The organism is Actinoplanes octamycinicus (assembly GCF_014205225.1).
Classification (GTDB): Bacteria; Actinomycetota; Actinomycetes; order Mycobacteriales; family Micromonosporaceae; genus Actinoplanes; species Actinoplanes octamycinicus.
Map to the genome: position 1 here is coordinate 914,396 of NZ_JACHNB010000001.1, position 55,782 is coordinate 970,177.

55 protein-coding genes (2 of these 55 only partly in view) are annotated in these 55,782 nt (G+C 72.5%); 36 read left to right on the forward strand and 19 right to left on the reverse strand.

The window, feature by feature from the left end:
• A protein-coding gene (locus BJY16_RS03950) for a M16 family metallopeptidase (protein ID WP_185037756.1) crosses the window boundary here: on the reverse strand, positions 1–1,261 show its 5' portion. Its footprint begins 47 nt before the window's first position; 1,261 of the gene's 1,308 nt are visible here — the first part of the coding sequence; it begins with the start codon at positions 1,259–1,261; the stop codon falls past the left edge of the window.
• A gap of 166 nt (positions 1,262–1,427) precedes the next feature.
• Here BJY16_RS03950 and BJY16_RS03955 point away from each other — a divergent pair, with 166 nt between their 5' ends.
• Genes BJY16_RS03955 through BJY16_RS03970 form a run of 4 tightly spaced genes read left to right on the forward strand, consistent with a single transcriptional unit; the run spans position 1,428 to position 4,681 of the window.
• The gene (locus BJY16_RS03955; RefSeq protein WP_185037757.1) at positions 1,428–1,841 is read left to right on the forward strand and encodes an RrF2 family transcriptional regulator; all 414 of its coding nucleotides are present in this window, start codon (positions 1,428–1,430) and stop codon (positions 1,839–1,841) included.
• An 11-nt stretch (positions 1,842–1,852) separates the two neighbouring features.
• Entirely contained in the window at positions 1,853–2,935 is a 1,083-nt protein-coding gene (locus BJY16_RS03960; protein ID WP_185037758.1) for an ABC transporter substrate-binding protein, read from the forward strand.
• Positions 2,936–2,961: 26 nt separating this feature from the next.
• Positions 2,962–3,738, forward strand: coding sequence for an ABC transporter ATP-binding protein (locus tag BJY16_RS03965; protein ID WP_185037759.1), 777 nt, complete (start codon positions 2,962–2,964; stop codon positions 3,736–3,738).
• Positions 3,728–4,681, forward strand: a complete 954-nt coding sequence (locus BJY16_RS03970) for an ABC transporter permease (protein ID WP_185037760.1) — start codon at positions 3,728–3,730, stop codon at positions 4,679–4,681. The genes BJY16_RS03965 and BJY16_RS03970 overlap by 11 nt, the downstream gene beginning before the upstream one ends.
• A gap of 87 nt (positions 4,682–4,768) precedes the next feature.
• On the opposite strand, the gene BJY16_RS03975 is transcribed toward BJY16_RS03970, so the two are convergent.
• On the reverse strand, positions 4,769–5,662 hold the full coding sequence (locus BJY16_RS03975) for a hypothetical protein (protein WP_185037761.1): 894 nt from the start codon (positions 5,660–5,662) through the stop codon (positions 4,769–4,771).
• Positions 5,663–5,763: 101 nt separating this feature from the next.
• On the opposite strand from BJY16_RS03975, the gene BJY16_RS03980 reads away from it, so the two are divergent.
• Positions 5,764–6,480 (forward strand): lysophospholipid acyltransferase family protein, encoded by a 717-nt coding sequence (locus tag BJY16_RS03980; RefSeq protein WP_185037762.1) that lies wholly within the window; start codon positions 5,764–5,766, stop codon positions 6,478–6,480.
• Positions 6,481–6,820: 340 nt separating this feature from the next.
• On the opposite strand, the gene cspE is transcribed toward BJY16_RS03980, so the two are convergent.
• Complete coding sequence (gene cspE / locus BJY16_RS03985) at positions 6,821–7,024, reverse strand: transcription antiterminator/RNA stability regulator CspE (RefSeq protein ID WP_030442529.1); 204 nt, start codon at positions 7,022–7,024, stop codon at positions 6,821–6,823.
• Between the two features lie 234 nt (positions 7,025–7,258).
• Between cspE and BJY16_RS03990 the strand changes: the two genes are divergently transcribed.
• Positions 7,259–7,669 (forward strand): pilus assembly protein CpaE, encoded by a 411-nt coding sequence (locus BJY16_RS03990; RefSeq protein WP_221501878.1) that lies wholly within the window; start codon positions 7,259–7,261, stop codon positions 7,667–7,669.
• A 117-nt stretch (positions 7,670–7,786) separates the two neighbouring features.
• Here BJY16_RS03990 and BJY16_RS03995 read toward each other — a convergent pair whose 3' ends face one another.
• Genes BJY16_RS03995 through BJY16_RS04010 form a run of 4 tightly spaced genes read right to left on the reverse strand, consistent with a single transcriptional unit; the run spans position 7,787 to position 16,500 of the window.
• A complete protein-coding gene (locus tag BJY16_RS03995; RefSeq protein WP_185037764.1) occupies positions 7,787–11,410 on the reverse strand; it encodes an ATP-dependent helicase in 3,624 nt (1,207 codons plus the stop codon).
• Complete coding sequence (locus tag BJY16_RS04000) at positions 11,407–15,135, reverse strand: ATP-dependent helicase (RefSeq protein WP_185037765.1); 3,729 nt, start codon at positions 15,133–15,135, stop codon at positions 11,407–11,409. The genes BJY16_RS03995 and BJY16_RS04000 overlap by 4 nt, the downstream gene beginning before the upstream one ends.
• 40 nt (positions 15,136–15,175) lie before the next feature.
• Positions 15,176–15,733 carry an LOG family protein gene (locus tag BJY16_RS04005; protein ID WP_185037766.1) on the reverse strand — a complete coding sequence of 186 codons (558 nt, stop codon included), beginning with the start codon at positions 15,731–15,733 and terminating at the stop codon, positions 15,176–15,178.
• Positions 15,733–16,500 (reverse strand): LOG family protein, encoded by a 768-nt coding sequence (locus BJY16_RS04010; protein ID WP_185037767.1) that lies wholly within the window; start codon positions 16,498–16,500, stop codon positions 15,733–15,735. The genes BJY16_RS04005 and BJY16_RS04010 overlap by 1 nt, the downstream gene beginning before the upstream one ends.
• 224 nt (positions 16,501–16,724) lie before the next feature.
• On the opposite strand from BJY16_RS04010, the gene BJY16_RS04015 reads away from it, so the two are divergent.
• Positions 16,725–16,904 (forward strand): hypothetical protein, encoded by a 180-nt coding sequence (locus BJY16_RS04015; protein ID WP_221501879.1) that lies wholly within the window; start codon positions 16,725–16,727, stop codon positions 16,902–16,904.
• Between the two features lie 7 nt (positions 16,905–16,911).
• Here BJY16_RS04015 and dapE read toward each other — a convergent pair whose 3' ends face one another.
• Complete coding sequence (gene dapE / locus BJY16_RS04020) at positions 16,912–17,982, reverse strand: succinyl-diaminopimelate desuccinylase (protein WP_185037769.1); 1,071 nt, start codon at positions 17,980–17,982, stop codon at positions 16,912–16,914.
• A gap of 76 nt (positions 17,983–18,058) precedes the next feature.
• Here dapE and dapD point away from each other — a divergent pair, with 76 nt between their 5' ends.
• On the forward strand, positions 18,059–19,003 hold the full coding sequence (dapD, locus tag BJY16_RS04025; RefSeq protein WP_185037770.1) for a 2,3,4,5-tetrahydropyridine-2,6-dicarboxylate N-succinyltransferase: 945 nt from the start codon (positions 18,059–18,061) through the stop codon (positions 19,001–19,003).
• 41 nt (positions 19,004–19,044) lie between these two features.
• Here dapD and BJY16_RS04030 read toward each other — a convergent pair whose 3' ends face one another.
• The gene (locus tag BJY16_RS04030) at positions 19,045–19,866 is read right to left on the reverse strand and encodes a LysR family transcriptional regulator ArgP (protein ID WP_239177629.1); all 822 of its coding nucleotides are present in this window, start codon (positions 19,864–19,866) and stop codon (positions 19,045–19,047) included.
• Positions 19,867–19,942: 76 nt separating this feature from the next.
• Here BJY16_RS04030 and BJY16_RS04035 point away from each other — a divergent pair, with 76 nt between their 5' ends.
• The 8 genes from BJY16_RS04035 (at position 19,943) to BJY16_RS04070 (ending at position 27,104) form a co-directional block, all read left to right on the forward strand.
• A complete protein-coding gene (locus BJY16_RS04035; RefSeq protein ID WP_185037771.1) occupies positions 19,943–20,545 on the forward strand; it encodes a LysE/ArgO family amino acid transporter in 603 nt (200 codons plus the stop codon).
• A gap of 54 nt (positions 20,546–20,599) precedes the next feature.
• On the forward strand, positions 20,600–21,649 hold the full coding sequence (locus tag BJY16_RS04040; protein WP_185046258.1) for a DNA polymerase III subunit beta family protein: 1,050 nt from the start codon (positions 20,600–20,602) through the stop codon (positions 21,647–21,649).
• A 104-nt stretch (positions 21,650–21,753) separates the two neighbouring features.
• Entirely contained in the window at positions 21,754–22,503 is a 750-nt protein-coding gene (locus BJY16_RS04045; protein ID WP_185037772.1) for a class I SAM-dependent methyltransferase, read from the forward strand.
• An 861-nt stretch (positions 22,504–23,364) separates the two neighbouring features.
• The gene (locus tag BJY16_RS04050) at positions 23,365–23,826 is read left to right on the forward strand and encodes a hypothetical protein (protein ID WP_185037773.1); all 462 of its coding nucleotides are present in this window, start codon (positions 23,365–23,367) and stop codon (positions 23,824–23,826) included.
• 114 nt (positions 23,827–23,940) lie between these two features.
• Entirely contained in the window at positions 23,941–24,390 is a 450-nt protein-coding gene (locus BJY16_RS04055) for a hypothetical protein (protein ID WP_185037774.1), read from the forward strand.
• A 36-nt stretch (positions 24,391–24,426) separates the two neighbouring features.
• Positions 24,427–25,143, forward strand: coding sequence for a hypothetical protein (locus BJY16_RS04060; RefSeq protein WP_185037775.1), 717 nt, complete (start codon positions 24,427–24,429; stop codon positions 25,141–25,143).
• Between the two features lie 320 nt (positions 25,144–25,463).
• On the forward strand, positions 25,464–26,072 hold the full coding sequence (locus tag BJY16_RS04065) for a hypothetical protein (protein WP_185037776.1): 609 nt from the start codon (positions 25,464–25,466) through the stop codon (positions 26,070–26,072).
• Between the two features lie 36 nt (positions 26,073–26,108).
• On the forward strand, positions 26,109–27,104 hold the full coding sequence (locus tag BJY16_RS04070; RefSeq protein WP_185037777.1) for an SDR family oxidoreductase: 996 nt from the start codon (positions 26,109–26,111) through the stop codon (positions 27,102–27,104).
• 13 nt (positions 27,105–27,117) lie between these two features.
• Here the strand turns inward: BJY16_RS04070 and BJY16_RS04075 are convergent, their stop codons facing one another.
• Genes BJY16_RS04075 through fdxA form a run of 4 tightly spaced genes read right to left on the reverse strand, consistent with a single transcriptional unit; the run spans position 27,118 to position 30,492 of the window.
• On the reverse strand, positions 27,118–28,365 hold the full coding sequence (locus tag BJY16_RS04075) for a DUF4407 domain-containing protein (RefSeq protein ID WP_185037778.1): 1,248 nt from the start codon (positions 28,363–28,365) through the stop codon (positions 27,118–27,120).
• 45 nt (positions 28,366–28,410) lie between these two features.
• Positions 28,411–29,067 (reverse strand): SIMPL domain-containing protein, encoded by a 657-nt coding sequence (locus tag BJY16_RS04080; protein WP_185037779.1) that lies wholly within the window; start codon positions 29,065–29,067, stop codon positions 28,411–28,413.
• A gap of 4 nt (positions 29,068–29,071) precedes the next feature.
• A complete protein-coding gene (gene dapC, locus BJY16_RS04085; RefSeq protein ID WP_221502264.1) occupies positions 29,072–30,169 on the reverse strand; it encodes a succinyldiaminopimelate transaminase in 1,098 nt (365 codons plus the stop codon).
• The gene (gene fdxA / locus BJY16_RS46375; RefSeq protein ID WP_106127678.1) at positions 30,166–30,492 is read right to left on the reverse strand and encodes a ferredoxin; all 327 of its coding nucleotides are present in this window, start codon (positions 30,490–30,492) and stop codon (positions 30,166–30,168) included. Before fdxA ends, dapC begins: the two co-directional genes overlap by 4 nt.
• A gap of 82 nt (positions 30,493–30,574) precedes the next feature.
• Here fdxA and BJY16_RS04090 point away from each other — a divergent pair, with 82 nt between their 5' ends.
• A complete protein-coding gene (locus BJY16_RS04090) occupies positions 30,575–31,534 on the forward strand; it encodes a GNAT family N-acetyltransferase (protein WP_185037781.1) in 960 nt (319 codons plus the stop codon).
• Here the strand turns inward: BJY16_RS04090 and BJY16_RS04095 are convergent.
• The 3 genes from BJY16_RS04095 to mshB all read right to left on the reverse strand — a co-directional run bounded on the left by BJY16_RS04095 (position 31,531) and on the right by mshB (position 33,436).
• Positions 31,531–31,998 (reverse strand): hypothetical protein, encoded by a 468-nt coding sequence (locus BJY16_RS04095; RefSeq protein ID WP_185037782.1) that lies wholly within the window; start codon positions 31,996–31,998, stop codon positions 31,531–31,533. The two genes, BJY16_RS04090 and BJY16_RS04095, sit on opposite strands and share 4 nt — an antisense overlap.
• Positions 31,999–32,093: 95 nt before the next feature.
• Positions 32,094–32,516, reverse strand: a complete 423-nt coding sequence (locus BJY16_RS04100; RefSeq protein WP_185037783.1) for a hypothetical protein — start codon at positions 32,514–32,516, stop codon at positions 32,094–32,096.
• 23 nt (positions 32,517–32,539) lie between these two features.
• Entirely contained in the window at positions 32,540–33,436 is an 897-nt protein-coding gene (mshB, locus tag BJY16_RS04105; RefSeq protein WP_239177627.1) for an N-acetyl-1-D-myo-inositol-2-amino-2-deoxy-alpha-D-glucopyranoside deacetylase, read from the reverse strand.
• Positions 33,437–33,590: 154 nt separating this feature from the next.
• Between mshB and BJY16_RS04110 the strand changes: the two genes are divergently transcribed.
• From BJY16_RS04110 to BJY16_RS04145, 8 genes are all read left to right on the forward strand, one after another.
• Positions 33,591–35,381 (forward strand): S9 family peptidase, encoded by a 1,791-nt coding sequence (locus tag BJY16_RS04110; RefSeq protein ID WP_373873467.1) that lies wholly within the window; start codon positions 33,591–33,593, stop codon positions 35,379–35,381.
• A 68-nt stretch (positions 35,382–35,449) separates the two neighbouring features.
• Positions 35,450–36,004, forward strand: coding sequence for a Uma2 family endonuclease (locus BJY16_RS04115; RefSeq protein WP_185037784.1), 555 nt, complete (start codon positions 35,450–35,452; stop codon positions 36,002–36,004).
• A gap of 41 nt (positions 36,005–36,045) precedes the next feature.
• The gene (locus BJY16_RS04120; protein WP_185037785.1) at positions 36,046–37,473 is read left to right on the forward strand and encodes a TldD/PmbA family protein; all 1,428 of its coding nucleotides are present in this window, start codon (positions 36,046–36,048) and stop codon (positions 37,471–37,473) included.
• 73 nt (positions 37,474–37,546) lie between these two features.
• On the forward strand, positions 37,547–38,980 hold the full coding sequence (locus BJY16_RS04125; protein ID WP_185037786.1) for a TldD/PmbA family protein: 1,434 nt from the start codon (positions 37,547–37,549) through the stop codon (positions 38,978–38,980).
• 205 nt (positions 38,981–39,185) lie between these two features.
• On the forward strand, positions 39,186–39,977 hold the full coding sequence (gene sdhC / locus BJY16_RS04130) for a succinate dehydrogenase subunit SdhC (protein WP_185037787.1): 792 nt from the start codon (positions 39,186–39,188) through the stop codon (positions 39,975–39,977).
• A gap of 10 nt (positions 39,978–39,987) precedes the next feature.
• The gene (locus BJY16_RS04135) at positions 39,988–41,880 is read left to right on the forward strand and encodes a fumarate reductase/succinate dehydrogenase flavoprotein subunit (RefSeq protein ID WP_185037788.1); all 1,893 of its coding nucleotides are present in this window, start codon (positions 39,988–39,990) and stop codon (positions 41,878–41,880) included.
• The gene (locus tag BJY16_RS04140) at positions 41,877–42,914 is read left to right on the forward strand and encodes a succinate dehydrogenase/fumarate reductase iron-sulfur subunit (protein WP_185037789.1); all 1,038 of its coding nucleotides are present in this window, start codon (positions 41,877–41,879) and stop codon (positions 42,912–42,914) included. The genes BJY16_RS04135 and BJY16_RS04140 overlap by 4 nt, the downstream gene beginning before the upstream one ends.
• Positions 42,915–42,971: 57 nt before the next feature.
• Complete coding sequence (locus tag BJY16_RS04145) at positions 42,972–43,550, forward strand: GNAT family N-acetyltransferase (RefSeq protein WP_185037790.1); 579 nt, start codon at positions 42,972–42,974, stop codon at positions 43,548–43,550.
• A gap of 16 nt (positions 43,551–43,566) precedes the next feature.
• On the opposite strand, the gene BJY16_RS04150 is transcribed toward BJY16_RS04145, so the two are convergent.
• Complete coding sequence (locus BJY16_RS04150) at positions 43,567–44,091, reverse strand: GNAT family N-acetyltransferase (RefSeq protein ID WP_185037791.1); 525 nt, start codon at positions 44,089–44,091, stop codon at positions 43,567–43,569.
• A 63-nt stretch (positions 44,092–44,154) separates the two neighbouring features.
• On the opposite strand from BJY16_RS04150, the gene BJY16_RS04155 reads away from it, so the two are divergent.
• Positions 44,155–44,715, forward strand: a complete 561-nt coding sequence (locus tag BJY16_RS04155; protein WP_185037792.1) for a helix-turn-helix domain-containing protein — start codon at positions 44,155–44,157, stop codon at positions 44,713–44,715.
• Between the two features lie 89 nt (positions 44,716–44,804).
• Here the strand turns inward: BJY16_RS04155 and BJY16_RS04160 are convergent, their stop codons facing one another.
• The gene (locus BJY16_RS04160) at positions 44,805–45,533 is read right to left on the reverse strand and encodes a TetR/AcrR family transcriptional regulator C-terminal domain-containing protein (RefSeq protein WP_185037793.1); all 729 of its coding nucleotides are present in this window, start codon (positions 45,531–45,533) and stop codon (positions 44,805–44,807) included.
• Between the two features lie 289 nt (positions 45,534–45,822).
• Between BJY16_RS04160 and BJY16_RS04165 the strand changes: the two genes are divergently transcribed.
• A complete protein-coding gene (locus tag BJY16_RS04165; RefSeq protein WP_185037794.1) occupies positions 45,823–47,319 on the forward strand; it encodes an MFS transporter in 1,497 nt (498 codons plus the stop codon).
• On the forward strand, positions 47,316–47,948 hold the full coding sequence (locus BJY16_RS04170) for an alpha-ketoglutarate-dependent dioxygenase AlkB (protein WP_185037795.1): 633 nt from the start codon (positions 47,316–47,318) through the stop codon (positions 47,946–47,948). The genes BJY16_RS04165 and BJY16_RS04170 overlap by 4 nt, the downstream gene beginning before the upstream one ends.
• Here the strand turns inward: BJY16_RS04170 and BJY16_RS04175 are convergent.
• Complete coding sequence (locus BJY16_RS04175) at positions 47,945–48,763, reverse strand: DUF4328 domain-containing protein (RefSeq protein ID WP_185037796.1); 819 nt, start codon at positions 48,761–48,763, stop codon at positions 47,945–47,947. The genes BJY16_RS04170 and BJY16_RS04175 overlap by 4 nt on opposite strands.
• A 228-nt stretch (positions 48,764–48,991) precedes the next feature.
• Between BJY16_RS04175 and BJY16_RS04180 the strand changes: the two genes are divergently transcribed.
• The 8 genes from BJY16_RS04180 to BJY16_RS04215 all read left to right on the forward strand — a co-directional run.
• Positions 48,992–49,708 carry an ABC transporter ATP-binding protein gene (locus tag BJY16_RS04180; RefSeq protein WP_185037797.1) on the forward strand — a complete coding sequence of 239 codons (717 nt, stop codon included), beginning with the start codon at positions 48,992–48,994 and terminating at the stop codon, positions 49,706–49,708.
• A gap of 79 nt (positions 49,709–49,787) precedes the next feature.
• Complete coding sequence (locus BJY16_RS04185; RefSeq protein ID WP_185037798.1) at positions 49,788–50,504, forward strand: ABC transporter ATP-binding protein; 717 nt, start codon at positions 49,788–49,790, stop codon at positions 50,502–50,504.
• A 9-nt stretch (positions 50,505–50,513) separates the two neighbouring features.
• Positions 50,514–51,392 carry a branched-chain amino acid ABC transporter permease gene (locus BJY16_RS04190; RefSeq protein ID WP_185037799.1) on the forward strand — a complete coding sequence of 293 codons (879 nt, stop codon included), beginning with the start codon at positions 50,514–50,516 and terminating at the stop codon, positions 51,390–51,392.
• Positions 51,393–51,477: 85 nt separating this feature from the next.
• Positions 51,478–52,497, forward strand: a complete 1,020-nt coding sequence (locus BJY16_RS04195; protein ID WP_185037800.1) for a branched-chain amino acid ABC transporter permease — start codon at positions 51,478–51,480, stop codon at positions 52,495–52,497.
• The gene (locus BJY16_RS04200) at positions 52,494–53,762 is read left to right on the forward strand and encodes an ABC transporter substrate-binding protein (RefSeq protein WP_185037801.1); all 1,269 of its coding nucleotides are present in this window, start codon (positions 52,494–52,496) and stop codon (positions 53,760–53,762) included. The genes BJY16_RS04195 and BJY16_RS04200 overlap by 4 nt, the downstream gene beginning before the upstream one ends.
• 41 nt (positions 53,763–53,803) lie before the next feature.
• The gene (locus tag BJY16_RS04205) at positions 53,804–54,550 is read left to right on the forward strand and encodes an SDR family oxidoreductase (RefSeq protein WP_185037802.1); all 747 of its coding nucleotides are present in this window, start codon (positions 53,804–53,806) and stop codon (positions 54,548–54,550) included.
• Positions 54,547–55,326: an SDR family oxidoreductase gene (locus BJY16_RS04210; RefSeq protein WP_185037803.1), complete on the forward strand. Its 780-nt coding sequence runs from the start codon at positions 54,547–54,549 to the stop codon at positions 55,324–55,326. The genes BJY16_RS04205 and BJY16_RS04210 overlap by 4 nt, the downstream gene beginning before the upstream one ends.
• Positions 55,323–55,782, forward strand: partial view of a phosphotransferase family protein gene (locus BJY16_RS04215; RefSeq protein WP_185037804.1) — the beginning only. It continues 521 nt past the right edge of the window; only the first 460 of its 981 coding nucleotides appear in the window; its start codon is at positions 55,323–55,325; its stop codon lies off the right edge, out of view. The genes BJY16_RS04210 and BJY16_RS04215 overlap by 4 nt, the downstream gene beginning before the upstream one ends.

The window sequence follows — 55,782 nt, forward strand, 5'->3', positions numbered from 1 at the left end:
GCCGCAGGGTGGCGGCGGCGGCGACGATCTGCTCCGCGGTGACCTCGCTGATCAGCTTGGGCAGCTCGTTGAGCAGCTCCGGCCGGCCGCGCTGCAGCTCCAGCACGGCCATCGGCAGCGCCCGCCCGAGCACCTCGTCGGTGCCGTGCAGCAGGCGGGTGGCCATCCGCGCCTGGGTGCGCTCCAGCTCGCCCGGCTTGAGGCCGTCGGCGGCCAGCCGGTCCAGCTCCTCGTCGATGGTGTCGAGCACCTTGCCGGCGTCGCCGCCGGGCGGCATGTGCGCCTGCAGCAGCAGGGCGGTCGGGTTGCGCACTTGATATTCGTCGCCCATGAAGCCGAGGTAACCGCCGACGTTGGTGACCGAGCGGTCGCGCTGGACCAGGCGCTCGACCAGCCGGGACGCGTCGCCGTCGGTGAGCACCTCGGCGAGCACCGAGAACGGCAGGTAGGCGTCGAACGCGCCGATCGGGTCGGGCACCCGGTAACCGGCGGCGACGGCGGGGAGCGGGGCGATCCGGTCGACGTACGACTCGCGGCGCTCGCCGTCCAGGTCCGGCTCGGCGAAGTCGGGCAGCGCCGGGGCCGGGCGGGCCGGCACGTCGCCGAAGTGCCGCTCGATCATCGCGGTCGCCTCGGCCACGTCGAAGTCGCCGGCCACCGAGAGCACCGCGTTGCCGCAGGCGTAGTAGCGGTCGAAGAAGCCCTGGGCGTCCTCGACGGTGGCGCTCTCCAGGTCCTCGAACGAGCCGTAGCCGTCGTGCGCGTTGGGGAAGGTGCGGAACATCACCGGAGGCAGTTTCAGCCAGGGGAAGCCACCGTACGGCCGGTTCAGCACGTTGACCCGGATCTCCTCCTTGACCACGTCGACCTGGTTGCGCAGGTTCTCCTCGGTGAGCCGGGGGCCGCGCATCCGGTCGGCCTCGAGGAAGAGCGCCCGCTCCAGCGCGCCGGCCGGGAGCACCTCGAAGTAGTCGGTGTAGTCCAGGTGGGTGGAGCCGTTGAAGCTGCCGCCGGCGCCCTGCACGTGCCGGAAGTGGGCGAGTTTCTCCAGATTTTCCGACCCCTGGAACATCAGGTGCTCGAAGAGGTGGGCGAAGCCCGTGCGGCCCTCCGGTTCGCTGCGGATGCCCACGTCGTAGACGACGGCCACACCGACGACCGGGGCGCTGCGGTCCGGCGAGAGGACCACCCGCAGACCGTTGGCGAGGGTGAACCGTTCAACCGGATATTTCGTCGCGGGGATCTGGATTCTGGACGCCACCAGGTGACATTAGCGCGCTGCGTGACCACCCGCGCGACTACGTGTGGCGGCCCGGCGGAGTCCCGTCATCCGGTCGGCCCCTTGACGCACCAAACCCATCTGATCCAGTATTCCCATCCAACAGATAGATTAAGCGAAGTTTGATCCGCAGGGAGGGGGCCCCGAGGTGTACGTATCGGCACGCACGGACTACGCCGTCCGGGCCATGCTCGCGGTCACCGCGGCGCACCCCCGTCTGGTCAAGGCCGCCGGGCTGGCGGCCGCGCAGGACATCCCGCTGAGCTTCCTGCAGGGCATCCTGCTCGACCTGCGCCGCGCCGGGCTGCTGCACAGCCACCGCGGCGTCGACGGCGGGTACGCCCTGGCCCGCCCGGCCGAGGAGATCACCGTGGGTGACGTGGTCCGCGCCGTCGGCGGCGCGCTCACCACGGTCCGCGGCCTCCCCACCGCCACCGCGACCTACCACGGCGCGGCGACCGCACTGCACGACGTGTGGATCGCCGTCGAAGCGGCCATCGAGGGCGTGGTCGACCATCGGACCCTGGCCGAACTCTCCAGCACCTCCATAAAGCAGAACTAGGAGTCCTGAGCATGCGCTCCCGCACCCTTCGTGCGCTCGCCCTTGCCACCGCCGCGGTCGCGGCCACCACCGCGCTGGCCGCCTGCGGATCGTCCGACGACGACAACCAGAAGGCCGACACCCCCGCCGGGGCGGCGGCCGAGTCGAAGACCCTCAAGCTGGGCTACTTCCCCAACATCACCCACGCCCCGGCCCTGGTCGGCGTCAACAAGGGCCTGTTCAAGGACGCCCTGACCGGCACCGAGCTGACCACCCAGACGTTCAACGCCGGCCCGGCCGCGATCGAGGCGCTGCTCTCCGGCGCGATCGACGCCACCTACATCGGCCCGAACCCGGCGATCAACGGCTGGGCCAAGTCCAACGGCCAGGCCCTGAAGATCATCGCGGGCAGCACCTCCGGCGGCGCCGGCCTGGTGGTCAAGGAGGGCATCAACAGCCCGGCCGACCTCAAGGGCAAGAAGATCGCCACCCCGCAGCTGGGCAACACCCAGGACGTCGCGCTGCGCGCCTGGCTCAAGGAGAACGGGCTGAACGCCGACACCAACGGCGGCGGCGACGTCTCGATCCTGCCGCAGGACAACGCCACCGCGGTGCAGGCCTTCGCGCAGGGCTCGATCGACGGCGCCTGGGTGCCGGAGCCGAACCTGAGCAAGATGCTGCTCGAGTCCAAGGGCAAGCTGCTGGTCGACGAGAAGACCCTGTGGCCGAACCAGCAGTTCGTCACCACGCACCTGATCGTCAGCCAGAAGTTCCTCAAGGAGTACCCGGGCACGGTCAAGAAGCTGCTGCAGGGCCACATCGCGTCGGTCAAGTACATCACCGACAACAACGCCGACGCGCAGAAGGCGGCGAACGAGCAGATCAAGTCGCTGACCAGCAAGCCGCTGAAGGACGAGATCCTCACCGCCGCGTTCAAGAACCTGACGTTCACCAACGACCCGATCGCGGGCTCGCTGTTCACCAGCGCCAAGCACGCGGAGGAGGTCGGCCTGCTCAAGCCGGTCGACCTGAAGGGCATCTACGACCTCGGCCCGCTGAACGAGCTGCTCAAGGCGAACGGGCAGCCCGCGGTCAGCGACGCCGCGGCATCCTGACGGACTGACGGGAGGGCGAGTAGAGCATGAGCATCCTCGAGACCACCAGCGTCGCCACCGACTCGGTGGTGCGCATCGAGAACGTCTCCAAGACGTACGGGTCGGGGAGCAATGCTCTGCTCGCCCTCGACCGCGTGTCCCTGGACGTCCGCAAGGGCGAGTTCGTCTGCCTGCTGGGCGCCTCCGGCTGCGGCAAGAGCACCCTGCTCTCGCTGGTGGCCGGCCTCGACCAGATCAGCGGCGGCACCCTGGAGACCGGCGGGCACAAGGTCGCCCTGATGTTCCAGGAGGCCGCGCTCTTCCCGTGGCTGTCCGTCTCCGGCAACGTCGAGCTGCCGCTCCGGCTGGAGGGCGTCGGCAAGGCGGAGCGCAAGAAGCGGGCCGGCGAGCTGCTGGAGATCGTCCGGCTGGGCGGCTTCGGCGACAAGCGCCCGCACGAGCTCTCCGGCGGCATGCGGCAGCGCGTCGCGCTGGCCCGGGCGCTCGCCCAGGACGCCGACGTGCTGCTGATGGACGAGCCGTTCGGGGCGCTCGACGCGATGACCCGGGACATCCTGCACGACGAGCTGGAGCGGATCTGGCGCGAGCAGGAGCTGACCGTGCTCTTCGTGACCCACAACGTCCGCGAGGCGGTCCGCCTCGGCGACCGGGTGATCCTGCTGAGCAGCCGGCCCGGCCGGGTGATCGAGGACTTCCCGGTCCAGCACCCGCGCCCCCGGCGCATCGACTCCCCCGAGGTCTCCGCCCAGGCCGGCGAGATCACCGACCGGCTCCGCGCGGAGGTCGCCCGTCATGCCAACTGAACCCCCCGCCCCGCTGAAGTACGCGGGCGCCCGCGCCGGACTGGACGGCCTGGCCGGGGACGAGGGCATCGGCCCGGTGCCGCAGAAGATCAAGACGCTGAGCGAGGACGAGGTCCGCGGCCTGGACGCGCTCGAACGCGCCCCCCGCTCGGAGAAGGGCCGGCTCGGCCTGCGGATCTGGCAGAGCGCCTGGCCGAAGCTGCTGGCCATCGCGATCGTGCTGCTGGCCTGGGAGCTGGCCTACCTCAGCGGATGGAAGCCGAGCTACGTCTTCCCCTCCCCGCTCCAGGTCCTCCCGCAGCTCGGGGACCTGGTCACCACGGCCGACTTCTGGGACGGCGTGCGGCTGACCATGACCCGGGCGATCACCGGGTTCGCGCTGGCGGTGGCGATCGGCACGGTGATCGGCGCGGCGGTGTCCCGGTTCGCGCCGCTGCGGGCCGCGATCGGCTCGCTGATCACCGGTCTGCAGACGATGCCGTCGATCATGTGGTTCCCGCTCGCCATCCTGCTGTTCCAGCTCGGCGAGCAGGCGATCATGTTCGTGGTCGTGATCGGCGCCGCGCCGTCGGTGGCCAACGGCCTGATCAGCGGCATCGACTACGTGCCCCGGACCTGGCTGCGGGTGGGCCAGGTGATGGGCATGAAGGGCCTGTCCCGCTACCGGCACCTGATCCTGCCGGCGTCGCTGCCCAGCTTCGTCTCCGGGCTCAAGCAGGGCTGGGCGTTCTCCTGGCGCAGCCTGATGGCCGGTGAGCTGCTGGTCATCGTGCCCGGCACGGTGTCCATCGGCGTCCGGATGCAGAACGCCCGCGACCTGACCGACACCCCGCTGGTGATCTGCTACATCCTGGTGGTGCTGGTGATCGGCATCGTGATCGACCAGCTCTTCAACCTGGCCGACGGCGCGCTGCGCCGCCGCTGGGGACTGACCGGCAGCTGACCGGTCCGCTCCGGCTTGCGATTCGCCGTTTCCGGTACGCGCTGGGCGTACCGGAAACGGCGTTTCTGCTTGTCGGCCGTGCCTGGCTCAGATCGGGCGGACCGACGCGAGCACGTCGTCGACCACGTGGTCGAACTGCTTGTGGGTGCCGGGGATCGAGACGTAGAGCACCGCGGCGGTGGGCTTGCCGACGTCGATCACCGCGACCGCGGAGAACTCCTCGGTGGCGGTCAGCCCGGCGGCCCGGAAGTGCAGCCGGAACACGCTCACGTAGGCCGGCCGGCCGCCCAGCGTGGTCAGCTCGTCGCGGATCTGGTCCAGCGTGTTGGGCTGCGGGTAGTACTCGGCGCGGACGTCGGCGGCCACCTGCCGGCCGACGCACTGCAGATCCAGCGTGACCGCGTCGTTGTCGGCGGCCGGGACCGCCGCGGACAGGATCGACGCGTGGTACTGCCCGCCGCTGTAGGTCTCGGTGACGAAGTGCTGGCCCACCTTGTACGGCACCTCGAGGGTGCCGGCCCGCCACACCTCGTCCCAGGTGATCCAGGGCGCGCCGTACTTCCGGTAGGAGATGCCGGCCTCCTCGTCCACCGTCCGGGCGCCGGTGACCGGCGGCAGCGCGGCGGGCGGCCGGGTGGCCGGGTCGCTCGGCGACGAGGTCGGCGCCGGGCAGGCCTGGGCCAGCGGCGGGCGGACGTCGGTGGGCGCGGACGCCCTGTCCCGAAACGGGTTGCCGGACCCGCTGAAGGTCAGCACCAGCAGCACGATCAGGCCGCCGGCCAGGACCAGGCCGGCGATCCCGCCGAAGATCAGCAGCTGCCGGCGGCGCTGCTCCGGACCGGTCCGTGGCGGCGTCACCGGCGGGTCCGGCGGAGGTGGCGGCGGCGCGAGCGAGGGCACCCCGGACGCGGTCACCGTGCCCGACGACCACGTCCCGCCCGGCCGGGACCAGACGGGCGGCTGCGGCTGCGGCTCGGACATGCCCACCAGTGAACACCACGGCACCGACAGCCGCCGAAACGCCTGGGGGGAAAGTGGCCCCGGCCCAGTCGTTTCCCAGAAATGTCCGCTACCGTGCTGCCATGGAACTGGTGTATCCCCCGGTCGTCGCCTTGGCCAAGACGATGTTCCGCGTGCTCGACCTCAAGATCGAGGTCGAGGGCGGCGAGCACATCCCGACCACCGGCGGGGCGGTCCTGGCCAGCAACCATTCGAGCTACCTCGACTTCATCTTCTGCGGACTGGGCGCCCAGCCGGCCAAGCGGCTGGTTCGCTTCATGGCGAAGAAATCGGTCTTCGACCACAAGATCAGTGGCCCGCTGATGCGCGGCATGCGGCACATCCCGGTCGACCGCAAGGCCGGCACCGGGGCGTTCCGCGAGGCCACCACGGCGCTGGAGCGCGGTGAGGTGGTCGGCGTCTTCCCGGAGGCGACGATCAGCGAGTCGTTCACCGTCAAGGAGCTGAAGACCGGCGCCGCGCGGATGGCGCAGGAGGCCGGCGTGCCGCTGATCCCGATGGCGGTGTGGGGCCCGCACCGGCTCTGGACCAAGGGGCGGAAGAAGGAGCTCACCAAGCGGCACGTGCCGGTGCTGATCAAGATCGGCGAGGCGATCCCGCTGCCGGAGGGCGCCACGCCGGAGGCGATCACCGCGACCCTCAAGCTGCGGCTGTCCTCGCTGCTCGACGCGGTCCAGCGGGCCTACCCGGAGAAGCCGGCGAACGACGACGACCGCTGGTGGCTGCCGGCGCACCTCGGCGGCACCGCGCCGCTGCCCCGGCCCGCCGCGGCCGTCTGACCGAAAGCGATCTTTGAAGGCCCCGGGCGCGCCCGGGGCCTTTCGCTTGCCTGTGCCTCGGCGCCCTTCGCCTGCCTGTGCCTCGGCGCCTTTTCGCTTGCCTGTGCCTCGGCCGGCCGCGCGCCGCGGTTGCCCGGCTGGGCCTGCGGGGTGTCTCGGGGCGGCTGAGGCACCCCGGAGAGCCAGCCGGACCGCCGGGAGCCGCGGTGCGGTCCGGACGCGAGGCGGGGTGGGGCTGCGGGTCGCCGGAAACGACAACGGTGCCGTACCCGAGGGGTACGGCACCGAGCCAAGCGCTATCGGCAGCCACCGGGCGGTGGCCGCCGAGCAGGAGCGCTAATCAGACAGCGCGGATGTTCGCGGCCTGCGGGCCCTTCTGGCCCTGGGTGACCTCGAACTCCACCCGCTGGTTCTCCTCCAGGCTGCGGTAGCCCGACATCTGGATCGCGGAGAAGTGGGCGAAGACGTCGGCGCCGCCGTCGTCAGGGGTGATGAATCCGAAGCCCTTGTCCGCGTTGAACCACTTCACTACGCCGGTAACCATGATCGTCTCCTCGACGGTCGATCGTTCTCCGCCCATTCTGGACGAGAACGAGGTAATAAGACCCGCATTCTGCGGGGCTCGTGTCGCCGTACTGATCGCCCGTACCGGAGAAACCCGGGTTACGACAAAGAGCGCCTGGGGCAGACTTCCCCACAGGCGCTCCTGAGTACTTGGGAACCAAACTGACAACGCTGGTTAGCCTAGCACGGGTACGGAGGTCAAAAAGTGCTCGGCATGCACAAGGCGCGGCAGCTCAAAGCTGCCGGACTGATCTGGAAGCCCCGGCTCGGCGACCGGTTCGCCATCCCCGACCGGGACCTCGACGACGAGATGTTCGTGCTCAGCAACATGACGATCCAGGTCCACGACAGGCCGGAGGGCCGGATCATCGGCTTCAACGGGACGACCGAGTGGGCCCTCGACGACGTGGAGATCGAGGAGACCATCTGGCTGCCGCGCGAGGATCAGCTGCGGGAGCTGCTCGGCGGGACGTTCCGGTCGCTGCGGCGGGACGGCGAGGGGTACCGGGTGGAGCTCGATCTGCTCGGTGAGCCGCTCAGTTTCCCGGGCGAGTCGGCGGACGAGGCGTATGCGGCGGCGTTGCTGCACCTGCTCGCCGCGGCCGGGGTCCGGGAGGCGGCCTGAGCCGGCGCGCCCCGGGTCAGGCCCGGGCCGGGGTCCGGGAGACGGCCTGAGCCGGCGCGCCCCCGGATCAGGCCCCGGCCGGGGTCCGGGAGACGGCCTGAGCCGGCGCGGCCCCGGTCAGAGGGCCTCCTCGGGGATCTCGGTGATCAAGGCGGTCAGGGAGGCCACGTCCATCAGGTCGGTGGGCCGGACGGTGACCTGCTCGCGGACATAGTGGAAGCCGGCCCGGACCCGGGTGACCGGGACGCCGGCCAGCGTGGCCCAGGCGATCCGGTACGCCGAGAGCTGCACCGCGGCGGCCTCGGCGGCGGCGCCGGTGGGACGGCGGCCGGTCTTCCAGTCGATCACGTCGAAGCGGTCGCCCGGATCGGCGAAGACGGCGTCCATCCGGCCGCGGACCACCACGCCGGCGACCGTGGTGGCGAACGGGACCTCGACGTCGATCGGCGTGCGGTCGGCCCACTCACCGGTGAGGAACGCCTCCTGCAGCTCGGCCAGCTCCTCGTCGCCGGCCGCCTGGTCGTCGGCGGCGCCGGGCAGCTCGTCGATGTCGATCAGGCGGGCCGCGCCGAACCGCTGCTCCAGCCAGACGTGGAAGGCGGTGCCGCGCCGGGCGTGCGGGGCCGGGCGCTGCGGGAGCGGGCGGCGCAGCGAACGGGCCAGGGCCTGCGGGTCGCGGCGGAGGACGACCAGCTGGGAGACCGAGAGGTGCGGGGGCAGGGCGACCTCGATCGGGCCGTCCTGGCGGGTGCGCTCGGCGCGCTCGGCGAGCAGCAGCTGGGCCTCGCGGCGCCAGCGGGCGATGTCCGGGTCGACGGCGGCGGTGACCCGGTCGGCGGCGGTCGCGGCGGCCAGCAGCGCGTCCCGGTCGAGCGCCGGCGCGGCGGGGACCGGGGCGGACTCGGCGGGGCCTGGCGCGGGCTCGGCGGGGACCGGGGCGGACTCGGCGGGGACCGGCGCGGGCTCGGCGGGATCCGCAGGCGGGGCGGGCGAGGCTTCGGCGGAGGGGTGCTCGGCGGGCTCCGGGCGTACCGCAAAGGGGTGGCCTGGGGAAGAAGCGGCCGGAAGCGACGAGGCGGAAGGCGCCGAAGCGGCCGGGAGGGAGCCGTGGCCGGCCAGGCCGGCGAGGTCGGCCGCGAGGCCGGCGCGGGCCGCGACCTCCGGATGGGCCGTGGCGAGGTCGGCGAAGGCCTCGGCCGCGGAGGCGTCCGGGTCGGCGATCATGCGGCGGATCAGGTCGGCGGCCGCGGCCATCGCCGGGCGGCGCAGGCCGAGCGGGTCGGCCGGCCACTCGGCGGTGGCGACCAGCTCCTCGCTCGGGTTGGTCGCGCCCGGGGCCGGCTCGGGGGTCCAGGTCGTCACCACCCCGGCACCGGCCTCGCAGGTCGCGCGGACCTCGTCGAGGAAGACCGACGGGCCGCGCGGACGTTTCACGCCGTCGCCCCACCAGTAGCCGGAGCAGAGCAGCAGGCGGCGCGGGCGGGTCATCGCGACGTAGGCCAGGCGGCGCTCCTCGCGCTCGTCGTGCTCGCGCCAGACCCGGGCGAACTCGGTGAGCGCGTTGTTCACGTCCTTCTGCTCGACCGCGTCGTCGAGGTCCAGCTCGGGCAGCCCGGCCGCGTCGCCCCGCAGCGGGAACGGCAGCACGCCGATGCCGCCCAGATAGTGGTCGGAGCCGCGGACCAGACCCGGCCAGACGCCGCGGCACAGGCCGGCCACCGAGACGACGTCCCACTCCAGACCCTTCGCGGCGTGCGCCGTGAGGATCTGCACGGCGCCCTCGGCCACGTCGACCTGGCCCGGCTCGAGCCCGCGCTCCTCCTCCTCGGCGGCGGCCAGGAAGGCCAGGAACCCGGCGAGCGTGCTGGTCTCGTTCTCGCTGACGTAGCGGGTGGCGGCCTCGCCGAGCGCGTCCAGGTGACCGCGGGCCAGTCCGGCGTCGCCGGCCGCCCAGCCGCGGACCGCGACCTCGACGTCCAGCCCGATGGTCCGCTCGATGTCCGCCAGCAGGTCGGGCAGCGGCTGATCCAGGCGCTGCCGCAGGGCGCCCAGCTCCCGGCTGTAGGCGGCCAGCCGGGTGAACCCCTCGATCGAGTACTGGTGCGGGCTGCCCAGGTCGGCCATCGCCTCGACCAGCGTGGCGTCGTCGAGCCGGTCGGCCATCACCGCGTCCGGCTCCCCGGCCGTCTCGGCGTGCTGCGCGGCGCGGTCGGCGGCCAGCGCCCGGGCCCTCCGGTGCAGGGCGACCAGGTCGCGCGGGCCGATCCGCCAGCGGGCGCCGGTGAGCAGGCGCAGCAGCGACGCGCCGTCGGTCGGGTCGGCCAGCACCCGCAGCGTGCAGACCACGTCCCGGACCTCGGGGGTGTCCAGCAGGCCGCCCAGCCCGACCACCTCGACCGGCAGGCCGCGGGAGCGCAGCGCCTCCTCGATCACCGGGATCTGGCTGCGCACCCGGACCAGGACCGCGCTGGTCGGGCGCCGCTCCAGGGGGATCTCCTCCGGCAATGCCTTCGGCATGCCGGCCACCAGACGCCAGGCGGTCAGCATCGAGTCCGCGATCCAGGAGGCCTCCTCCGCGTACGTCGTGAGCAGCGCACAGCTGACCGTCCGCCCGCCCACCGCCTCGGCCACCCGATCCGCCGGTTGCAGCGTCCCGACCTGGGCCCGCAGCGGGGCGGAGATCACGTTCGCCACCTGGAGGATCTCCGGGCGGTTGCGCCAGCTCCGGGTCAGGCTCTGCACCCAGGCCGGGCGGCCGGCGGCGTCCGGGAACTCGTCGGGGAACCGCTCCAGGGTGCCGGCCGACGCGCCCCGCCAGCCGTAGATCGACTGGCACGGGTCCCCCACCGCGGTCACCGGGTGACCGCCGCCGAACAGGTTGTTCAGCATCGTCACCTGGGCGTGGCTGGTGTCCTGGTACTCGTCGAGCAGGACCACCCGGAACCGGCCGCGCTCGATCCGGCCGACCTCCGGATGGTCCCGGGCGACCAGCGCGGCGCGCGCCATCTGATCGCCGAAATCCATCGCCTCCAGATCGAGTTTGCGCTGCTCGTAGAGGCGGACCAGGGGCAGCAGGGTGAGCCGGTGCTGCTGCCGGCGGAGCATCTCGGTGACGTCTTTGTACATCCGGCCGGGGAACGACTGCACCTCGGCGAAGAACCGGCCGGTCCAGGCGGCCAGGTCGTCCGGCGACTTCAGGTGCTCGGCCAGCTCGGCGGAGAGCGCGAGGACGTCGTCGGTGACCGTGCCGGGCGCGCGGTTCAGCCCGGTCATCTCCCCGGTGTAGGCCCGGACCAGGGAATCCACGATCTGCCAGCGGGCCGCCTCGGTGAGCAGCCGGGCGGACGGCTCGAACCCGGCGCGCAGGCCGTGCTCGGTGACCACCCGGGCGGCGTACGAGTGGTAGGTCGAGATGGTCGCCTCGCCGGCCAGCGCGTCGTCCCGGCCGAGCCGGCGGGTCAGCTGGCCGAGCCGGGTGCGGACCCGGTGGGCCAGCTCGCCGGCCGCCTTGCGGGTGAAGGTGAGGCCGAGGATCTCACCGGGGTGCGCATAGCCGTTGGCGACCAGCCAGACCACCCGGGAGGCCATCGTCTCGGTCTTGCCGGAACCGGCGCCGGCCACCACCAGCAGCGGTTTCACCGGGTGCGCGATGATCGCGGCCTGCTCGTCGGTGGGCGTCGGAAGGCGCAGCAGGCGGGCCAGCTCGACCGGGGTGAAGCGGGGGCCGGCGTCTGCTCTCATCGCTGATCCTTCGGTGGTTCCACGACCTGGCGCCCCTTGCCGGAGACCGGGCAGCTGGTGCGCACCGGGCAGACCCGGCAGCGGCTGTTCGCCACCGCGGAGAAGGTGGCGGCGGCCATCGTGTCGGCGGTGCGGCGGACCATCTGATAGGCCCACTGCGGGTCGGTGGCCTCGGTGATCGGCACCTGCATCTGCTCCCGGGCCTCCTTGCCCGGGCCGAGCTGGACCAGGGCGGCGCCGCCGCTGTCCACGCCGAAATCGCCGAACGCGCCCGCGTCGACCGCCGCCTGATAGCCGGCGAGCTGCGGGTTCTCCGCGACCTCGGCGGAGAGCGCGGTGGACTTGCCGGTCTTCAGGTCGATCACCACGAGCCGGCCGGCCTCGTCGATCTCCAGCCGGTCGACCCGGCCGGTGAGCTGGATCGGGCGGTGCTCGTCCTCCAGCCGGACGGTGAACTCGTGCTCGATCGCCAGCAGCCGCCGCGGGTTCGCCGCCAGCCAGCGCAGCAGCTTGTCCACCATGGCTTGGGCACGCTCCTGCTCCGGGCCGGCCATCCAGCGGGCGGCCAGCTCGATCGAGTCGAACCGGGCGGAGACGTACTCCACCAGCTTCTCCCGGTCGGCGTGGGCGTCCTCGGCGAGCATCGCGGCGGCGTGCACCAGGTTGCCGATGCCCTGCGCCGGACCGGACGGGGCCGCGCCGCCGTGTCGCTCCAGCAGCCAGCGCAGGCTGCAGCGGAGGGCGCTCTCCATCGCCGACGGGGTGACCTTGACCGGCTCGCCGTCGTCGACCAGCGGCCGGTCGTCGGAGAGCGGCCGCAGCCCCCACCACTCGTCCGGATGCGCGCCGGGCACGCCGGCGGACGCCAGGCGGGCGAGCTCAGCGGCCGCGGCGCGGCGGCGGGCGGGCGTCTCCGCGGCGGACACGACGACGGTACGCAGCTCGGCGACCAGGGCGGCCAGGGTCAATGCCCGGGGCGCTCGGCCGACGGTCAGCTCCGGGTCGTCCAGGTCGTCCGGTTCATTAGCTTCTCCCGGTTCGTCCCGGCGCTCGTGCTCCGGGCCGGTCAGCGCCGGCTCCCCGGACCGGCTCGCGGCATCGGCCGGCTCCGGGCGCGGTGGGAGGTCCGCGGCGCCGGGGTCGTCCGGCGGCGGCGTGTCGCCGGTGGGCTCCGGCGGCGGCGTGTCGCCGGTCGGGCCCGGATCGTCCGGATCGGTCGGCTCCGGCAGTGGCGTGTCGCCGGTCGGGCCCGGATCGTCCGGATCGGTCGGCTCCGGCGGCGGCGTGTCGCCGGTCGGGCCCGGATCGTCCGGGTCGGTGGGCTCCGGTGGCAGCGGGGCCTCGGCGCCGGGGTCGTCGTCCGGCGGCGGGGGCTGCGGGCCCGGGGCGGCCAGCTCGGTCAGGAAGCGGCTGGGCTGCTCCTCGATCGCCGCGCCGCCGGTGCCGGCCGAGGCCACCGCGGTGACCACCAGCCGGCGGCGGGCCCGGGTGGTGGCCACGTAGAAGAGGCGGCGCTCCTCGTCGAGCAGCGCGGACGTCTCGGCGACGATCGCCTCCGAACCGGACGCCGGACGGCCGGCCACCGCGTCGACCAGGCGCTCCGAGCCGAGCAGACTGCCGCGCAGGCGCAGGTCGGGCCAGATGCCCTCCTGCACGCCGGCCAGCACCACGACATCCCACTCCAGGCCTTTCGCCGCGTGCGCGGTGAGCAGGCGGACCGCCTCGCCGCGGTCGGCGCTCGGGGCGATCGTGTCGGCCGGCAGGTCCTGGCCGAGCACGTGGTCGAGGAAGACCCGGACGCCGGCCCCGGGCAGCCGGTCGACGAACCGGGCGGCCGCGTCGAAGAGCACCACCATGGCGTCCAGGTCACGGTCGGCGGCCTCGGCGCGCCACTGCCGGGCCCGGGCCGCCTGGGCGGGGTCGGTGATCCGGATGTTTCCGGTGCTCATCGCATACCACCGGTCGGCCAGGCCGCTGGCCCGCCAGACGGTCCAGAGCACCTCCTCGGCGGAGGCGCCGGGCTCGGCGGCGGCGGTGCGGGCCACGGTGAGCAGGCGGGCGATGGTCTGCGCCGGGCGGGCCCAGCGGCGCTCCACCAGGTCCAGGCCGGCCGGGTCGCGGACCGCGTCGACCAGCAGCTCGCCGGACGGCCGCCGGTCGCCGGCGGCCACCGCGAGGGCGCGCAGGCCCTGGCGCAGCCGGCGCTCGGCCAGCGGGTCGGCCCCGCCGAGCGGCGAGTGCAGCAGCGCGACGGCGGCCTCCTCGTCGAGCAGCTCCGGGTCCAGCGCGCAGCGCAGCAGCAGGAGGAAGGGCGCCACCGCGGGCTGCAGGTGCAGCGGCAGGTCCTCGGCGTGGATCACGGTCGGCACGCCGGAGGCGGCCAGCGCCCGCTGGACCGAGGGCTGCTGGAGGGTGGCGGACCGCATCAGCACCGCCATCCGGGACCAGGGCACGCCGTAGAGCAGGTGCGCCTCGCGCAGGGCATGCGCGATGAAGGCGGTCTCGGCGGCCGGCGACCGGAAGGTGCGCACCACGGCCTCGGCGACCGGGCCGGTCGGCGAGATCTCGTCCCCGGTGATCTCCGGCGCCGAGGGGTCGGCCGGGGCCGGAGGCGGGGCCGGTGGGGGCGGCGGGACCATCGGGCGGTGGGCGAACCGGCCGCGCATCCGGCGGGCCACCCCGGACGTGGCGGTGAGCAGGGCCGGAGCCGACCGGTGGTTGGTGTGCAGGGTGATCGTCTCGGCGGGGGCGCCGGTCGGGGTGCGGAAACGGGCCGGGAAGGCGGCCACCACCTCCGGGTCGGCGCCCCGGAAGCCGAAGATCGACGAGTCCGGGTCGGCGAAGGCGACCAGTGGCTTGCCACCGCCGGCGACCTGGGCGAGCAGGTCGATCTGGGCCGGGTCGGTCTCGGCGAGCTCGTCGACGAACACATAGGCCAACCGGCGGCGCTCGGCGGCCAGCAGGTCCGGCTCGTCGGCGAGCAGGCCGGAGGCGGCCCGGACCAGCTCGGCCGGGTCATAGGCCACCGAGCCACGGGTGGTGGCGTCGCGGAGGGAGAGAACCGCGACATACTCCTCCAGGAAGCGGGCGGCGGCGGCCCAGTCGTCACGGCCCAGCCGGGCCGCGTAACGCGCCAGCTCGATGGCGCCCACCCCGCGCTCGGCGGCCCGCTGCATCAGGTCACGCAGCTGCTGGGCGAAGGCGCGGGTGGGCAGCGCCGGGCGCAGCGACTCGGGCCAGCCGATGGTGTCGGCGGCCTCCGGGTCCTCCACCACGGCGAGCAGCTCACGGATGATCAGGTCCTGCTCAGGGCCGGTGAGCAGCCGCGGGGCCGGCTCGCCGTGCTCCGCGGCGGCCCGGCGGAGCAGCCCGAACGCGAACGCGTGGAAGGTCCGCACCAGCGGCTCGTGGACGATCCGCCCGGGCACGTCGGCGACCCGGGCCTCGATCCGGTCGCGGAGCGCGGCGGCACCCCGGCGGCCGAAGGTGAGGACCAGGATCCGCTCCGGGTCGACGCCCTCGGCGATCCGGGCGGCGACCGCCTCGACCAGCGCCGTGGTCTTGCCGGTGCCGGGGCCGCCGACCACCAGCAGCGGGCCGGTGGTGTGCGCCACCACCCGGGCCTGCACCGGGTCGGGGCGGACCTCGGGCGTGGCCGGGCGCGGGCGCCGGACCAGGCGATAGGCCGGCCGGCGCACCGGGGACTGGGGGGCCGGCGTGCTCACGGCATCTATGAGAGCACGCCGGTATGACGATTCCGGGAGGTCACCCCTCCGGGGCCGGCAGTGCGGCTTCGATCACGTCCAGCGCCTCGGCGACGGTCCGGGCCACCAGCACCGTCTCCATCGCCCCGGCCCGGACGAACTTGGTGCCGACCAGGCCGGTCAGCCAGGTCATCAGGCCGTCGTAGAAGCCGTCTGGGTCGAGCAGCACGATCGGCTTGCGGTGCACGCCGAGCGTCGCCGTGGTCCACACCTCGAACAGCTCGTCCAGGGTGCCGAGGCCGCCGGGCAGGGTGAGGAACGCGTCCGACCGCTCGATCATCACGTTCTTCCGGGCGGCCATGTCGGTGGTGACGATCAGCTCGTCCGAGGCGGTGTCGGCCACCTCCCAGTCGACCAGGCACTGCGGGATGATCCCGAGGGTGTGCGCGCGGCCGGCCCGGGCGCCCTCGGCGACCGTGCCCATCATGCCGACCCGGCCGCCGCCGGAGACCAGGGTGTGACCCCGCTCGCCGAGCGCCCGCCCGGTCGCCGCGGCCAGGTCCAGCCAGCGCTGCTCCAGGGTGTCCGACGAGCCGCAGAAGACGCAGATCGCCGCCATCAGGAGGACACCTGCGCCGCCTCGGCCTCCACGATGATCCGGACCGCCTCGGCGACGTCGTCGGTGACCTGGATCAGGTCCAGGTCCGCCTCGCTGATCTTGCCCTCGTCGAGCATCCGCCGCTTGATCCAGTCGAGCAGGCCGCTCCAGTAGTCGACGCCCATCAGGATCACCGGGAACCGGGTCACCTTCCGGGTCTGGACCAGGGTGATCGCCTCGAACAGCTCGTCCAGCGTGCCGAAGCCGCCGGGCAGCACCACGAACGCCTGCGCGTACTTGACGAACATGGTCTTGCGGACGAAGAAGTAACGGAAGTCGATGCCGATGTCGACCCAGTCGTTGAGACCCTGCTCGAACGGGAGCTCGATGCCCAGCCCGACGGACATCCCGCCGGCCTCGGTGGCCCCCCGGTTCGCCGCCTCCATCACGCCCGGGCCGCCCCCGGTGATCACCGCGTAGCCCGCCTCGGCGAGCGCGGCGCCCAGGCCGGTGGCCAGCTCGCACTCCGGGCTGTCCGGTGCGCTGCGGGCCGAGCCGAAGACGCTGACCGCCGGTGGCAGGTCGGCCAGGGTGTCGAAGCCCTCGACGAACTCGGAGAGTATCCGCAGCGCGCGCCAGGCGTCCTTGGTCTTCCACTCACCGCGATGGTGGGAATCGAGAAGTTTCTCGTCAGCGGTACTGGGCGGCACGGCCTCCCGACGCAGCGTGACCGCACCTCGATGACGCTGTGGCGTGGCCGGTGGTCGCCCGTTGGTGCTCTCCGTCATGCGTCCAAGGTAGTGCGGACGGTCAGTACGAGGTGAATAACCGGCTGCGTTTCGGCAAGAGGATTGCGACTCGGAGACCTTTTTGCCAGATTGAAGCAACGGACGGTAGCTCTGGCGCGTCTATACAGTTACCGAACCGCGTCCACACGGCAGGCACGGCACCCGAGTCGGGGTGTCCCGGTGAAAGGGCGGCCACCGTGACGAATCGCTACGAGCGTCTCAAGATGCACCGTCGTATGCAGCGGCGGATCCAGCTGGTGGTGGAGGAACGCCGCATGGCCTTCGCCGCCCGCCACGACGAACCCGCGGTCGACCTGGAGACGACGATGGAGATCCCGCCCCCGGAGCTGCCGCTGGTGGTGCCGCAGCGGGCGATCGGCCGAGTCGCCGTCCCGCAGGCCTGACCGGGAGCTAACCGGCCAGCCAGCGGTGCAGCGTCGCGGCGCCGTCCCGGATCTGGCCGATCTCCACGTGCTCGTCCGGCGCGTGCGCGAGTGCCGGGTCGCCCGGCCCGTAATTGAGCGCCGGGATGCCCAGCTGCGCGAACCGGGCCACGTCGGTCCAGCCCAGCTTGGCGGCCGGGGCCACGCCGACCGCGGTGAGGAACTCGCGGGCCGCCGGGGCGGCCAGTCCCGGCAGCGCGCCCGGCGCCGAGTCGGTGATCTCCAGCTCGAAGCCGTCGAACACCTCGTGCAGGTGGGCCAGCGCCTGGCTCTCCGAACGGTCCGGGGCGAACCGCAGGTTGACCTCGACCGCGCACTCGTCCGGGACCACGTTGCCGGCCACGCCGCCGGAGATCCGGACCGCGTTCAACCCCTCCCGGTACGTACACCCGTCGATCGTCACCGTCCGCGGGTGGTAGTCCTCGAGCCGGCGCAGCACCTCGCCGGCGGCGTGGATCGCGTTCACCCCGCGCCAGGCCCGGGCCGTGTGCGCCCGGCGGCCGTGCGTGCGCACCAGCGCCCGCATGGTCCCCTGGCAACCGGCCTCGACCACCCCGTACGTCGGTTCCAGCAGCACCGCGAAGTCGGCCCGCAGCCACTCCGGGTGCGCGGCGGCGACCAGGTTCAGCCCGTTGTACTCGGACTCGATCTCCTCGGCCTCGTAGAACAGGTAGGTCACGTCGTACGCCGGGTCGGGCAGGGTGGCGGCCAGGTGCAGGGCGACCGCGACGCCGGACTTCATGTCCGAGGTCCCGCAGCCGTAGATCAGGTCGTCGACGACAGTGGACGGCCAGTTGTCGTTGATCGGCACGGTGTCCAGGTGGCCGGCCAGCACGACCCGCTGGCCGCGGCCCAGCTCGGTGCGGGCCATCACGGTGTGACCCACGCGCTCGACGGTCAGGTGGCCGGCCCGGCGGAGGACGTCCTCCACGCAGTCGGCGATCACCTTCTCGTCGCGGGACACGGACTCGATGTCGACCAGGGCGCGAGTCAGCTCGACCGGGTCGACCAACACGTCCGGGGTAAGCGGGTTGGCCATGACCGCACCATACAAGGCCGTCCCGAGCACCGGACGCGCCCGATCGAGACCCCTCGGCTTTAGTAGGGTTCACCTCGTGGATACCGCGATCTCGACCTCGCCCGCCTGGGGCATCGGCCTCGCCACCGTCACCGCCGAGGGACAGGTGCTGGACACCTGGTTCCCGGCCGGATTCCTGGGCCTGGGCGACGAGCCGGCCGAGCCGCCGGTGCTGCCGGCCGGCCTGACCGGCCCGAAACTGCTGCCCGGACTCTCGACCGTCGAGGTCCGCACCTCGATCAAGTCGCTGGCCGAGCCGATCGCCGACACCGCCGAGGCGTACCTGCGGCTGCACCTGCTCTCGCACCGCCTGGTCCGGCCGAACGAGCTGAACCTGGACGGCATCTTCGGCCTGCTGGCGAACGTGGCCTGGACCTCGGCCGGCCCGTGCCCGCCGGACCGGGTCGACGAGCTGCGCTTCCTGGAGCGCACCGCCGGCCGGCACCTGGCCGTCTACGGCATCGACAAGTTCCCGCGGATGACCGATTACGTCGCACCGAGCGGGGTCCGGATCGCCGACGCGGACCGGGTCCGGCTGGGCGCCCACCTGGCCCCGGGGACCACGATCATGCAGGAGGGATTCGTCAACTTCAACGCCGGCACGCTGGGCACCTCGATGGTCGAGGGGCGGATCGTGCAGGGCGTGGTGGTCGGCGACGGCTCGGACATCGGCGGCGGCTCGTCGATCATGGGCACCCTCTCCGGCGGCGGCAAGGAGAAGGTGCGGATCGGCGAGCGCAGCCTGCTCGGCGCGAACGCGGGTGTCGGCATCTCGCTGGGCGACGACTGCGTGGTCGAGGCGGGCACCTACATCACCGCGTCGTCGAAGGTGGCGCTGCCCGACGGCCGTGTGGTGAAGGCCATCGAGCTGTCCGGTGTGAACAATCTCCTGTTCTGGCGGAACTCGGTCACCGGCGCCCTGGAGGCCCGTCCGCGCAAGGGCACCGGCATCGAGCTGAACTCGGCGCTGCACGCGAACTGAGTCATGGCCTCGCTGCGCTCGGCGGGCATTGCGTCCGGTGGTCAGCGCAGGGCCTGGGCGGCCGCCGTGCGCACGGCGGCCGTCAGCTCGTTGAGCAGGGTGGACTCGATCCGCCAGTACTGCCAGTAGAGCGGGATGTCCAGGTATTCACCCGGGAACATCTCGACGTACTCCCCGGACTCCAGCAGCGGCCCGGCATTCTGCTCCGGGACCGTTCCCCAGCCCAGGCCCAGCCGGATCGCCTCGTTGAAGGCGGCGGCGGCCGGCACGTAATGGATCGGCCGACCGGCCGCGGAGGCCCCGACCACCTCCAGGAACCGGTGCTGCAACCGGTCCTTGCGGTTGTAGACGACCATCGGCGCCGACGCGAAGTCCACCCCGGGCGCGATGATCCCGAGGTAACGCATCGCCCCCAGCCGCTCCACCCGGCAGCCCTGGACCGCGACGTTCTCCGCGGTCACCGCCGCCATCGCGGTCCCCGACCGCAACAGGTCGGCGGTGTAGTCCTGATCGTCGGTGTGGATCTCGAAGGTGGCGCCCGGCACCCGGGTCAGCACCGGCAGGAACCAGGTGTTCAGCGAGTCCGCGTTGACCACGATCGAGACCCGGGTGCCGCCCCGGGCCTGGGCGAGCGCCTCCCGCTCGAGCAGCGCCACCTGCCCGGCGAACCGGATCAGCGCCTCGCCCGCCACGGTCGCCGTGCACGGTTTCGCCCGGCGCACCAGCACCTGGCCGACCGCTCGTTCGAGTGCCTTGATCCGCTGGCTGACCGCCGATGGGGTGACGTGCAGCGCCCGCGCGGCCGCCTCGAAACTGCCCTGCTCCACGACTGCCTGGAAGGTCTCGAGCTGCACCTGGTCCACGCGATTAAGTATCGCTAATTCATCCTGAAAATCTTTAGCTGGATTGCACAGCCGGGTGAACCCTACCGTCGGACCCGTGCTCACCTCCGCCGTCGCCGGCTTCATCGCCTCCGCCGTGTTGATCATCGCCATCGGGGCGCAGAACGCGTTCGTCCTCCGCCAGGGGCTGCGCCGCGAACACGTCATCCCGGTCGTGCTCACCTGCGCGCTCTCCGACCTGGCGCTGATCTCGGCGGGCATCGCCGGCCTCGGCGCGATCATCGCGGCGCAGCCCGGCCTGGTCACCGCGATCCGCTGGGTCGGGGCCGCCTTCCTGACCGGGTACGCGGTGCTCGCCGCCCGCCGCGCGATCCGCCCCACCGGCAGCCTGGACCCGGCCGGCAAGGCTCCCGCCACGCTGCGCGCCACCCTGCTCACCACGCTCGCGCTGACCTACCTCAACCCGCACGTCTACCTGGACACCGTGCTGCTGCTCGGCTCGGTCGCCCAGCAGCACCCGCACCGCTGGCTGTTCGGCCTGGGCGCGGCGGCGGCCAGCCTGTCCTGGTTCGCCGTGCTCGGCCTGGGTGCGCACCGGCTCGGCCCGCTGCTGGCCCGGCCCGGGGCGTGGCGGATCCTGGACGGTCTGATCGCCGTGGTGATGGCTGTGGTGGCCGCAACACTCCTGCTGGGTGGCTGAGGCTTGACCCTCCACCAACTCGAGGGACCAGGGTCAGTAGGTGTGAGGAGCGAGATGCGGACCATCGGCGAGGCGGCCCGGGCCAGCGGCCTGACGGTCAGCGCGCTGCGCTTTTACGACGGCGCCGGCGTGCTGGTCCCGGCCGTGGTCGACCCGGTCACCGGCTACCGGCGCTATTCCGCCGAGCAGGTCCAGGCCGCCCGGTTGATCGCCGGGCTGCGGCGGGTCGGCATGCCGGTCGCCGAGATCGCGCAGGTCGTGCGCGACCTCGAGCGGCCCGAGGCCGTCCGCAAGCGGCTCGACGATCATCTGGCCCGGTTGGAGGCCGGGCTCGCCGATGCCCGCCGTGAGCTCCTCCGCCTGCACACCCTGCTCGATCTGGAGGAGAGCCCGATGACCCGAGTCACCCTGTCCGCCGCCGACCTGAGGGCCGCGCTCGACGCGGTCCGGTTCGCCACCACCGATCCGGTCCCCGGCCTGCCGTTCCCCGGCGGCGTGCTGTTCGAGACCGGCGACGGCACGCTGACCCTGGTCACCACCGACCGCTACCGGCTCGCCGTGGCCACCGCCCCGGCCACGGTCGAGGGCCCCGCCGCCCGGCATTACCTGCCCGTCGCCTTCGCCGACGAGCTGCGTCAGTTCACTTCCGGTTCGCTGACCCTCGAGATCGATCCTTCTTGCGTACGGGCGGAGGGCACCGGCCCCGAGCTGCGCACCGAACCGCTGGAGGTGGAGTTCCCGGACTACCGCCGGCTGATCGCCCCGGACGGCACGGCGGCCCGCCGGCTCACCGTCGACCCGGACCGGCTGCGGGCGCTGGTCACCGGCGCCCCCGAGGTGCGGCGTGAGCACGAGGGCGCGGACTATCCGGTCACCATCCTCGCCGTGGCCCCGGGCGGCGAGCTGCGGCTGGCCGACGAGGGCGAGTGGACCGCCGGCGGCGACGCCCACGTCGCGGTGAACCGGGAGTTCCTGCTCCAGGCGGTGGACGCCGGGGGCCCCGGCCAGCTGCTGCTCGACCTGGACGGTCCGGTCCAGCCGCTGACCATCCGGAGCGCCGCGGACGATTCCCGTTTCTCCCTGCTCATGCCGGTCCGCGCCTGACCGCGCTGCGCGTTTAGTCGCGGATTGAACACGGTTCAGCCACGACTTCCGTGAACGGTGAGACCACCGGGACTTTGAGCGACCGCTCTGGTTACCGTCGGCGTGTGCGCAACAGCCCGCCGGATGACCACCTCAACACCACGGCTGCCGGCGCGTCCATGACCGGGTGGGAGTTCGCCTGGCTGGACGGGCTGGCCGTCGCGTCCGAGCCGTCCTGGTCGTTCCCGGAGATCGCCCGGCCGTTGGTGCGCACCGCGGGCAGCCTGCTCGATCTGGACACCGGCGGCGGCGAGTTGCTGGCCGAGTTCGTCCCGCTGCCCGCGCACACCGTCGCGGTGGAGAGCTGGGCCCGCAACACGCCGGCGGCGCGGGAGCGGCTGGCCCCGTTCGGCGTGGAGGTGCTCACCGAGCTGCCCGCCGGCGAGGACGAGTTCGACCTGGTGCTGAGCCGGCACGGGCGACTCCCCGCGGCGGACATCGCCCGCCTGCTCAAACCCGGCGGCGTGCTGCTCACCCAGCAGGTCGGCAGCGACGACCTGGCCGAGCTGAACGACGCACTCGGCGCCCCGCCGCCGCACCCGCGCCGCTGGGACGCCGAGGTCGCGGCGGCCGCTCTGACCGCGGCCGGGCTGCAGGTGACCGACGTCCGGGAGGAGCACCCGGGTCTCGCCTTCCGCGACATCCGGGCCGTGGTGCACCACCTGCGCACGGTGCCTTGGCAGGTCCGCGACTTCAGCCCGCAGAAGTACGAGCGCGAGCTGGCCCGCCTCACCGCGGTCATCCGAGCCCGCGGCGAGTTCACCGCCCGCGCACACCGCTTCCTGCTCCAGGCCCGGCGCCCGGCAGACGCATAGCCCGCGCCCGCGGCGATTTCCCCGTCACCGCCTTCGGCTAAGCCCGACGCCCCCGCACCAACGGCGAGTCCACCGACACCGCCGCCTTCTCAGCCCGACGCCCCGCACCAGCGGCGAGTCCAACGACACCGCCGCCCCCGACTCGACGCCCCGCGCCAGCGGCGAGTCCAACGACACCGCTGCCTCCTCAGCCCGACGCCCCCGCGCCTGCGGCGATTCCCAGGACACCGCCGCCTGCTCGGGCCCGACGACCTGGCACCCGCGGCGTGTCCAACGACACCGCTGCCTGCGAACCCGGCGCTCGACGGACGCTTCAGCCCGCGCGGGCGGCGAGTTCACGGGCACGCCGCCTCCGGCTTCGGGTTCGGCGGCTGACAGAGGCATAAATCGGAAGCCTCTTTCAGGGGACGCGGGCGGCGATCGGCTTAACCCGTTCGGGTCGGCGGCCGGCATCTCGACCCGGAAAACTTCACCTCTCAACCATCGCGGCGCTGCTTCGCTGAGCTGTCCCCGTCGCATGAGAGCTGTTCGGGCTTGCGCGCGGGCGCTGCCGGCTGCATCTACGGATCACCGCAGCTCAGCGGGCGGCACGACGGGCCCGGATGGGGCGGCTTCTCGGCCTCCGCCACGCGTATGGGGTAACCGGAACAGTTCGGCGAAACGTACGGATCATCCAGATCAGGTGGCCCGGACACCCTATCGCCGGGTCTGCGGCGGTCAGCCATCTTTGTCGCAGCGCCGGGACGCCAGACGGCTCCGGCGACACCCGATCCAACGACGCGCTCGCTGTTTCCGTCGCTCCGCAACCGGGGGAAACGCGCGCCGCGAACCCGTTCCAGGAGGAACCTCCCCATGCGCAAGATGACCAAGCGTTCCGCCACCGTCCTCACCGTCGCCACCGTCGGCGTCATCGGAGCGGGCGCCGCCTGGGCCGCCTGGACCGTGACCAGCACCGGGCAGGCACAGGCCAGCGCGGTCAACTCGGTCGCCCAGCTGCAGGTCACGTCGGTCAGCTCGCCCGGCCTGGCCCCGGGCGCGACTGTCGACGTCAAGTTTCACGTCGCCAACCCGAACGCCTTCCCGGTGGTGATCCACGACATCGACTTCACCGACATCACCGCCTCCGGCGACTGCAACGCCGGCAGCGTCACCTTCGTCGAGGAAGCGGCGATGCCCACGACCGGCCTCGAACTCGCCGCGAACGGATCGAGCGACATCACCTACGCCCGGTCGCTGCACATGGACAACACGGCGGAGGACAGCTGCATCGGCGCCACGTTCAGCTTCAACGTCGTGCTGGACGCCCAGAGCAACGCTTCCTGACCGGACCTGCGGGGGACGCCTGGCGGGCGTCCCCCGCAGCTCTTCCCGCCCTCCGCACGAGACAGGACACGGACCTTGCTCAGATCATCGCCGCGGGCCAGACCCGTGCTCGTCGTGACGATCGCGGCCGCCCTGGTCACCAGCGGCGGCATCGCCTGGGCCGGCTGGCGCCTCACCGCCACCGGACGCGCCTCGGCCACCGCCGGAACGGTGCTCGCCCTGCAGCTGTCCGGCCGGCCCGAGGCGGCGTTGTATCCCGGCCGGCGAAGCGCCCTCTACGTGACGATCCGCAACGAGAACCGGTTCCCCGTGCTGGTCACCCGGACCGCTGCCGGCCCCGGCCCGGTGGTCGCCGATCCCGCACATCAGGCCGCCGGCTGTCGCACCACCGGCGTCTCCCTGATCAAGCAGACCAACACCGTCTCGTGGCGGATCCTCGCCCGGTCGACCGGGACCTTCCGGGTGACGGACGGCGTCCGGATGAGCAACGCCTCGGACGGAGCCTGCGTGGGCGCGACGTTCACCGTGCCGCTCACCGCGACCGGGCGCAGCGATGCCCGCTGACCGGCACCCGGCCGCGGACCCGCGGACGGTGGCACGATGAGGCGCCGGACCGGGGCAGCCCTGGTAGCGGCGGTCGCGGCCGGCGCGATCGCGGCCGGTAGCGGCGTGACCGCGTGGGCCACCTGGACAGTGAGCGCCGCACCGGCCCGGGCGACGGTGCGGGCCGAGCGGATGCCGGTCGTCGAGAACCTGGCCCTGACGGTGACCGCCGGGACGTTCCGGTTCTCCTGGGACGAGGCGAGGTTCGCCTCCGGGGCCGCAGTCGGCGGATACCGGGTACTGGCCACGGCCGGACCCGCCGAGACCGCCGTCTGCGAGACCAGCACGGCGCAGCTGAGCTGTGCGTACTCCCCGTCCGGCAGAACCGGTGGGACCTTTGTCGTACGGGCGCTCGCCGGGTCCGGGTGGGTCGGGCCGGCGAGCGCGACGGTCTCCTTCGTACCGAAGAAGGACAGCCGCACCACGGAACCGGCGCGGGGCGCGGGAATGACCGTGAGCAGCGACGGCCCTCGCGGATCGGCGCCGGAGGCGACGCCGGGAGGCCAGGCGGGCGCCGGCGAGCGGCCGATTCCGACCAGCGTCCCGACGACCGGGCCGACGGCCGGGCCCACGACCGGGCCGGCGCGCGGGGCGGCCCCCGGGGCGACGAGCGGGCCGACGAGCGAGGCGACCGCGCCGGGGACCGCGACGGCGGACGGGCCGGAGCGGACGGAGGACCCCGGCAGCGCCGAGCCGACGGTGACCGGTGGTTAGACGACCGCGGATTTGAAGCGGTGGGCGGTGCCCGCTAGGAGTGCGTTCGTGCAGGTCGCTGGCGTGTCGAGGAGCATCTTGGACACTTTGGCGGCGACCCTGGAGAGTGGCCGATCCCTCCGGCGGGGTAAACCGCTTGGGTAGATCGTTCCGATTTATGCGCCTACAACGGCGGACGGAAAACCGATCACATCGGACATCTCTATCAGGGAACGTTGTATGAACGCCAGCCCGGCCTTTTCCACCGGCGTCCGAGGAGGAACGAGCCGCATGCCACACCTGAGCGACCCGTCTGCGGCCGCCGCCTCGGGGGCGGACTCGTGATCCGGCGTGACGTCCTGACGAACCATCCGGGCGGCGCGGGCCGCAAGCCGGAGGTCCGGATCGAGCTGGACCCCGCCGACCACGAGGAACCCACCTGGGAGGTGCGGGAGCCGCGACGGCGCCGGTTCGACCGGCGGTCGCGGACCATCCTGGGGCTGGCGGCGGTCGCCGCGATGCTCGCCAACGCCGGTGCGGCCTGGGCCTACTGGCGGCTCACCCAGCCGGACCCGGCCGCCGCGCCGGCCCCGGCGGCGATCGACATGGTGCTGCGCGGGCGCACCGACCTCGGGCAGGTGCTGCGGCCCGGCGACCACGGGAACCTGCTGGTCACCGTCACCAACGACCGGAACGTGCCGATCCGGATCACCTCGATCGGGGTCGGGCCGGGCAACGTGGTGGCCGACCCGGAGCACCGGGACGCCGGTTGCACGACACCGCGGGTCCGGGTCAACCAGACCTCGTACCCGGTCTCCTGGGAGGTCGCCAAGAACACCGTCGGCGCCTTCACGCTGCCCCGGGCACTGGCCGTGGAGCGGGGCACGCCGCAGTCCTGCGTCGGCGCGAACTTCACCGTGCCGCTGCGGGCGCGAGGCACCGAGCGCTGAGGTTTCCGGCCGCGGAATCCGGGTCAATCACCTGGTATGACCAGGATTTCGGTAGTGACCGGCGCGAGCGGTGGAATCGGCCGGGCGGTCGCCCGGCGGCTGGCGGCCCGGGGCGACACCGTCGCCCTGCTGGCCCGCGGCGAGGAAGGCCTGGAGGGCGCGGCCGAGGACGTCCGCCGGGCCGGCGGCACCGCGCTGCCGATCGAGGTGGACGTCGCCGACTACCAGGCGGTGGACGCCGCCGCGGAACGGGTGGAGAAGGAGCTCGGGCCGATCGGCCTCTGGGTCAACAACGCGTTCTCCAGCGTCTTCGCCCCGTTCGTCGAGATCGAGATGCCGGAGTTCGTACGCACCACCGAGGTCAGCTACCTGGGCTACGTCTACGGCACCCGGGCCGCGCTGTCCCGGATGCGCACCCGGGACCAGGGCGTGATCGTGCAGGTCGGATCGGCGCTGGCATATCGCGGGATCCCGCTGCAGAGCGCGTACTGCGGGGCCAAGCACGCGATCCAGGGGTTCACCGAGTCGCTGCGGGTCGAGCTGCTGCACGAGAAGAGCAACGTGCACGTGACCATGGTGCAGATGCCGGCGGTGAACACCCCGCAGTTCGGCTGGGTGCTGTCCCGGCTGCCGCGCAAGGCCCAGCCGGTCGCGCCGATCTACCAGCCGGAGATCGCCGCGCGTGCCGTCGAGTACGCCGCCGACCACCCGAAGCGCCGCGAGTACTGGGTGGGCGGGTCGACCGCGCTGACCCTGGCGGCGAACGCGATCGCGCCCGGGATCCTGGACCGCTACCTGGCCCGGACCGGCTTCAAGGGGCAGCAGACCGACGAGCGCCGCTCCCCGGACCAGCCGGCCAACCTGTGGCAGCCGGCCGACGAGAACACCGACGCGGGCGCGCACGGCGACTTCGACGACCAGGCCACGCCGCGCAGCGTGCAGCTGTGGGCGTCGCAGCACCACGGCGTGCTGGCCGCGGCCGGGGCCGGGCTGGTGGCGGCCGGGGCCGCTTGGGCGTTCGGACGCCGATGACCGACCGGCCGGTTCAGGCGTCCATCCGGGCCCGGTAGAAGCGCGGCTCCAGGTCCGCCGGATCGACCACCACCGCGGTATGCAGAACCGCGCGGGCCCGGTCGGTCGCGGCGCGGGCCAGCTGGGCGTCGTGGCTGGCCGCCTCGATGCCGTCGGCGACCACCTTCGCGGTGGCGTCGCCGTAGGTGCGGGCGTCGTGCACCTCGCGCTCGTGGATCAGCGCCGCCTCGTGCTCGCGGAGCCGGGCGGCGCGCGCCTCGGTGCGCTCGTAGGCGTTGCCCCGGGAGGCGAACTTGAGACCGATCGCGGCGCAGTCCAGCGCCACCATCAGCAGCGCGATCCCCAGGTAGTAGACGCCGACCCCCCAGAAGTCGGCGGTGACCAGGCGCCACATCGCGGCGGTCCGGGCACCGAAGCCGGAGTCGCCGCGCACCACCGCGGCGTTGGCCGCCCGCTCGGCGGCGAGCAGGGACGCCAGCCGGGACTGCTCGGCGGCCCGGGCGGCGCGCTCCGGACGCTGGTCGCGCTGCAGCTGGGCGGCCTGCCGGTCGAGCGCCGCGGCCTGGACGTCCAGCGACCGGGAACGGTGGACCAGGTCGTCGCAGTAGCCGCCGCGCGGGCAGCCGGGGCTGTGGGTGACCCCGGAGCCGCGCGAGTCGGCCAGCGCCTGACGGTAGAGGGCACGGGCGTCATGGCGCTTGCCGGCCGCCCGATCGGTGAGCGAGCGGACCGCGGCGTCGTCGGCCCCGGTCTGCGCCCGCAGCTCGGTCAGCCGGGCCTGGTAACCGGCCACCGCGCCGCCCGCGTCGAGGCGGCTGAGCTGGGCGTTGTGCGTCTCGGCGAGCCGGGCGTCGATCTCGCCGCGGTACCGGGCGAGCATCAGCGGCTCGGTCACCACCACCGCGAACAGCAGCGCCAGCCCGACCCGGCCCAGGTAGAGGCCGACGGTGGGCGGGCGCAGCAGCAGGTGCGGGTCGGTGGAGTCGAGCCGCTCGTAGTTGATCCCGACCCGGCCGACCACGGCCCGGTCGTAGGCGACCACCCCGATCGCGACCAGCGGGCCGACCAGCCATTGGTACCAGGGATGCCGGTAGCCGCTGCTGGCGTCGATGAACGCCGCGCCGCCGATCGTCGCGTAGACGAAGTAGAGCAGGATGAAGACGCCGATCGAGCGGTACAGCACGCGATCCGAGTGCGTCGTCACGCTGCGCGGATTCACGTTCGCCACCTGCAGCAGCAGGTGCCCGAGGCCCGTGCGCATGCGGTCGAGTCTGGCCGACCGGGGCGTGGCGCGTGCCCGGAACGCTCAGATCGGCAGGGTCGGCCGGCTGATCGTGACGGTGACCCGGACGGCCGCCTGCACCGTCTGCAACTCCGGCTCCAGCGCCAGTTCCAGCGAGCCGGAGTCCTCGGCGGACAGGTTCCGGAACGCCGCGCCGCCGGCCGCCATGCCGTAACCGCCCTCGGCGAACGAGTCGGTGATCTCCAGCAGGCTGTCCACCTGGGCACCGACCGCAGCCGCGTACTCACCGGCACGCCGCAGCGCGTCGGCCACCGCCGCCTGCCGGACCTCGGCGGCCGCCCGGGTCTCCGGACGCAACCGCCACCACGGGCCGGACACCGTGGTCAGTTCCTCGCCACCCAGCCGCAGCAGCAGGTCGCCGAGCACGGTGAAGTCGGTGACGATCACCCGGGTGGCGATCACCCCGTGGTAGGCGAGGACCTCCTCGCCGCGCCGCTTCAGCTGCGGGCGCACGTGGAAGCCGGCGCTCTCGCGCCGCTCGATCGCGGCGGCGAACCGGTCGAGAACGGCGCCGATCGCGGCCGACCGCTCGGTCAGCCGCTCCAGCACCGACTCGCGGCTGCGGCCCTTGGCGGTCGACTCGACGTGCACGACCGCCTGCTCGGGCAGCACCTCCCGGACCGCCTCACCCCTGGCGACGACGACCGGGAGACGCTCCATCGCGCTAGATCCCCTCGGCCAGACGGTCGGCGGCCGCGGCCACCCGCTCGTCGGTCGCGGTCATCGCGATCCGGACGTGCTGGGCGGCGGCCGGCCCGTAGAACGCGCCCGGCGCGGCCAGGATGCCCCGCTCGGCCAGCCGGTCCACGGTCTGCCAGCAGTCCTCGCCGCGGGTCGCCCACAGGTAGAGCCCGGCCTCCGAGTGACTGATCTCGAAACCGGCCTTGACCAGGGCGGACCGCAGGATCTCCCGGCGCGCCGCGTAACGCTCGCGCTGGACGGCCACGTGCTCCTCGTCGGTCAGCGCGGCCACCATGGCGGCCTGCACCGGCGCCGGCACGATCATGCCGGCGTGCTTGCGCACCGCCAGCAGCTCGCCGACCAGGGCCGGGTCACCACCGAGGAAACCGGCGCGGTAGCCGGCCAGGTTGGAGCGCTTGGAGAGCGAGTGGACGGCCAGCACGCCGGTGTAGTCGCCGCCGGTCACCTCGTCGGCGAGCACCGAGACCGGCTCGGTCTCCCAGCCGAGGGAGAGGTAGCACTCGTCGCTGACCACGACGGCGCCGCGCTCGCGGGCCCAGGCGACCACCTTGCGCAGGTGCTCGGCCGGGAGCACCCGGCCGGTCGGGTTGGACGGCGAGTTGATCCAGACCAGCTTGACCGGGGCCGGCCCGACCGCGGTGAGCGAGTCGGACCGGATCACCTCGGCGCCGGCCAGGCGCACGCCGACCTCGTACGTCGGGTAGCAGACCTGAGGGATGACCACCCGGTCGCCGGGGCCGACGCCGAGCAGCGTCGGCAGCCAGGCGACCAGCTCCTTGGAGCCGATGGTGGGCAGCACCCCGAGCTCACCGGAGGCGCCGCAGGCCCGGGCCAGCCAGCCGGCGATCGCGGCCCGCAGGGTCGCGGTGCCGGCGGTCAGCGGATAGCCGGGCGTGTCGGCGGACTCGGCGAGGGCCTGCCGGATGACCGGTGGGACCGGATCGACCGGCGTGCCGACCGAGAGGTCGACGATGCCGTCCGGGTGGGCGGCGGCGCGGGTCTTGGCCGGCTCCAACAGGTCCCAGGGGAAATCCGGCAGGGCCGACGACAGAGCGCTCAGTGTGCGTCCCCACGCGGCGGCTGAGCGGCGACGAACGTCGCGTCCTTCTCGATCTTGCCGACCTTGGAGGCGCCACCGGGCGAACCGAGATCCTCGAAGAACTCGTAGTTCGCGTTGGTGTAGTCCTTCCACTGCTCCGGGACGTCGTCCTCGTAGAAGATCGCCTCGACCGGGCAGACCGGCTCGCACGCCCCGCAGTCCACGCACTCATCGGGGTGGATGTAGAGCATCCGGTTGCCCTCGTAGATGCAGTCGACCGGGCATTCCTCGATGCATGCCTTGTCGAGAACATCGACGCAGGGCTCAGCGATGATGTAGGTCACGGGTCTTTCCCTTCAAAGCCGCGCCGCGTGGACCGCCGACGACAAATGCAGAGCCTAGTATTCCCGCCGAAGGAGGTAATACGTGCTCCGACAGCAGGATGTGGGACACCGGGTGGTGGTACGGCGAATTGTAGGCGTATCCGAGGATCGCCCGCTCTACACGGATGCGCTGGGCGAGCTCGTCGACCTCACCGAGACCGATCTCACAATCGCGACCGACAAGGGCACCCTGCGGGTGCCGCTGCGCGAGGTGCACCGGGCCAAGCGGGTGCCGCCGGCCCGCCGCCCGCACGCGGCCGCGGTGATCGCCCTGGAGCTGGCCGCCGACGCGGCCTGGCCGGCCCCGGTCCGCGCGACCCTGGGCAACTGGCTGCTGCGCGCGGCGGACAACTGGACCGGCCGGGCCAACTCGGCGCTCGCGGTCGGCGACCCGGACCGCCCACTGGAGGCGGCGATCGACGCGGTCGAGCGGTGGTACCGGGACCGTGGCCAGCGCCCGCTGGTCAACGCGCCGATGCCGCTGGCCGCCCCGGTCAACGCGATGCTGGACGAGCGGGGCTGGACCGCCCGGCCGCTCACCCTGGTGCAGACCGCGCCGCTGGCCCCGCTGCTGGCCGCCGCGGCCCGCGCCGACCTGCCGCCGGTCGGCCTGGCCGACTCCCCCGGCGACGACTGGTTCACCATGGTCGCGGCGCACAAGGGCGAGCTGCCGGAGGCCGCCGTCCGGATCCTGACCGGCGTACCGGACAAGGTCTTCGCTCAGGTCCGCGACGCGGACGGTGACCTGATCGCGGTCGCCCGCGGCGCGATCACCGGACCGGACCGCTGGCTGGGCGTCTCGCTGCTGCAGACCGCGCCGGCCGCGCGACGGCGCGGTCTGGGCCGGCACGTGGTCCGCGGGCTGGCGCAGTGGGCCGCGCAGCACGGCGCGACCCGGGCATACCTGCAGGTGGAGGAGCGGAACACCGGCGCGGTGGCGCTTTACGGCCGGCTCGGTTTCAGCACCCATCACACCTATCTCACCCGCGAGGCGCCGGTCTAGCGGCGGACGATCCGGCGGGGCTTGGCGGTCCGGCGCTCGCTGTACGCCTTGAGCGAGCGGGAACGGTAGTCCAGACCGAGCAGCACCGCGGTCCAGTAACCGAGCAGGGTGCCGACGATCGCGCAGCCGGCGTAGAGCCAGATCTGGGCGAAGAAGTCGCCCACCCCGTTGCCCAGCGGGCGGCTGCCGCTGAGGAACGGGCCGACCAGGACGGTCAGCAGCATGCCGGCCAGCGCGCCGGCCCCGAGGTCGGGCAGCCAGTCGGTGAGCCGGCGGCGCCGGGACCAGGTGAAGGCGAGGCTGCCCAGCACCAGCGCGACCAGCCCGAACATGACGATCGAGCCCCGGGTCTGCGCGGTGTCCGAGCTGTCGAATCCGATGCGGACGACCAGCCTGGTCACCGCGTTGATCGCGAACAGGGCGACCGCCAGCACCGTGATCCGGAACCAGCGCTGCTGCCTCATCAAACCTCCCCGGGAACGAACGACGCTCGATTCCCGGTCATCTTGGCGCATGGCACGCCACAGTTCCTAGAGGCGGGCTGAGAGTCGGCTGACAATCAGCTCGGTTCCGGCGCCGCCTTGAGCGGTTTCATGATCATCCGGTACGCGTAGACGGCGAACGTCACGCTGCCGACCAGGATCATCACCAGCGCCACCCAGTTGTCCCCGCCGAGCAGATAGTCCCCCTCGGTGGTGCGGGTGCCGGCCGCGCCCAGCGCCAGCAGCGTCCAGAGCGCCCACGGCACGCCGATCGCCCAGCTCCGCCCGATCGTGGCGACCGCGAACCAGGCCAGCCCCAGGTTGACCGCGACGGTGACCGGAATGGCCAGGCCGGCCAGCTGACCGGCCCCGGACCAGACGTCGGTCTCGCCGCGGAACAGCCCGGTCAGGCCGCCCACCCGCAGCGCGCTCAGCTCGAACTCGAGCAGCGTGGCGACCACCGTGAGCAGCACGGTGACCAGCACGGCCAGCGCTCGCACGGCGGGCTCCCGCCGGGCCTGGGTCACCGGTCGTCCCGGTCGAGGCCGGCGAACAGGTCGGTCTCCCACTTGTGCGGGCCCTCACCCGGGCCGCGCTCGCCCTTGACCAGCGTGTAGTACTCCACGCCCATGAACTCGCCGCCGAAGTCGCCGGCCATCCCGTAGAGCCAGGAGTTGTCCGGGATCTGGGTGGCGTGGGCGCGCATCGCGGCGGTCTTCTTCGCATAGTGCTCGGTGCCGTCGATCCGGGCGGCGATCTCCTCGTCCGGCGTGCCGAACGGCAGGTCGTCCACGGTGTCGACGTCGGCGAACGGGTTGCTCTCCGACTCCTTGAACGCCTCCATGCCGTCGCGCAGGACGCTCAGCGGCTGCGCCGTCCAGTAGATCTTGGCCGGGCCGTCCGGGCCGGCCAGCTCGGCGGCGCGCATCGCGACCCGGTGGGCCTGGATGTGGTCCGGGTGGCCGTAGAACCCGTTCTCGTCGTAGGTGATCATGACCTGGGGACGGATCTCCCGCATGATCTCGACCAGGTGGGCGGCGGCCTCGTCCAGGTCGGCGCTCCAGAACGCGCGGGGGTGCTTGTTGGTCTCCAGGCCCATCATGCCGGAGTCCCGGTAGCGGCCCGGCCCGCCCAGCATGCGCCGGTCGGTGACGCCCAGCGCGTCACAGGCCCGCTCCCACTCGACCAGGCGCCAGCCACCGAGCTGGTCGGCCTGCCCGGCGGCGAGCTGGGCCAGGGCCGGGACGTGGATCTCGCCCTCCTCGCCGAGGGTGCACGTCACCAGCGTCACGTGGGCGCCGGTGGAGACGTAGTGCGCCATGGTGGCGCCGGTCCCGATGACCTCGTCGTCGGGATGCGCGTGCACCAGCAACAGGCGGCGGGCGGGCAGCGGATCGGGTGCGGTCTGCTCGACGGTCACGGCGGATACTGTACGCGCGACCACCGACAGGTTCGCCCGACGAGCCCACCGGTTTACCCGGCGGGAGTCCCCCTTGATCAGCGATGCTGAGATCGTGGACTACCCGGGACTCGCCGCGCGCACCGGCGGCTTCCGCCACGGCGCGCCGCACGCCGTGACGGTCGGCGCCGACGGGGCGCGGGTCGCCTTCCTCCGGTCGTCCGGCCCGTTCCGGCCGGACCCGGAGCTCTGGCTGCTGGACGTGGCGTCGTGCGACGAGCACCTGATCGCGCCCGGGCCGATCGACTCGTACGCGGTGGACCGGGACGCCCGGGTGGCCGCGTTCGCCCGGGGCGGCCGGCTGTTCCGGGCCGACCTGCTCTCCGGGGCGGTGACCGCGATCCCGACCGGCGAGCCGGTGCACGACCCGCGGCCGGACCCGCAGGGCCTGCGGATCGGCTACGTGACCGACCCGGGCGGGTCGGCGACGCTGCGGGTGCACGGGCCGGACGGCGACCGGTTGCTGGCCGGCGAGCCGGGCTACGCCTGGCGCGAGCACGGCGGCAGCATCGCCTGGGGGGTGGCCGGCGCCGGCGCCGGCGAGTTCGGCCGGACCCGGGGCTGGTGGTGGTCGCCGGACGGGAACCAGGTGCTGGCCGTCCGGACCGCCGGGTCGACCAGCCTGCACCTGCTCGACCTGGACGACGGCTGGGTGGACGTGCACTGGGACCGGGAGACCTACCCGCACCTGGCCCAGGTGCGCTGGGCCGGCGGCGGGCCGCTGATCACCGTGCTGCGCCGGATGCAGCAGCACGGCCTGGTCCTCTCGGTGGACCCGCGGACCGGGGAGACCCAGGTGCACGCGGAACTGGCCGACGCCCGCTGGGTGGAGCCGATCCCGGGCACCCCGCGCCACCTGCCGGACGGCCGGGTGCTGGTCGGCGGCGAGCTGGCGCACGACGGGTTCGACGCGCGCTGCCTGTTCGCCGACGGCAGCCTGCTCACCCCGCCCGGGCTGTACGTCCGGCGGGTGGCCGGCACGCTGCCCCGGGCGGCCGGGCCGGCCGGGGCGCCGGACCTGATCGTCGAGGGCAGCATGGGCGACCCGGCGGTGCGGGAGGTGTTCCGGGTGCGTACCTCGCTGGGCGGGGGCGGTCCGGAGGTGACCCGGCTGACCGGGTCGCGGAGCGGCGCCGAGCTGGCCACCGGCGGGGACGTGCTGGTCGCGGACGACGAGGTGTGGCGGGCGGACCGGCGGATCGGGACGTTGCGGTCGGTGGCGGCGGGGTTGCCGTACCGGCCGGAGCCGGTACTGGAGCGGGTCACCGACCGGCGGTTGCCGGCCGGCGTCCTCTATCCCACCGGGTTCGTCGGCGGCAGTCTGCCGGTGCTGGTCGTCATGGGCGACGGTCCCGGGTCCCAGCAGGTCCGCGCGGAGGACGCCGCCTGGCAGGAGCGGCAGTGGTGGGCGGACGCCGGGTTCGCCGTGGTCAGCGTGGACTCCCGGGGCACCCCCGGGGTGGCGCCCAGCTTCGAGAAGGCGGTTCACCGGCGGCTCGCCGACCTGGCCCTGGCCGATCAGGTGGACGCCCTGCACGCGCTCACCGGCAAGCACCCGGACCTGGACCTGAGCCGGGTCGCGGCGCGCGGCCGCGGGCTGGGCGGCTGGCTGGCCGCGCTCGCGGTGCTGCGCCGGCCGGACGTGTTCCACTGCGGGGTGGCCCGGGAGCCGGTGCTGGACTGGGCGGCGCTGCCGGCGCCGATCGCCGAGCGGTATCTCGGCGATCCGGCCGACTCGGCGCACGTCTACCGCAACCACAGCCTGACCGAGGCGCTCGCCGAGGCCGAGCCGCACGGCCCGCTGCTGCTGGTCGGGGTGGAGCTGCCGGGCCTGCGGTCGGCGCCTGGGTTGTCGCTCGCCGAGGAGTTAGCTTTCTTGCAGGAGGCGGTGCCACCCGAAAGATAGGCAGGGGACAGGTTGTTATGGGACTAGTGTTCATGCGACAGTCGGATCCCGACCACCCGGGAGACGCCATGACATCCGCGATCTTCACCAACGGCCGGCCCCTCACCGAGCCCGAGTTCCTGGCCATCGGCGAAACGCCCGAGCGTATCGAGCTTTTCGACGGGAGCCTCTACGTGTCACCAGGGCCTACCCCCATCCATCAGCACGTCTCGACCAGGCTCGCCGTGCGCCTGATCCCGGCCGTGGAAGAAGCCGGCCTGCATCTGCACGAGGCGGTGAATCTCCGGCTCCGGCCGGACCGGATCCCCATCGCCGATCTGGTCATCACGACCGACATCGACTACTACGAGCTGGTCATCGACTCCTCGGCGGCACGCCTGGTCTGCGAGATCATCTCGCCGTCCAACTCCACGACCGACCGGGTGCTCAAGATGAGCTACTACGCCGAGGCCGGAATCCCTTGGTATCTCCTGGTCGATCCCCGCACCGGCGAGTTGCGGCTGTACGGGATCTCCGATGGTGAATATGTCTTGCACGCGACCGCCGAGCCTGGCGTGCCGCTTCAGCTGACTGACCCGGTCCGCGTGGCCATCGATCCGGCGGAGTTGCTGCCACCCCAGTGAGGTCGCCGGAAATTGTCGCACCGGGCCCCTAGGGTCGGGGCATGAGCCACTTCGATGAGGCGGGCGCGGCGGTCCAGGCCGCGCTCGACGCCGGCGCCCGCTATGCGGATGCCCGGGTCATGGTCTGCCGCACCGAATCGATGACGGCCCGCGACGGGGCCGTCGAGGATCTGGGCTCCGACGAGAGCGCCGGCCTGGGGGTTCGCGCCCTGGTCGGCTCGAGCTGGGGCTTCTACGCCGTTCCCGATCTCGCCGAGCCGGCCGCCCGGGCCGCCGGCCGGCGCGCCGCGCAGATCGCCGCGGCCAGCGCCCAGGTGGCCGGCCCGCCGGCCGAGCTGACCCCGTCCAGCCCGGTCACCGCGAGCTGGGCCAGCGACTGCGTGGTCGACCCGCTGTCGGTGCCGCTGTCCGACAAGGGCGACCTGCTGGTCCGGGCCACCCTGGCGGCCAAGGAGGCGGGCGCCGACCTGGCCCAGGCCAGCTACGCGATCTGGGACACCCACAAGTGGTTCGTCTCCAGCGAGGGCCACCGCGTCGACCAGCACATCCGGGAGTGCGGCGGCGGGGTGACGGCGCACGCCATCGGCGACGGCGAGGTCCAGCGCCGCTCCCTCCCCGGGCAGTACGGCACCCGCGGCTGGGAGCTGATCGACGAGCTGGACCTGGTGGGCAACGCGCCGCGCCTGGCCGAGGAGGCGCGCGAGCTGCTCACCGCCCCGCTCTGCCCGGCCGGCGAGACCACCCTGATCCTCGGCGGCTCGCAGCTGGCCCTGCAGATCCACGAGTCGGTCGGGCACGCCATCGAGCTGGACCGGATCCTCGGCTGGGAGGCCGCCTTCGCCGGCACCAGCTGGCTCGACCTGACCCGGCTGGGCTCGCTGCGCTACGGCTCCGAGCTGATGAACATCACGATCGACCCGACCTTCCCGGGCGCGCTGGGCAGCTTCGGCTTCGACGACGAGGGCACCCGCGCGGCGAAACGGCACGCGGTCCGCGACGGCGTCTGGGTGGGCGTGCTGGCCGGCCGCGACTCGGCCGCCGTGGCCGGGCTGGACTACGCCGGCAGCGTCCGCTCGGACGGCTGGGCCCGGCTGCCGATGGTCCGGATGACCAACGTCGGCCTGGAGCCCGGGCCGCACACCCTCGACGAGATCATCGCGGCCACCGACGACGGCGTGTTCATGGACGTCAACCGGTCCTGGTCGATCGACGACCGCCGGCTGAACTTCCAGTTCGGATGCGAGATCGGCTACGAGATCAAGAACGGGAGGCGGGGCCGGATGCTGCGCAATCCGACCTACACCGGGATCGGCCCGAGGTTCTGGCAGTCGATGGACATGCTGTCCTCCGAGACGATCGCCTGGGGCACGCCGAACTGCGGGAAGGGTCAGCCCGGCCAGGTCGGGCACACCGGGCACCCGGCGGCGCCGGCCCGGTTCACCGACGTCCGGGTGGGGGTGCACGGATGAGCGAGCTCGCGTGCGAATCGATGGGCACAGTCGTCAACGCGTCGCGGCGCCGGAGCGCAGCGGAGGTGACGCGATGAGCGCCGAGTTGCAGCTCGCGGCGAAAGTGGTGGAGCTGGTCCGGGAGCTGGCCGGCCGGTCCGCCGAGGCCGAGGTCACGGTCCGGCACCACGCGCTGGCGCTGACCCGGTTCGCCAACTCGGCGATCCATCAGAACGTGGCCGAGGCGACCACCGGGGTCCGCCTGCGGCTGCACCTGGACGGCCGGACCGCCTCCGGCTCCAGCACGCTGACCAGCCTCGACGGCCTGCGCTCGCTGGTCGGGCGGACCATCGCGGCGGCCCGGGTCACCCCGCCCGACCCGGCCTGGGCCGGCCTCACCAGGCCGGCCGCGCTGCGCATCTCGGCCGCGCACCCGGGCTCCGGCGAGCACTCCGGGCTGGCCTTCGGCTTCGACGAGGCGACCGCCCGGGCCACCCCGGCCGAGCGGGCCGCGCGGGTCCGCGCCTTCGTCGACGCGGCCGGCGGCCTGGAGACCGCCGGTTACTGCCGCACCGCCTACGTCTCCGCCGCCTTCGCGAACACGGCCGGTCAGGCCGTCGAGGGCCGCACCGCGGAGGCCGCGATGGACGCGATCGCCCGCGACCGGGGCGCCGACGGGGTGGCCCGGCTGGCCTCCTCCCGGCTGGCCGACCTGGACGGGGCCGAGCTGGGCGCCCGCGCCGCGGCCAAGGCTCGCGCCGCGGTCGCTCCGGCCGAGCTGCCCCCGGGGCACTACGAGGTGGTCCTGGAGCCGACCGCGGTCGCCGACCTGCTGCAGAATTTCGCCGTCTTCGGCTTCAACGGCAAGTCGTTCGTGCAGAAACAGTCCTTCGCCGAGCTGGGCAAGGAGCAGTTCGACCCGTCGGTGACCATCGTGGACGACCCGCTGGGCAGCCGCGGTGAGCCGGCCCCCGGCCTGCCGTTCGACGACGAGGGCACGCCGGCCCGGTCGCTGGTGCTGGTCCGGGACGGGGTCACCCAGGCGGTGGCGCACGACCGGACATCGGCGGCCCAGGCCGGCGTCGAGTCGACCGGGCACGCCGCGCCGGCCTCCCGCTCCTGGGGGCCGTACCCGTCGCATCCGCGCCTGGAGGCCGTCCCGGCGCCGGCCGGCACGTCGACCGGGGCGTCGGCCGCGGTCGCCGAGTCGGCCCGGCCGCTGGTCGCCCGGATGCGGCGCGGGCTGCTGGTCACCGACCTCTGGTACACCCGGGTGCTGGACCCGAAGACGCTGGTGGTGACCGGGCTGACCCGCAACGGGGTGTGGCTGGTGGAGGACGGCGAGATCGTCCGGCCGGTGAGCAACCTGCGGTTCACCCAGTCGTACCCGCAGGCGCTGGCCCCCGGCGGGGTGCTCGGGATCGGCGCCGAGTCGGTGCTGCTGCCCAGCTCCTGGGACGACGCGCGCTATGCCGCGCCGGCCCTGCACCTGGCGTCCTGGAAGATCACCGGCAACGCATCTGGATAGATCCATTAGCTTATCGGCGATCGTCGTTGCAGGCCGGGATCATGATTTTGTGACCTACTTGGCATCCCCGGCCCGCAAACTGTCGGACCTTGGGCGTAACGTGTGCTCCACATCACCGTCGCGCGAGGACGGCTGACGGCGGCCATCCGTGTGTCCGCTTCCGGTCGGCCTCGCGTACCTGACGCGGCACCGGCAGGGAGATGGCATGACGACGACGGCATCGAGGCCGGGCGCGGAGGGTTCCCGCGCGGCGATCTCGGCGCGGACACTGCGGACCGATCGGTGGTGGCTGGCGCCGCTGATCACCTTTCTCGGGCTCACCGCCTGGGTGACCTACGCGACGGTCCGGGTGTTCATGCACAAGTGGTTCTACGTCGACGACTATCACTACTTGACGCCGTTCTACTCACCGTGCCTGACCGACCGGTGCGGCGACGCGGCCGAGTTCGGCACTCCCCTGCCGAGCTTCTGGCTGATCCCGGAGGCGGCCTTCACCCTGCCGTTCCTGCTGCTCTTCCGGCTGACCTGCTACTACTACCGGAAGGCGTACTACCGCTCGTTCTGGCTGTCCCCGCCGGCCTGCGCCGTACCGGACAACCACAAGAGCTACTCCGGCGAGACCCGCTTCCCGCTGATCTTCCAGAACGCCCACCGGTACGCGTTCTACGCGGCCTTCCTGATCTCCGTGATCAACACCTGGGACGCGATCCGCGCCCAGACCACCGGCCTGGGCCTGGGCAACCTGATCCTCTGGATCAACGTGATCATGCTGTGGGCCTACACGGTGTCCTGCCACTCCTGCCGGCACATCATCGGTGGCCGGCTCAAGCACTTCTCCCGGCATCCGGTGCGATACCGGCTGTGGACCGTGGTGTCCAGGTTGAACACCCGGCACATGCAGCTCGCCTGGATCACTCTCGGGACTCTCGCGGTGACCGATTTCTACATCATGGCGGTCAGCGCGAAGTGGATCTCCGACCTGCGGATCATCGGTTAGGGGCAGGACCATGACGACCACCGAACGCCATCTGTACGACGTCGTGGTGATCGGCGCCGGCGGTGCCGGGCTGCGTGCCGCGATCGAGGCCCGGCTGGCCGGCAAGAAGACCGCGATCATCTCCAAGTCGCTGTTCGGCAAGGCGCACACGGTGATGGCCGAGGGCGGCGCCGCGGCCGCGATGGGGAACGTGAACTCCCGGGACAACTGGATGGTCCACTTCCGGGACACCATGCGCGGCGGCAAGTTCCTGAACAACTTCCGGATGGCCGAGCTGCACGCCAAGGAGGCGCCGGAGCGGATCTGGGAGCTGGAGACGTACGGCGCGCTCTTCGACCGGACCAAGGACGGCAAGATCTCGCAGCGCAACTTCGGCGGGCACGAGTACCCACGGCTGGCGCACGTCGGCGACCGGACCGGGCTGGAGCTGATCCGTACCCTGCAGCAGAAGATCGTCTCGCTGCAGCAGGAGGACTTCGCCGAGACCGGCAGCTACGAGTCGCGGATCCGGGTCTTCCAGGAGACCACGATCACCGAGCTGCTGCTCGACGGCGACCGGGTGGCCGGCGCGTTCGGCTACTACCGGGAGTCCGGCGAGTTCCTCGTCTTCGAGGCGCCCGCGGTGGTGCTCGCCACCGGCGGCGTCGGCCGCAGCTACAAGGTCACCTCGAACTCGTGGGAGTACACCGGCGACGGCCACGCGCTCGCCCTGCGCTCCGGCGCCACGCTGATCAACATGGAGTTCCTCCAGTTCCACCCGACCGGCATGGTTTGGCCGCCGAGCGTGAAAGGCATCCTGGTCACCGAGTCGGTCCGGGGCGACGGCGGCGTGCTGCGGAACTCGGAGCAGAAACGCTTCATGTTCGACTACGTCCCCGACGTCTTCCGCAAGCAGTACGCGGAGACCGAGGAGGAGGCGGACCGGTGGTACACCGACCCGGACAACAACCGCCGCCCACCCGAGCTGCTGCCCCGCGACGAGGTGGCCCGGGCGATCAACAGCGAGGTCAAGGCGGGCCGCGGCAGCCCGGCCGGCGGCGTCTTCCTGGACGTCTCCACCCGGCTGCCGGCCGAGCAGATCATCAAGCGGCTGCCGTCGATGCACCACCAGTTCAAGGAGCTGGCCGACGTCGACATCACCAAGGAGCCGATGGAGGTCGGCCCGACCTGCCACTACGTGATGGGCGGGGTCGAGGTCGACCCGGACACCGGCGCCGCGTTCGGCACGGTGCAGGGCCTGTTCGCGGCCGGCGAGGTGTCCGGCGGCATGCACGGCTCCAACCGGCTGGGCGGCAACTCGCTCTCCGACCTGCTGGTCTTCGGCAAACGGGCCGGTGAGCACGCCGCCGCCTACGTCGACACGCTGCCCAAACGGCCCAAGGTCAGCCGGGTCGACCTGGCCGCGGCGACCGAGGTGGCGCTCGCCCCGCTGGTCCGCACCGAGGGCGAGAACCCGTACACGTTGCAGCAGGACCTGCAGGCGGTGATGGGCGACCTGGTCGGCATCATCCGCCGGGAGGGCGAGCTCAGCGACGCCCTGAAAAAGCTGCACGAGCTCCGGGTCCGGGTGGCGAACGTCGCGGTCGGCGGCGGCCGGCGCTACAACCCCGGCTGGCACCTGGCCCTCGACCTGCGCAACATGCTGATCGTCTCGGAGTGCACGGCGAAAGCCGCGCTGGAGCGTGAGGAGTCGCGCGGCGGGCACACCCGGGAGGACTTCCCGCGGATGAGCCCGGAGTGGCGGCGGATCAACCTGGTCTGCTCGCTCGACGAGGCCGGTGAGGTGCACCTGGAGCGCAAGCCGGTGCCCACCATCCGCCCCGAGCTGCTCGCCCTCTTCGAGCACAGTGAGCTGGCCAAATACCTGACCACCGAGGAATTGACAGGGCTGGGGGAAGAGTGAAACGCCACTTCCGTGTCTGGCGGGGCGACTCGTCCGGCGGCGACCTGGAGGACTTCGACGTCGAGGTGAACGACGGCGAGGTGGTGCTCGACATCATCCACCGGTTGCAGGCCACCCAGGTGCCCGACCTGGCCTGCCGGTGGAACTGCAAGGCCGGCAAGTGCGGCTCCTGCTCGATGGAGATCAACGGCATGCCGCGGCTGGGCTGCATGACCCGGATGTCCACCTTCACCGCCGACGAGACGATCACGGTCACCCCGCTGCGCACCTTCCCGGTGATCCGTGACCTGGTCACCGACGTCTCCTTCAACTACGAGAAGGCGCGACAGACCCCGGCCTTCGCCCCGCCGGCCGGCGTCGCTCCCGGGCAGTACCGGATGCAGCAGGTCGACGTGGAGCGCAGCCAGGAGTTCCGCAAGTGCATCGAGTGCTACCTCTGCCAGAACACCTGCCACGTGGTCCGCGACCACGAGGAGAACAAGGAGGCGTTCTCCGGCCCGCGCTTCTTCATCCGCGCCGCCGAGCTGGACATGCACCCGCTGGACGCCCGCACCGACCGTAAGCAGCACGCCCAGCAGAGCCAGGGCCTCGGCTACTGCAACATCACCAAGTGCTGCACCGAGGTCTGTCCGGAGCACATCAAGATCACCGACAACGCGATCATCCCGATGAAGGAGCGCGTCGTGGATCGCCGATACGACCCGCTGGTCCGCCTCGGTCGCAAGATCTTCCGCCGGGACCAGCTGGAGAGCGCCCAGCCGGAGACCATGGCCCCGTCCACCAGCGAGGGCGTGTCCGGCGTCGGAGCCGGCATGACCTACACCAGCGCCCGCCTCCCGGAGGGCCCACCGGTCGGCCCGGACGGCCGCCTCGACATCGCCGAGCTGGCCGCGCCGCTGCAGGGCGGCCTCTCCCCGTTCGGCGAGGACATCGAGTTCCCCCTCCCGCCGGAGCAGGTCAGCTACCACCACCCGGACGCCGACCCGTCGGTCCCGCCCGCCGATTCACCCGCGGCAGGCGGTGGTCATTCTTAGACCGATTTTCGGTACGCCGGACGGCGCGCCCGTCCCGGTCATGCATAGAGTCGGCGCATGCCGTCGCTCGTCACTCCCGCCCTGGCCGCTGGGACGCTGGCCGCTTCCGCACAGCCGGAGATCGCCGGGGACGGGGTGCTGCTGCGCCCCTGGCAGGCATCGGATCGGCCGGCGGTCGTCGCCGGGTATGCGGATCCGGCGATTCAGCGCTGGCACTGCCGGTCCATGACCGAGGACGAGGCGGCGGCCTGGATCGCCCGATGGCCGGACCGCTGGCGGGACGAGACCGGCGCGGGCTGGGCCATCGTGGACACTCGGACGCCGGACCGGGTCGCCGGGCAGATCAGCTTCCGGCGGATCGACCTGGGTGAGGCGATCGCCGAGTTGTCCTACTGGGTGCTTCCGGAGTTCCGGGGCCGCCGGATCGCGCCGCGGGCGTTGCACGCGCTGACCGGCTGGGCCTTCGCCGAGCTGGGGCTGTACCGGCTGGAGCTGAACCACTCGACCGCCAACACCGCCTCCTGCCGGGTCGCCGCGCAGGCCGGCTATCCGGTGGAGGGCACCAAGCGGGGTGAGGCCCGGCACGCCGACGGCTGGCACGACATGCACCAGCACGCCCGTCTCGCCATCGACTGATCCGCTCGCCCGCCGGTCACCCCGGGTCCGCCGGCGGGGTCGAGGCGCCGGTCAGGGACAGCTGAGCGATGGCCACGTCGTGCCAGGCCCGGTGTTTCCAGCCGATCCGGGGATGGGTGCCGACGGGCTGGAAGCCGAGGGCGGCGTGCAGGCCGAGGCTCGCCTCGTTGGGCAGGGTCATCTTGGCCACCGCCACGTGGTAGCCGCGGGTGACCAGCCTGGGGAGCAGCACCCCGTAGAGCGCGCGGCCGGCGCCGGTCCGCCGCCGGCCCATCTCCAGGTAGACGCTGACCTCGCAGGACCAGCGGTAGGCGGGGCGGGCGGCGAACGGGCGGGCATACGCATAGCCGATCACCCGGCCGGCGTCCTCGGCGACCAGCCAGGCGTGCGTCTCGGCGGTCTCGGTGATCCGGGCGGCCATCTCGGCGGCGCTCGGCGGGTCGGTCTCGAAGGTGATCGCGGTGTCCAGCACATACGGCCGGTAGATGGCGGCGCACGCGTCCGCGTCGGCGGCGGTGGCGTCCCGGATGGTCAGCGACATGTGCCCCAGCGTAAGCCAGCATGGGAACGATAGTCATCAGCAATGTCGACTATAGTGACAGTCATGTCGGACGATCTCACCGCGGAGCTGGCCGCCACCCTGCGTGCCGTGCGGGCCGAGCGGGAGATGACGGTGCAGACGCTGGCCGAGCGGTCCGGCGTGTCCCGGGCGATGATCGCCAAGATCGAGCGAGGGGCGGCGCAGCCGACCGCGGCGCTGCTCGGACGGCTCGCGGCGGCGCTCGGGATCACCCTGTCCGAGCTGTTCACCCGGACCGAGAAGGACGGCCGGCGGCTCACCCGGCGCGCCGACCAGCCGGTCTGGGTGGATCCGGAGACCGGGTACCGGCGGCGGTCGGTCTCCCCGCCCGGCGGCCCGGCGCAGATCGTCGAGGTGGAGCTGCCGGCCGGCGCCTCGGTGGCCTACCCGGCGGATGCGTATGCGCTGGCCCGGCACCAGATCTACCTGCTGGACGGGAGGCTGCGCTTCCGCGAGGGTGACGTGGTGCACGAGTTGGCCGCCGGGGACTGCCTGGAGCTGGGGCCGCCGACCCCGGGCGAATACCACAATCCCGGCGACCGTCCGTGCCGCTACCTGGTGATCCTCAGCGCCCGCCGAGGCTGACCCGTACGCTCCGCGGCTCCACGGTTGCTGCCGGGGGCGTACCGAAAAACCGCGGCCCTGACCCGAGCGCGCCTGCGGGTGGGCTGGAGTCAGGGGTTCTTGTCGAGCCAGTGGGCCAGGCCGTCGAGGATCCGCTCCAGGCCGAAGGCGAAGGTGTCCTCCATGATCCGGTCGGGGTCCGGGCCGGCCACGCCGAACTCCCGGTGCCAGGCGCCGTAGCTCGGGTAGTCCTTGTCCATCCGCTCGACGATCGGCTCGATCCGGGCGGCCAGGCCGGCGGGGCTGAGGCCGGCCCGGCGGCTCGCCTCGGCCAGTGCGGACTCGGTGGTGGCCGAGCCGATCGCGTGCGCGGTCAGCAGCGAGCCGGCGTAGGAGATCGCCATGCCGGAGAAGCCGGCGGCGGAGAGCAGGGCGACGGTCCGGTCGCCGAGGCGCATCGCGTTCGGCCCGAGGGTGGGGCGGATGCCGAGCTCGCCGATCACCCAGGGATGCCGGAGCAGGGCGTCGCGCATCCCGCGGGCCATGGTCGACACGCTGATCCGCCAGTCGGCGTCGGCGGGCTCGGGGACGTAGATCTCGCCGAGGACCTCGTCGACGGCCAGCTCCAGCAGCTCGTCCTTGTTGGTCACGTACCAGTACGCCGAAGTGGTGCCGGAGCTCAGCCGGGCGCCGAGCCGGCGCATGCTCAGGCCGGCCGCGCCGTCGGCGTCGAGCAGGTCGATCGCCGTCTTGACGATCTGCTCGCGGCTCAGGTGCGGCGGAGCACCCCGGGTGGCGCGGGGCGGGCGGTTCCACACGGTCCCGGCGATGTCAGACATGGCCCCATCCTAGGCACCCCGTCGCACACCGTACGAGCTGCTCGCACACCGTTCGACCGCCTCGCACAAAGTCCCAGCGGCTCGTACAAAGTTCCAGCACCTCGTACAAAGTGCCATTGCCTCGTACAAAGTTCGAGCGGCTCGCACACCGTTCGAGGTGCTCGTACAAAGTTCGAGGGGCTAGTACAAAGTGCCAGATGCTCGCACAGTGTTCGAGTGCCTCGTACGGCGTTCGGGACGGTGGTACGGTGTACGAGTTCCTCGAACGGCGTACGAGAGAAGGTGGTCCATGCCTGAGCGTGATCCGCGGCGGTGGCTGATCCTTGGCGTGCTGTGTCTGAGCATGCTGGTGGTCGTCGTCGACAACATGGTGCTGAACATCGCGATCCCGGCGCTGATTCGCGATCTGGGGGCGAGCACCGCCGAGATTCAGTGGATCATCGACGCGTACATCCTGGTCTTCGCCGGGCTGCTGCTCACCGCGGGCGCGCTCAGCGACCGGCACGGGCGGCGCCGCGGGCTGGTCATCGGGCTGATCGTCTTCGGCGTCGCGTCCGCGCTGGCCACCCTCTGCCAGACGTCCGGCCAGCTGATCGCGGTGCGCGGCCTGATGGGCGTCGGCGCGGCCTTCCTGATGCCCGGCACGCTCTCCATCCTCACCACGGTCTTCGACGACGCGGAGCGGAAGAAGGCGATCGCCATCTGGGGCTCGGTGCTGCTGCTCGGCGCGCTCGGCGGCCCCAGCCTGGGCGGCCTGCTGCTGGAGCACTTCTGGTGGGGCTCGGTCTTCCTGATGAACATCCCGGTCGCCGCGCTCGGCATCGTCGCGGCGCTGGCGATCATCCCGGAGTCGCGCGGCCCGGCCGGACGGCCCGACCTGGTCGGCGCGTTCACCTCGACGGCCGGGATGACCGCCCTGGTCTGGGCGGTGATCTCGGCACCCCGGGACGGCTGGCAGTCGGCGCCGACGCTGGGCGGCTTCGTGGTGGCGGCGGTCGCGCTGACCGCCTTCGCGCTCTGGGAGCGGCACACCGACGAGCCGATGCTGCCGCCGGAGCTGTTCCGCAACCGGAACTTCGCCGGGGCCAGCCTCTCCATCGTGCTGCTCTCCTTCTCGGCCGGCGGGGTGCTGCTGGCGCTCACCCAGTACGTGCAGTTCGTGCTGGGCTTCGCGCCGCTGCGGGCCGGCTTCGCCTTCGTCCCGATGCTGATCACCGCGCTGGCCTGCAACGGGCTCGGTGTGCAGCTCGACAAGCGGTTCGGCGCGCGGGTCACGCTCAGCCTGGGCCTGCTGGTGATGGGCGCCGGGTTCGGGGTGCTGGCCTCGATCGGGCCGGGCGACGGCTACCTGAGACTGGCCGTCGCCCTGGTGGTGATCGGGGCGGGCAGCGGCACGGCGACGCCGGTCGCGGTCGGCACGCTGCTCGCGGCGCTGCCCAAGGAGCGGGCCGGGGCCGGCTCGGCGGTGAACGACACGGTGCAGCAGATCGGCTCGGCGCTCTCGGTCGCGGTGCTGGGCAGCGTGCTGACCACGGCCTATCGGGCGGCGATGCCGGCCGGCGCGCCGGCGGCGGCACGTGACTCGATCGGAGAGGCGCTGCGGCTCGGCGATCCGGCCCTGGCCCGGGTGGCCAAGGACGCCTTCGTCGACGCGCTCGCCGCCACCTCCTGGCTGGGCGTGCTGGGCGGGGTCGCGGCGGCGGTGGTGGCCGCGGTCGTGCTGCGGCCGCGCCGGGCGACCGAGATTGCCCCGGAATCGAACATCAGTACTAGCATGGCGGGATGAGCAGCGCCTATCAGCCCTCGATGCTCGACCTGATGGCCGGTCCGGCCCCGACGCTGGCGCCGCTGTCCGGGGTGACCCGGCACCGGCTCACCGCCGGGGCCTGGGTCGACGTGCTGCCCGGCTGGCTGCACGGGTCGGACGCGGTGTTCGAGACGCTGCTCGGCATCGACTGGCGGGCCGAGCGGCGGAAGATGTATGACGACGTGGTGGACGTGCCGCGGCTGCTGCGCTGGTTCCGCGAGGGCGAGCCGCTGCCGCACCCGGCGCTGACCGAGGCCCGCGCCGCGCTGAACGCGCACTATGCGGAGGAGCTCGGCGAGGAGTTCGTCACCGCCGGGATGTGCCTCTACCGGGACGGGCGGGACAGCGTCGCCTGGCACGGGGACACGATCGGGCGCTCGGCCAGCCAGGACACCCTGGTGGCGATCGTGTCGGTCGGTTCGCCGCGCACGCTGGCGCTGCGGCCGCGGGCCGGTGGGCACGAGACGGTGCGGTTCCCGCTCGGGCACGGCGACCTGATCGTGATGGGCGGCTCCTGCCAGCGCACCTGGGAGCACGCGGTGCCGAAAACGGCACGCGCGGTGGGGCCGCGGGTGAGCGTGCAGTTCCGGCCCCGCGGCGTGGCCTAAGGAGCGGGCTGGACCAGGCGCTCCTGGTCGGCGGTGATCCGGCGGATCAGCAGGATCGCGGCGATCGCGGCGACCGGCGTGGTGATCAGTGACAGGCCGGCGAACTGCTGGGCGCCGTTGCTGCTGTACCCGTCCAGCACGATGCCGACGGTCCAGGCCGCCGCCCAGACGACGAAGAGGCCCGGGCCGTGGTCCCGGCTCCGCTGGTCGATCTCGCGGACCACGAGCAGCGGCAGTACCAGGTTGGCGAGCGGGATGAACCAGGCGCCGATGGTCCAGCCGGGCCGCCACTTGAGCCGGTGGCCGGTGGTCCACAGGTTGACCGAGGCGCGGTGCAGCCAGACCAAGAAAGTCACCACGGTGAACAGGAAGACGCCGAGGTAACCCAACGACATGGCGACCATCGGGTCGCTGCCGCCGAGGTACCCGCGCCGGCTGAGCAGTTCCAGGACCAGCGAGTAGACCAGCGTCACGGCCAGACCGGTGCCGGCCAGGATCGCCGGGCCGCGCAGCGATCTCGCACGGCCCGGGGCGTAGGCCGGCGGGTAGGAGTAGGGCGCCGGCGGCCCGGAGTAGGCCGGGACCGGCGCCGGCTGGGCCGCGGCCGGAGCGGGATAGGCCGGGTAGGCCGGGGCGGGCGCGGGATACGCCGGCGGTGGAGCGGGATAGGCCGGCGCGGTCGCGGGATAGGCCGGCGGCGGGGTGGCTGACGGCCAGGTCTCGGTGTTCGCCTCGGCCGACCACGGGTCGGCGGGCGGGATCAGGTCCTCCGGCCGCGGGTCGTCCGGGACGGGCGGAGGCTGCTGGGCGTTCATCGGGCTCCTCGCGGGTCGATGGCCTACGCCGCAGGGTATCCGGACCGGACAACGCCGCCCGGACGGGCGTTTTCGCTGATCACGCACCGGATAGCGGACGTAACGGTCGCGACAGGTAACGGAGACGTTGCGAGTAGTTGACGAGTCCGATCAGAAAGTTACACTCCTAGTGTAAATAGTTGACCATCACGCTCCACTGTGGACCCACGCTGTCCAGACGAGGTGGCCATGTCGACGGATTCCCCTGCTCATGAGCTTGCGCTCGACCACATAACGGTCCGCTTCGGCGGCCTGACCGCACTCGACGACGTCTCCCTGCGGGTGCCCGCCGGACGGATCGTCGGGGTGATCGGGCCGAACGGAGCCGGCAAGACCACCCTTTTCAACGTCATCTGCGGCTTCGTCGCGCCGACCGCCGGGGAGCTCACCCTGGACGGCCGGTCCTGGCGGCCGCGGCCGCACCATCTGAACCGGCTCGGCATCGCCCGCACACTGCAGGGGGTCGGCCAGTTCAGCGGCCTCACCGTGCTGGAGAACGTGCAGGTCGGCATCCGCGCCGGCCGGGAGCGGCAGTCCGAACAGGACGCGCTCGCCGCCCTGCAGCGGTGCGGCGTCGCGGAGTACGCGTATGCCGCGCCCGGCGCGCTGCCCTACGCGATCCGCAAGCGGATCGAGCTGGCCCGCGCCCTGGCCACCCGGCCCCGGATCCTGATGCTGGACGAGCCGGCCGGCGGCCTGGACGCCGACGAGATCCAGTGGCTGGCCGGCCTGATCCGGGACGCCGGCACCACGGTCCTGCTGGTCGAGCACCACATGGACCTGGTCATGTCGGTCTGCGACGAGATCCTGGTGCTGGACTTCGGCAAGCCGATCGCGCTCGGCTCCCCCGCCGAAATCAGCGCGAACGAGAAGGTCACCGAGGCCTACCTGGGAGCCGCGGCATGAGCGCGCCGACGAGCCGGGACCACAGTGGAGGTGCCGGCATGAGCGCGCCGACGAGCCGGAGCACAGCGGAGGTGGCGGCATGAGCGCGCTCCTCGAGGTCGACGATCTGACCGCGGGCTACGGCGCCGCCCCGGTGCTGCACAGCGTGCGGTTCGCCATCCAGCCGGGCGAGATCGTCGCCGTGCTCGGGGCGAACGGGGCCGGCAAGACCACCCTGCTGCGTACCCTCTCCGGCCTGGTCCGGCCGACCCGGGGCAGCGTCGTCTTCGACGGCGAGGACCTGCGCGGCGTCCGGGTCGAGCACCTGGTGCGCCGCGGGATCGCCCACGTCCCGGAGGGCCGGGGCGTGGTCACCGAGCTGACCGTCGACGAGAACCTGCGGCTCGGCGGGCTGTGGCGGCGCGACCGCGCGGACGCGGCGCGCGCTCTGGACGAGGTCTACGACCTCTTCCCGGCGCTGGCACAACGGCGTGCCAGCGCCGGGCATCAGCTCTCCGGCGGCGAGCGGCAGATGCTCGCGCTGGGCCGCGCGCTGATCGGCCGGCCCCGCCTGCTGCTGCTCGACGAGCCGTCGCTGGGCCTGGCTCCGAAGATCACCGCGCAGATCCTCGCGCTGCTGCGTGACCTGCGGGAGCGCACCGGGCTGGCGGTGCTGCTGGTCGAGCAGAACGTGCGCAGCGCGCTCTCCGTCGCGGACGAGGGGATCGTGCTGGCGCTGGGCCGGGTGGTCACCCGTAACAACGCGGCCCAACTGCGCGACGACGCCGACCTGCGCCACGCCTACCTCGGGTTCTAGGACGAAACCATGGACAGATTTCTCTATCTCACCTTCGACGGGCTCAGCCGGGGCGCGGTCTACGCCGCGTTCGCGCTGGCCCTGGTGCTGATCTGGCGGGCCGCGCGGATCGTCAACTTCGCGCAGGGCGCGATGGCGGTGGCCGCGGTCTATGTGGCGTACTCGGTGACCAACGCGACCGGGTCGTACTGGCTCGGGTTCGTCGCCGCGATCGTCTTCGGGCTGCTGCTCGGCGTCGTGGTGGAGAAGACGGTGATGCGCTTCGTCGACCACTCGTCCCCGCTGAACGGCGTGGTGGTGGCGCTCGGCCTGGTGCTGATCGTGCAGGGGGTGCTCGGCATCCTCTACGGCAACGAGTACCGGCCGGTGGAGACGCCGTTCCGGCGGGACGCGTTCGAGGTCGGCGGGATCGCGCTGCTCAGCCGCTACGACGTGTTCGTCTTCGCCGCGGTGGGCGCGGTGGTGGTCGCGCTCAGCCTGCTCTTCACCCGGACGGCGGTGGGCCTGCGGATGCGGGCCGCGGCGTTCGCCCCGGACGTGTCCCGGCTGCTCGGCGTGCCGGTCGGCGGGATGCTGACGCTGGGCTGGGCGCTGGCCGCCGCGGTCGGCTCGCTGGCCGGGATGCTGGTCGTCCCGACCGAGCTGGGGCTGCACCCGACCGCGATGGACGTGGTCTTCGTGTCGGCGTTCACCGCCGCGGTGGTGGGCGGCCTGGACAGCCCGATCGGGGCGGTGACCGGCGGGTTGATCGTCGGGCTGCTGCTCTCCTACGTCAGCGGCTACCTGGGCGCCACGGTCGCGCCGATGGCGGTGCTGCTCCTGCTCGTGGTGGTGCTGCTGGGCAAGCCGGGCGGGCTCTTCTCCAGTTCGAAGGCGAGGCTGGCATGACCGACTGCACCGAGCGGCACCTCCCGGCGCCGGCCCAGCAACCTCGCAGGCGAGGGCCAGGAGGGCATGCCGAGGGAGGCACAGCGTGACCGACGTGAAAGAGGAGAAGCAGACGGCTCCGGCCGTACCGGAAATCGTCCGGAAGCGGAAGCGGATCTGGCCGGTCGTGCCGATCCTGATCGGCGCGCTCCTGATCGTGATCCTGACCTACACGCTGCCGCCGTTCCGGAACTATCAGCTGGCCACGGTCGGCGCCTACTTCACGGTGACCGCCGGGCTGACCGTCCTGACCGGACTGAACGGGCAGCTGTCGCTGGGGCACGGGGCGCTGATGGCGACCGGGGCCTACACGTTCGCGCTGAGCCAGAACAAGTGGCTGAACGCACCGGTCAGTTTCGTCGCCGCGATCCTGGTGACCACGCTGGCCGGCGTGGTGATCGGGCTGGCCGCGGCCCGGCTGCGCGGGCCCTACCTGGCCGGCCTCACCCTCGCGGTGGCGGTCGTGGTGCCGTCGGTGACCAGCACGTTCGACGAGACGTTCAACAGCGACATGGGGTTGTCGGTGGCGCTCGACCCGCCGCCCGGGACCATCCCGATGGAGCGCTGGCAGGCCTGGCTCTGCTGGGCCGGCGCGCTGGTCACCGCGTTGCTGCTGGCCACCCTGGTGCGCGGGCGGTTCGGGCGGGACCTGCGCGCGGTGCGGGACGACGAGACGGCGGCCCGGCTGGCCGGGGTCAACATCGCCCGTACCCAGGTCCTGGCCTTCGTGGTCAGCGCCGCCTGCGCCGGGCTGGCCGGCGCCCTGTTCGCGGTCCTGGCGCAGAGCGTCTCGCCCGGCGCGTTCCCGCTGACCCTGTCGCTGTTCCTGGTGATGGCGATCGTGATCGGCGGGCTGGGCCGGCTGGTCGGCGCGCTGCTCGGGGCGGTGCTGCTGGTGGCCCTGCCGACGCTGGCCCAGCAGGCCGGGGAGCGGTCCGGTTCACAACATCTGGAGGGGAACCTCGCCCTGGTGGTCTTCGGCGTGGTGCTCGTCGTCGTCATGCTCGCCGCCCCCGGCGGCCTGGCATCCATTCGATTTACCACGATATTCAGGAGGAACCGATGAAACGCACCACGGCGGTGTTCCTCGCCGTCCTCTTGTCCGCCGCAGCCTGTGACAGCGGTTCCGGAGGCGGTGGCTCCAGCAGCAGCGGCGGCAGCGTTCCCGGGGTCACCGACACCGAGGTCGTCGTCGGCACGCACATGCCGCTGACCGGCCCGGCCGCCGCCGGGTACTCCAAGATCTCGCCGGCCACCAAGGCCTACTTCGACTTCGTCAACGCGGGTGGCGGGATCAACGGGCGGAAGATCACCTACAAGGTCAAGGACGACGGCTACAACCCGGCGACCACCCAGCAGGTGGTCCGGGAGCTGGTGCTGCAGGACAAGGTCTTCGCGATCCTGAACGGCCTGGGCACCCCGACGCACACCGGCGTGCTGGACTTCCTGAAGACCAACAAGGTGCCGGACCTCTTCGTGGCCAGCGGCAGCCGCAACTGGAACCAGGTGGGCAAGTACCCGGGCACCTTCGGCTTCAACCCGGACTACACCGTCGAGGGCAAGATCCTGGGCACCTACGTCAAGGAGAACCTGGCCGGCAAGAAGGCCTGCTTCCTCGGCCAGGACGACGACTTCGGCAAGGACAGCCTGGCCGGGATCGAGAAGACCCTGGGCCCGGTGGCGGACAAGCAGACCTACGTGACCAGCAACCCGAACGTCGGCCCGCAGATGGGCGCGCTCAAGGCGGCCGGCTGCCAGGTGGTGCTGCTGGCCACCATCCCGGGCTTCACCGCGCTGTCGATCGGCACCGCCGCGAAGATCGGTTTCAAGCCGCAGTTCGTGGTCAGCAACGTGGGCGCCGACCCGGCCACGGTGAGCAAGGCGCTCGGCGCCGCCGCGCCGCTGCTGGAGGGCGTGGTCTCGGCCAACTACCTGCCGCTGACCACGGACGACGCCAACCCGTGGATCCAGCTCTACAAGAAGGTCAACGCGCAGTACAACAACAACGCGGAGTTCGACAACAACGTCGTCTACGGCATGTCCGTGGCGTACCTTTTCGTCCAGTCGCTGCAGGCCGCGGGCAAGGATCTGACCCGCGAGTCGATCATCGACGCGGTGGAGAAGAACGGGTTCCAGGGCCCGGGCCTGGTGCCGCTGCGGTTCTCCGACAAGGACCACGCGGGGTACGGCGGGGAGCAGCTCACCAAGATCCAGGGCGGCAAGGCGGTGTTCTTCGGGCAGGCCTACACCACCGACGACGCGGACGGGGCGGTCCAGCCGTACACCGCGCAACCCGTGACACCCCCGCAGAACGGGATCCCGGCAGCGTAATATCCGCACCCTGAGTGCATAAATTTCTAGGAGGTAGTGCGATGGCGGATCAGGTGGCAATCGTGACGGGAGCCAGTCGCGGAATCGGATTCGCCATCGCGCAACGCTTCGTCGCCCAGGGCGCGAAGGTCGCGATCACCGGGCGGGACGCGGACGCGCTCGAGGCCGCGGTGAAGGAGCTGGGCGGTCCCGAGGTGGCCATCGGGGTGGCCGGCAAGGGCGACGACGCGGACCACCGGGCGGTCGTGGTGGACGCGGTGACCGCGAAGTTCGGGCCGGTCACCACGCTGATCAACAACATCGGGATCAACCCGGCGTACGGGCCGCTGGCCCAGCTCGACCTGAACGCGGCGCGCAAGATGGCCGAGGTGAACCTGATCGGCACGCTCGGCTGGGTGCAGGAGGCGCTGCGCGGCGGGCTGGCCGAGACCGGCGGCTCGATCGTCAACATCTCGTCGGTCTCCGGGGTCCGCCCGGCGCCCGGGATCGCGTTCTACGGCACCACCAAGGCCGCGCTGATCCACCTCACCGAGGAGCTGGCGGTCGAGCTGGCCCCGAAGATCCGGGTGAACGCGGTGGCCCCGGCGGTGGTCAAGACCCGCTTCGCGGCGGCGCTCTTCGAGGGGCGGGAGGAGCAGGTGACCGCGACGTACCCGTTGAAGCGGCTGGGCGCGCCGGAGGACGTGGCCGGCACGGTGGCGTTCCTCTGCTCGCCGGACGCGTCCTGGATCACCGGGCAGACCATCGTGCTGGACGGTGGCGTCACGCTGACCGGGGTGGTCGAGTGACTTCGTACCCCCAGCGAGTCGTCGTCACCGGGGCCGGCGGCGGGATCGGCGCCGCGCTGGCCCGGCGGTTCGCCGCGGACGGCGCGCACGTCGTGGTCAGCGACATCGACGCGGACGCGGCCGCCTCGGTCGCCGCGGAGATCGGCGGGGTCGCCGTGGCCGCCGACGTGGCGGTCGAGGAGGACGTCCGCCGGCTGGTCGAGACGGCCGGCGACATCGACCTCTTCTGCTCCAACGCCGGCGTTCTCAGCGCCGGCGACGAGAACACCCCGGACCAGCAATGGGACCGCGATTTCGGGGTGAACGTGATGTCCCACGTCTACGTGACCCGCGCCCTGCTGCCGCGATGGCTGGACTCGGGGCAGCCGAAGCGGCTGCTGATCACGGTCAGCGCGGCGGGACTGCTGACGCTGCTGGGCAGCGCCACCTACTCGGTGACCAAGCACGCGGCGCTGGCGTACGCGGAGTGGCTGCGCGCCACCTACGCCCACCGCGGGCTGATCGTCCAGGCGCTCTGCCCGCAGGGCGTCCGCACCGACATGCTGACCGGCGGCAACGCCCGGGGCAGCGGCAGCGCGGCGCTGCTCGCCGAGGGCGCGCTGGAGCCGGCCGCGGTGGCCGACCTGGTCGCCGGGTCGCTGGACGGCACCGGGTTCCTGATCCTCCCGCACCCGGAAGTCGCCGACTACTTCCGCTTGCGCGCGACCGATCCGGACCGTTGGCTAGGCGGCATGAACAAGATGCAGCGTGGCTTCGAGCAGCGGACCGCGTCGTGAAGGGCCTCGACCTGGAGAAGCTCCAGGCGTACCTGGACAGTCCGCCGCTGACCGGGACGATGTTCGCGGGCGGGCGGTCGAACCTGACCTACGCGGTCACCGACGGGACGAACCGGTGGGTGCTGCGCCGCCCGCCGCTCGGGCACGTGCTGCCCACCGCGCACGACATGGCCCGCGAGCACAAGGTGCTCGCCGCGCTCTCCCAGGCCGGCTTCCCGGTCCCCCGGCCGGTGCTGCTGTGCACCGACAGCGACGTCATCGGCGCGCCGTTCTACCTGATGGAACACGTCGACGGGAAGATCTACCGGGAGGCCGCCGACCTCGAACGGATCGACCTGCACAGCCTGACGATGACGCTGGTCGACACCCTCGCCGACCTGCACGCCCTGGACCCGGAGAAGATCGGGCTGGGCGACTTCGGCAAGGCGGAGGGCTTCAACGAGCGCCAGGTCCGCC

Bases quoted from the DNA above. Each gene is read 5' to 3' on its own strand.
- BJY16_RS03990 (WP_221501878.1), top strand. From the start codon at position 7,259: ATGCACAAGGCGCGGCAGCTCAAAGCTGCCGGACTGATCTGGAAGCCC.
- BJY16_RS04200 (WP_185037801.1), top strand. From the start codon at position 52,494: ATGAAACGCACCACGGCGGTGTTCCTCGCCGTCCTCTTGTCCGCCGCA.
- BJY16_RS04095 (WP_185037782.1), bottom strand. From the start codon at position 31,998: ATGAGGCAGCAGCGCTGGTTCCGGATCACGGTGCTGGCGGTCGCCCTG.
- BJY16_RS03970 (WP_185037760.1), top strand. From the start codon at position 3,728: ATGCCAACTGAACCCCCCGCCCCGCTGAAGTACGCGGGCGCCCGCGCC.
- BJY16_RS04125 (WP_185037786.1), top strand. From the start codon at position 37,547: ATGAGCGCCGAGTTGCAGCTCGCGGCGAAAGTGGTGGAGCTGGTCCGG.
- BJY16_RS04070 (WP_185037777.1), top strand. From the start codon at position 26,109: ATGACCAGGATTTCGGTAGTGACCGGCGCGAGCGGTGGAATCGGCCGG.
- BJY16_RS04170 (WP_185037795.1), top strand. From the start codon at position 47,316: ATGAGCAGCGCCTATCAGCCCTCGATGCTCGACCTGATGGCCGGTCCG.
- BJY16_RS04190 (WP_185037799.1), top strand. From the start codon at position 50,514: ATGGACAGATTTCTCTATCTCACCTTCGACGGGCTCAGCCGGGGCGCG.
- BJY16_RS04150 (WP_185037791.1), bottom strand. From the start codon at position 44,091: ATGTCGCTGACCATCCGGGACGCCACCGCCGCCGACGCGGACGCGTGC.
- cspE (WP_030442529.1), bottom strand. From the start codon at position 7,024: ATGGTTACCGGCGTAGTGAAGTGGTTCAACGCGGACAAGGGCTTCGGA.
- BJY16_RS04155 (WP_185037792.1), top strand. From the start codon at position 44,155: ATGTCGGACGATCTCACCGCGGAGCTGGCCGCCACCCTGCGTGCCGTG.
- BJY16_RS04180 (WP_185037797.1), top strand. From the start codon at position 48,992: ATGTCGACGGATTCCCCTGCTCATGAGCTTGCGCTCGACCACATAACG.
- BJY16_RS04165 (WP_185037794.1), top strand. From the start codon at position 45,823: ATGCCTGAGCGTGATCCGCGGCGGTGGCTGATCCTTGGCGTGCTGTGT.
- BJY16_RS04005 (WP_185037766.1), bottom strand. From the start codon at position 15,733: ATGGCGGCGATCTGCGTCTTCTGCGGCTCGTCGGACACCCTGGAGCAG.
- BJY16_RS03995 (WP_185037764.1), bottom strand. From the start codon at position 11,410: ATGAGAGCAGACGCCGGCCCCCGCTTCACCCCGGTCGAGCTGGCCCGC.
- BJY16_RS04135 (WP_185037788.1), top strand. From the start codon at position 39,988: ATGACGACCACCGAACGCCATCTGTACGACGTCGTGGTGATCGGCGCC.
- BJY16_RS03960 (WP_185037758.1), top strand. From the start codon at position 1,853: ATGCGCTCCCGCACCCTTCGTGCGCTCGCCCTTGCCACCGCCGCGGTC.
- BJY16_RS04075 (WP_185037778.1), bottom strand. From the start codon at position 28,365: ATGCGCACGGGCCTCGGGCACCTGCTGCTGCAGGTGGCGAACGTGAAT.
- sdhC (WP_185037787.1), top strand. From the start codon at position 39,186: ATGACGACGACGGCATCGAGGCCGGGCGCGGAGGGTTCCCGCGCGGCG.
- BJY16_RS04115 (WP_185037784.1), top strand. From the start codon at position 35,450: ATGACATCCGCGATCTTCACCAACGGCCGGCCCCTCACCGAGCCCGAG.
- BJY16_RS03980 (WP_185037762.1), top strand. From the start codon at position 5,764: ATGGAACTGGTGTATCCCCCGGTCGTCGCCTTGGCCAAGACGATGTTC.
- BJY16_RS04080 (WP_185037779.1), bottom strand. From the start codon at position 29,067: ATGGAGCGTCTCCCGGTCGTCGTCGCCAGGGGTGAGGCGGTCCGGGAG.
- BJY16_RS04175 (WP_185037796.1), bottom strand. From the start codon at position 48,763: ATGAACGCCCAGCAGCCTCCGCCCGTCCCGGACGACCCGCGGCCGGAG.
- BJY16_RS04040 (WP_185046258.1), top strand. From the start codon at position 20,600: ATGCGGACCATCGGCGAGGCGGCCCGGGCCAGCGGCCTGACGGTCAGC.
- BJY16_RS04145 (WP_185037790.1), top strand. From the start codon at position 42,972: ATGCCGTCGCTCGTCACTCCCGCCCTGGCCGCTGGGACGCTGGCCGCT.
- BJY16_RS04060 (WP_185037775.1), top strand. From the start codon at position 24,427: ATGAGGCGCCGGACCGGGGCAGCCCTGGTAGCGGCGGTCGCGGCCGGC.
- BJY16_RS04205 (WP_185037802.1), top strand. From the start codon at position 53,804: ATGGCGGATCAGGTGGCAATCGTGACGGGAGCCAGTCGCGGAATCGGA.
- BJY16_RS03975 (WP_185037761.1), bottom strand. From the start codon at position 5,662: ATGTCCGAGCCGCAGCCGCAGCCGCCCGTCTGGTCCCGGCCGGGCGGG.
- BJY16_RS03965 (WP_185037759.1), top strand. From the start codon at position 2,962: ATGAGCATCCTCGAGACCACCAGCGTCGCCACCGACTCGGTGGTGCGC.
- BJY16_RS04050 (WP_185037773.1), top strand. From the start codon at position 23,365: ATGACCAAGCGTTCCGCCACCGTCCTCACCGTCGCCACCGTCGGCGTC.
- dapE (WP_185037769.1), bottom strand. From the start codon at position 17,982: ATGGCCAACCCGCTTACCCCGGACGTGTTGGTCGACCCGGTCGAGCTG.
- BJY16_RS04010 (WP_185037767.1), bottom strand. From the start codon at position 16,500: ATGACGGAGAGCACCAACGGGCGACCACCGGCCACGCCACAGCGTCAT.
- BJY16_RS04160 (WP_185037793.1), bottom strand. From the start codon at position 45,533: ATGTCTGACATCGCCGGGACCGTGTGGAACCGCCCGCCCCGCGCCACC.
- BJY16_RS04015 (WP_221501879.1), top strand. From the start codon at position 16,725: ATGCACCGTCGTATGCAGCGGCGGATCCAGCTGGTGGTGGAGGAACGC.
- BJY16_RS04120 (WP_185037785.1), top strand. From the start codon at position 36,046: ATGAGCCACTTCGATGAGGCGGGCGCGGCGGTCCAGGCCGCGCTCGAC.
- BJY16_RS04185 (WP_185037798.1), top strand. From the start codon at position 49,788: ATGAGCGCGCTCCTCGAGGTCGACGATCTGACCGCGGGCTACGGCGCC.